This window comes from Martelella sp. HB161492 (genome assembly GCF_013184775.1).
In the GTDB taxonomy this organism is placed as follows: Bacteria; Pseudomonadota; Alphaproteobacteria; order Rhizobiales; family Rhizobiaceae; genus Martelella.
In genome coordinates this window covers 461,374-517,819 of the sequence record NZ_JAATVV010000001.1, presented here as the reverse complement: position 1 = coordinate 517,819, position 56,446 = coordinate 461,374, and the positions used below count along the sequence as shown (strand labels likewise).

Sequence of the window (56,446 nt, the reverse complement as noted above, 5' to 3'; positions counted from 1 at the left end):
GATGGCGGTCTGAAGACCGGCCGCGACGTGCTGATCGGCGCAGCGCTTGGTGCCGATGAATTCGGCTTCTCCACCGCGCCGCTGATCGCGGCGGGCTGCATCATGATGCGCAAGTGCCATCTGAATACTTGTCCCGTGGGCGTTGCCACCCAGGATCCGGTGCTCAGAAAGCGCTTCAAGGGCACGCCGGAACATGTGGTCAACTACTTCTTCTTCGTTGCAGAAGAGCTGCGCGAGATCCTGGCTTCGCTTGGCTTCACCCGTCTGGATGACGTGATCGGTGCTGTCGAAATCCTCGACAAGGATGAGGCGATTGCCCACTGGAAATCCCGCGGGCTCGATTTCTCGCGGATCTTCCACCGGGTTCCGGCCGAAAAGGACGAAACCTGCTGGACCATGCGCCAGAAGCATCCGATCGACGATATTCTCGACCGCAAGATGATCGAGAAGGCCATGCCGGCACTTGAAAGCAAGGAACCGGTCGCCTTTGACATCGACATCAAGAATGTCGACCGTTCGGCGGGGGCTATGCTGTCGGGCGAACTGGTCAAGCGCTGGAACCACAAGGGGCTCAAGGAAGACACGATTTCGGTCACGCTGCATGGCACGGCCGGCCAGTCCTTCGGCGCTTTCCTTGCCAATGGCATCACCTTCGATCTCGTCGGCGATGGCAATGACTATGTCGGCAAGGGGCTTTCGGGCGGCAAGATCATCGTCCGGCCGCCCGCGAATTCGCCGATCGTTCCGGAACAGTCGATCATCGTCGGCAATACCGTGCTTTACGGCGCCACCACGGGCGAGTGCTATTTCCATGGTGTTGCAGGCGAGCGTTTCGCAGTGCGTAACTCCGGCGCGATCGCAGTTGTCGAAGGCGTCGGCGATCATGGCTGCGAATATATGACCGGCGGTGTCGTCGTCGTTCTCGGGCCCACGGGCCGGAACTTCGCGGCCGGCATGTCCGGCGGTGTTGCCTATGTTCTCGATGAGAGCGGCGATTTTGCCGAACGCTGCAACATGGCCATGGTCATGCTGGAGCCTGTGCCGGAAGAAGATGACATGCTGGAAAAGCTGCACCATCATGGCGGCGATCTGATGCATAAGGGCCGCGTCGATGTTTCCGAAGACATGACACGTCATGACGAGGAGCGTCTGGTTCAGCTGATCTCGAAACACCTCCACTACACCGGCTCGGCCCGCGCCAAGGCCATTCTGGACGACTGGGCGACCTACCGTCCGATGTTCCGCAAGGTCATGCCGGTTGAATATCGCCGTGCGCTCGAGGATATGGAGCGCATGCGCATGGGTGTCGCTGCGGAATAAGCGGTTTTCCGGCCCTGCAGCCTGTCTGCGGAGCCGGGACGCTGGCTTATGGACTTCAAACGGCGTGGAAGGCTTGACTCACGCGCCCGCAGAAGGAAGTAAGGAGGCAGGCACAAAAGATGTGGACGGTTCGTATTTTCTGCTCAAAATGTAAAACTGCTGGTTGCTGCCTCAAGGAGGCAGACCGGGCTTATGCCGAAGGGAAGGCGGGTCTTGCATGCTGATGACGACGACACCTTCAGTCGAAGGAAAGACGATCCGCGCCTATAAGGGCGTGGTGACCGGGGAAGCGATCCTCGGCGCCAACATCTTCCGGGATTTCCTGGCCGGCATTCGCGACATCGTTGGCGGGCGCTCCGGTGCCTATGAAAAGTCGCTGCGCGAAGCCCGCGAGATCGCCTTTGCCGAACTTCAGCGTGAAGCTGAAAGGCTGGGTGGCAACGCGGTTGTCGGCGTGGACATTGATTATGAGAACATCGATTCCGGCAACGGGGCGATGTTGATGGTTTCGGCCTCGGGTACGGCCGTTGTGATTGAATAGCTGCAGGAGCAGAGATGGGCAAGGTAACAGGATTTCTGGAAATCGACCGGCAGACTGCGAAGTATCAGCCGGCTTCCGACCGCATTCGCCATTTTCGCGAATTCACCATTCCGATGTCGGATCCGGAAGTGCAGAAACAGGCGGCCCGCTGCATGGATTGCGGCATTCCCTACTGCCATGGACCGACCGGCTGCCCGGTTCACAACCAGATCCCGGACTGGAACGATCTGGTCTATAATGGCAACTGGAAAGAGGCGATTGCCAATCTCCATTCGACCAATAACTTCCCGGAATTTACCGGTCGCGTCTGTCCGGCACCTTGCGAGGAAGCCTGCACGCTGAATCTGGAAGATATTCCGGTGTCGATCAAGACGGTCGAGCAGGCGATTGCCGACAAGGCCTATGAGCTTGGCTTCATCGTGCCACGCCCGGCAACGGTCAAGACCGGCAAGAAGGTGGCGGTCATCGGTTCCGGCCCTGCCGGCATGGCGGCTGCCCAGCAGCTTGGCCGTGCGGGTCACGATGTCGATGTCTATGAGCGTGAATCCAAGCCCGGCGGTCTGCTGCGCTACGGTATTCCCGACTTCAAGATGGAGAAGAACTTCATCGATCGCCGTGTCGAGCAGATGAAGGGCGAGGGCGTTACCTTCCGCTGCGGCGTCAATGTTGGCGTTGACGTCAAGGTCGAGCAGCTGCTGGCCGATTATGATGCCGTGCTTTATTGCGGCGGTTCGGAAACGCCGCGCGCATCGGGCATTGGCGGCGAAGAGCTGCATGGCGTGCATGATGCCATGCCCTATCTGGTGCAGCAGAACCGCCGGGTCGGCCGTGAAAACATCGAATCGACCGGCTGGCCGTCCGAGCCAATTCTGGCCGGTGGCAAGCATGTCGTCGTTGTCGGCGGTGGTGATACGGCGTCTGACTGCGTTGGCACCGCCTTCCGTCAGGGCGCCGTCAAGGTCACCCAGCTTGATATTCGCCCGCAGCCGCCGGAGAAGGAAGACAAGCTGGCCGTTTGGCCATTCTGGGCAACGAAAATGCGCACCTCGTCGTCTCAGGCAGAAGGCGCAATTCGCGAATTCCAGGTCGCAACGCTGGAATTCGTCGGCGAAGAAGGCGTGCTGACGGGCGTGAAATGCTGCCATGTCGATGAACGGCGCAAGCCGATCGCCGGCACTGAATTCGTCATCAAGGCTGACCTTGCCTTCATTGCGATCGGTTTCCGCGGCCCGCTGAAGACCGGCATCCTGTCGGAACTGGAAGGTCGGCTGACGCTGAATACCGATAGTCGCGGCTCGGTCAATGTTGTCGCCAATGACACCGATTACAAGACATCCGTCGACAAGTTCTGGACGGCCGGCGATATCCGGCGCGGCCAGTCGCTGGTGGTCTGGGCCATCCGCGAGGGGCGGCAGGCGGCGCGCGCGATTGACGAGACGCTGATGGGAACCAGCCTCCTGCCACGGTAAGAGAATTTCAACGGGGGCGGAACTTTCCGCCCCCGTTTTCATTTATATTTAATCGTTTCAGCTGAACGACGATGATTGCACCATTGCTCTGATTTTGTTATCCAATGTTCATATTAGAGACTGATAATTATATGCTGGCCTGGTAATTTAACTGGAGGTTTACTTGTCTGAATTTCGTAAGGTGCGTAAAGCCGTTCTCCCTGTCGCCGGGCTCGGGACCCGGTTTTTGCCGGCGACCAAGGTTGTGCCGAAGGAAATGCTTCCTGTCGTAGACAAGCCGATCATTCAGTATGTGGTCGATGAAGCGATCGCCGCCGGCATTGAGCATTTTGTTTTCGTCACGGGCCGCAACAAGCACGTCATCGAAGATTATTTCGATATTCAGTACGAGCTGGAAGCGACGCTGAAGGCACGCAACAAGAAGGCGGAGCTGAGCCTTCTGACCGATATGCTGCCGAAGGCCGGCACCTCGACCTTTACCCGTCAGCAGGAGCCGCACGGTCTTGGCCATGCCGTCTGGTGTGCCCGCGAGATCATCGGCCCCGAACCTTTCGCGCTGATCCTGCCGGACATGGTCATGGCTGCGGACGTCCCGTGCCTGAAGGGCATGATGGATGTATATGATGTCAGCGGTGGCAACGTGATCTCGGTTGAGGAATGTGACCCGTCCCAGACACATAAATATGGTATCGTTGGCGTCGGCGAAAGCGTTGGCAGCGGCTTCAAGATCACGGAAATGGTAGAGAAGCCGGAACCCGGAACCGCGCCGTCGAATTATTTCATCAATGGCCGTTATATCCTGCAGCCGGAAATCTTCCCGATCCTTGCCAATCTCGAGCGCGGTGCGGGCAATGAAATCCAGCTGACGGATGGAATGCTGAAGCTCGCCAAGGAACAGGCCTTCTATGGCTATGCCTTTGACGGCCAGACCTATGATTGCGGCTCCAAGGAAGGTTTCATCATTGCCAATGTGGCGCTGGCGCTGAAACGTCCGGATATCCGTCCCAAGGTCGAGAACGAATTGAAAGCTTTGATCGCCGCGCTGAAATAGCCATCGATCCCTTTGCGGTGTTATAGTCCGGCGGCGCAATTCGCGCCGCCGTTTCATTTTTGAAAAGTGCCATGACTGATACCGTCAATTCTCTTCCTGAAAAGCCGCCGCAACCGGTCGTCACAATCCTGAGCCAGGGCGCCGAAAACCGGCTGTCGGGTTCCTGGCCCGATCGACAGTTCGGTACCGTCAGCCGGGCCGAGCTTCATTCTTTTCCTGTCGAACAACCGCTGGCCCGCGCGATCGTCTATGGCGGAGGCGGCTACACCAAGCTGGTCTATGACAAGGAGGGCATGGAAGTCGCTCTCTGGCTGGCGGCAAATCGTATCGAGCCTCACATTCTTGTCCACCGCCTGCCGGGTCAGGATAACGGCATGGGCGGGGTCTATCCGAAGGATATCGCGCTTGCCGATGGTCTTTCGGCGCTCGATCAGCTGGGAAGCGCTGGACCGGCCTTGCCGCTTTTCCATGTCGGCCTGTCATCGGGCGGACATCTCGCCGGCGTCATGTCCTGTCAGGATCACGCGCTCGGGGCGTCCGGCACCATCATTACCTATGCACCACTGAACGCCAATCATCGGGACTACAAGTTTCCGCCGGGCAAATCCGATTATCCGCCGGTGGAGAAACAGGCTTTCTATGACGACTGGCCGATCGGCATTTACGGGCAGCCGCATGGCTGGCCGAAAACACCTGTCTTTCTGGCCTATGCGCTGAACGACACATCCGTTCCGCTGCAGCATGCGCTGAATTTCCTGGCGACTGCGGCGCAGGCGGGCCTGCCGGTCGATGCCCATGTCTTCGGTGAAGCACCGCATGGTTTCGCCCTGCGTTCACTGGAGGGAAGCCAGGCCGCCTGGCCGGCGCTGGCACTGGACTGGATGAAGCGGAAAATCTGATCTGTCGCTTTCCCATTTTGGACAATTTACGCGCTTAATTGCGATTGCCTGCGGGCAATGAAGGGGCTAACAGCATCAGCCATGGTTGAAAAAGACGACATGCAAATGATCGCGGCGGCCGGTCAGTCGGCCCTCAGAACACTTGCCTTTGAACGCAAGGGGCTGGAAGCGGTATCGGCCGCGCTGGAGAACGGGCTTGGCGCGCCGCTTGGCCGCGCCGTTGCCATGCTGAAGCAGATCGAAGGTCACGTGGTCGTTTCCGGCGTCGGCAAAAGCGGCCATATCGGCTCCAAGCTCGCCGCCACCTTTGCCTCCACCGGAACCCCGTCCTTCTTCGTTCATCCGGCCGAGGCCAATCATGGCGATCTCGGCATGGTGTCGCAAAGGGATGCCGTCGTGGCGCTCTCGTGGAGCGGAGAGAGCAGCGAATTATCGGCGCTGGTGGCCTATACACGGCGCTTTGCCATTCCGCTGATCGCGATCACCGCCGGCGCCCAGTCAACGCTTGGCCGCGCCGCTGATATCCTGCTGGCCCTGCCGAAAGCCGAAGAGGCCTGCCCGCACGGGCTGGCGCCGACAACATCGACGACGATGCAGCTTGCCATCGGGGATGCCCTGGCGATCGCGCTTCTGGAAGCGCGCGGCTTTTCCGCCGGGGATTTCAAGGTCTACCATCCGGGCGGCAAACTGGGTGCGCTCTTGTCGCAGGTGGCCGATATCATGCATGTCGGCACGTCCATGCCGCTGGTGAAGCTCGGAACAGCGTTGCCAGAGGCGGTCATGGTTCTGTCGGAGAAGCGGTTCGGCTGCGTTGGTGCCGTCGATGATGATGGCAGGCTTGCCGGTATCGTCACCGATGGCGATCTGGCGCGCAATCTGTGGCGGGATGTCAGCACGCTGAAGATCGACGACATCATGACGCGGGATCCGAAAGTTGTCCGTCAGGACATGCTGGTCTCTGGCGCCCTGGCATTGATCCACAAGCACAATATCTCGGCGCTCATGGTCGTCGATGCGGCCGGCCGGCCGGTTGGCATCGTCCATTTCCATGATTTTCTCAAGATCGGTGCAGCCTGAGGGGCCAATCAGGCTTTCTGTCCCGGTTCCACCGACAGTCTTTCGCCTTCGCCGGAGATGACCCTGACATGGGTGCCCTCCGGCAGGTCGGGGCCTTCGACGATCCAGATCGTGTCGTCGAGGCGCATGCGCCCGCGCCCGCCGTCGATCGCTTCCGTCAAAACGCCACTGCGGCCGACAAGGCTGGCGGTCCGGCGGTTGAGAAAGGGTTCATCCGGTGGGGCATCCCCCTTGGCGAGCAGCTTTCGTCCGCCAAGGATTGCCAGCACTGAAAAGGCGGCGAACAGAAGAAGCTGCAACTGCCATATCCAGAAGGCGAAGGATGAAAAGGCCAGCGACAGGATGCCTAGCGCCAGCGCGGCGATGCCGATCCACATCAGGAATACGCCAGGCAGCAGCAGTTCTGCGATCAGCAGAACCAGGCCGACAATCCACCAGAGCCAGGGGTCGAGCAGGCCGATAAGCCCTTCCATCATTCAGCCCCCTCAGCTTTCCGGTTCGTTGCGGATCGAAGGGGTCGAACGCACCGGGCGCGGTTCTTCGCTTTCGCCCAGACCATCCTTGCCGAAAACCGAGCGGGCGATCTCGCCGATCCCGCCCAGTGTGCCGATCAGCGAGGATGCTTCCATCGGCATCAGCACGACCTTGGCATTCTTGGCGGTACCGATCGAGGCCATGGCTTCGGTATATTTCTGGGCGACGAAATAGTTGATCGCTTCGACATTGCCGCCGGCAATGGCGTCGGAGACGGCGCGCGTTGCATTGGCTTCGGCTTCTGCCAGGCGCTCGCGCGCCTCGGCCTGGCGATAGGCGGCCTCGCGCTCGCCCTCGGCTTCGAGAATGGCGGCCTGCTTGGCGCCTTCGGCCTTCAGGATCTGGGCGTTGCGCTGGCCCTCGGCTTCAAGCACCTGGGCGCGCTTGTCGCGCTCCGCCTTCATCTGTCGCGCCATGGCGGCGACGAGATCGGCCGGCGGCTGGATATCCTTGATCTCGATACGGGTGACCTTGATACCCCAGGGCTCGACGGCGTTGTCGACAACGCGCAGCAGCCGCTCATTGATGGCATCACGGTTGGACAGCATCTCGTCGAGATCCATCGAGCCGATCACCGAACGGATATTGGTCATGGTCAGGTTGAGAATGGCAAGCTCGAGATTGGCCACCTGATAGGCGGCCTTGGCGGCGTTGAGCACCTGGTAGAAGGCGACCGCATCGGCTTCGACGCTGGCATTGTCCTTGGTGATCACCTCCTGGGTCGGCACATCGAGCACCTGTTCCATGATGTTGATGCGTTTGCCGACCTGATCGATGAACGGCACGATCAGGTTAAGGCCCGGAGTCAGCGTGCGCGTGTAGCGGCCGAAACGCTCCACCGTGTAACCATAGCCCTGCGGCACGGTCTTGATACCGGCGACCAGTGTCAGGATGACGAGCACGGCAAGGATGATAATGGTGATGGAGAAGCCCGTAAGCACTGCCATTTCAGTATCCTTTCGAAGTCCATTCGGGCTTTTCCCCGAATGCGGCGATAATATCAGATCCAGCCGGCAATTTCACGTTGAACCACTGCTGACAACACACCCATTCCCGACGGGCTGTCGTTCAGACACGGAATATGGGTGAAATTCTGTCCGCCATGTTCGATGAAGCTTTCGCGTGCCTGTTCGCCGATTTCCTCGAGCGTTTCCAGGCAATCGGAGACGAAGCCCGGATTCATGACCGCGATCCGCTTCACGCCCTCCTTTGCCAGCCGCTCAACCGTCTTGTCGGTATAGGGCTGCAGCCATTCCTCCGGTCCGAAGCGTGACTGGAAGGTGATCATCAGCCTTTCCTTGGACAGGCCAAGCTTTTCACGCAGCAGCCGGGCCGTCTTCTGGCAGTGGCAGTGATAGGGATCGCCCTTTTTGAAATAGGATTGCGGGATGCCGTGGAACGAGGTGAGGATCACCTCCGGCTCCCAGTCGAGGCCGGCAAGATGGGTCGTCACCGAATTGGCGAGCGCATCGATATAGGCCGGATCATCGTGATAGGGCGGAACGGTTCGGATCGCCGGCTGCCAGCGCATCTTCAGAAGCGCTTCGAAGACCTTGTCATTGACGGTGGCTGTGGTCGAGGCGGAATATTGCGGATAGAGCGGGAAGACGAGGATCTTCTCGCAGCCGGCCGATTTCAGGGCATCGAGACGGGCCGCGATCGAAGGCGTGCCATAGCGCATGGCCCAGTCGACAACCAGCGCCGGGCGATCGGCGAAGTGAGCAGCCAGTTTTTCGGCCTGGTTGCGGGTATAGGTCCTGAGATAGCTTTCATTCAGGTCCTTGTTCCAGATCGTCTCATAGGCCTTGCCGACCTTGCCGGGGCGGCGTGACAGCACAATGCCATAGAGGATTGGATACCAGAGCCAGCGCGGCCATTCGATCACGCGTTTATCGGTCAGAAACTCTTCGAGATAGCGTCGCATGGAACGGTAATCGGTCCCGTCCGGTGTTCCGAGATTGACAAGAAGGACACCGACCTTGCCAACGGCAACGGTGGGGTGATTGTCCGGCCAGGCTGAATGGATCTCTGACATTACGCTCCTCTGACATTGGCCCGGTTTGCATGGCGGGCTCGATACGACCTTATATAGGAAGGTGGAGCGTTTGTTGAAGTCGCGACGAAGGTTTCCCTCTGCGGCAATCGGACCGGCATGAAAAGGCTGGACGAGCGCAGCCGTGCAAATGCACAAAACCCGGCCGAGGGGGGAGGCCGGGTTTTGTGTTTTCGGACAAGTTGGAGGAGGTCAGTTCTTGTCCTGCTTTGACGTCCGTTCACTTTAGCCAGGGGCGATGCAGGGGGGAATATCGCGCGGTGGCCCTTGTGAGGGGCGTTATGGTCAGTCGCGAAGCTCGGCCTCGAAGGTGATTGCGGCATCGTCGGCAACGGGGCTTTCAGCAGCCATTTCAACGATGCTGCTTTCAGTATCACTTGGCATCAGGCTGGCGTTTCGGGTGGCAATCTCGGTGGCAAAAGCATCAGAAGCAACAAAGGAAACGAGAGCCAGCGAAGCGGTCAGTTTCATCATGACAAACTCCATATCGGCTAAAATTGTTCAACTGATTAATTAAATAGGCCTCGTTTTGCGTTTCGACAAGAGCTGAATCGTGATCACAATGTTAACAATCGGCAAGATTCAGATTTGACTGATCGTTCTGGAATGCCTGAAAACGGGCGTCTAAGAAAAGGACCCGGCTGCAGCAGCAACCGGGCCCTCAGATTTCTGACAAACCCTAGCCCCTTCTCTAGCGTCATGCCTGTGCTTGTCACAGGCATCCGGCCGCCGCGCGTCCGCGCGGCGAAAGACTCTGCTAATTCAAAGCCTTAAGAGGATTGATCCCCGTGACAAGCACGGGGATGACGACGGAGGCGATGGCTATTCCATCCCAAATAGACAAGCTGAATGACTTTGTCGGCAAGCTGAGGGCCCGGCTGCATCAGCAACCGGGCCCTTTGAAATTCATCAACTTCACTGCCTATTTGGCAACATCGGTGATCCGGCCATCAATCGCCGGTGTGTAGGGGCTGTTGGCGCCGATATAGGCTGCAACGGCATCTTCGAGATTGGGGCCGAAGTCATAGGCATTCATGCCCTTTTCGGCAAAAATCGAATATCCGTCGCCACCGGCGCGCATGTAATTGTTGCTGACAACGCCATAAACGGTGTCTGGCTCGATCGGGCTGAAGTCGCCGTCGCCATCGGTATCGACTTCGACAGAGACGATCCTGCTGCCTGGTGCCTTGGTGGAGTCGTAAGTGTAGTTCAGGCCCGCGACTTGCGGATAACGACCGGCGCCGTCTTCGATCTGGGACAGGCCATTTTCGAGCGCCGCGACGACATCCGACCCCTTGAGCTGGAATGTGGCGATCGTGTTCTGGAAGGGCAGAACCGTCAGCACGTCACCCATGGTCACGGTGCCGGCGCCAATCGATGCCCTGACGCCGCCGCCGTTCTGGATGGCAATGGTGATCCCCTGATCGGCAACGCGGTCCAGCATGGCATCGGCAACCAGATCGCCCATCGGGCACTCGGCAGCGCGGCATACAGTGCGGTCACCAACGATTTCGGCCGTCGCCTCGCCGACGACCTTTTTCTTGATCTCGGTGAGCGGGCCATTCAGCTCCTCGACCCGTGCGGCGATTGCCTCATCCGGTTTGAAGCTCGCATCCAGCAGTATCGGGTCGCCGGATGCGGCCGTAACCACGCCGTTGTCGTCGAAGGTGACATTCAGGTCGCCGAGATATTTCGAATAGGCATAGGCGGTGACAATTGGCACCTCAACGCCCGCCGGGTTCGTAACCTCGGTCGGGTATGGGCCGGCGGCCTTGTCGTCAGTGTTCGACAGAAGCGTATGGGAATGGCCGCCGACGATCACGTCGATACCATCGACCTGCGCGGCAATTTCCTGATCGCGCGGATAGCCGACATGCGACAGAAGGATGATCTTGTTGACGCCCTCGGCCTCAATCTCGCCGACAGCTTTCTTCAGATAGGCGATATCGTCTTCAAAGGTGATTGTCGGGCCGGGAGACGAGGTCTCGCCGGTATCGGTGGCGAGAACTGAAACGATGGCGACCTTCTCACCGCCAATATCCTTGATGACATAGCCCTTGTATTTGTCCTTCAGGATACTGTCGTCCGTCGGAACGGTGTTTCCCGAAATGATTGGAAAATCGACGGCATCGATAAGCTTGAGCAGTTCTTCCGGGCCATCGTCGAACTCGTGGTTGCCGATCGCCATGGCGTCATAGCCCATGGCATTCATGAATTCGGCAACCGGGCCGGATTTGTACTGAGTGTAAAAAAGCGAACCCTGAAACTGATCGCCTGCATCCAGAAGCAGGACATTCTGCCCGGAAAGACCGGCTCTGGTCTGGTCGATTGCGGTTTTCAGGCGTGCAACGCCGCCAAAGCATTCGCCCGCAGCATCGTCTTCCGGTGCGCAGGTCGAATCATATTTCGTGATTGGCTCAATACGGGAATGAAGATCATTGGTGTGCAGGATGTTGAGCTGATATTCGGCAAAGGCCGATCCTGCAGAGATGGCAAGGGCGGACGCGCCAATGAGCGCCGCGGCAAAGATTTTCGTCATGGAAAGCTCCTCTTGATCAGGGGAAAGAGCGAAATCCGGTCTCCGGCCAGCCCCCTCGGACAGGCCGCCGTTTCCCTCCAGAACCGGACTTCTATTACACCCCGAATATGACGTTACGACCCTGCCAGGCGTCAAGCGATGAATTGGCGCGCAACGAATTCAGCCGTCGGATTTCAGTGCTTTGTCGTCCTGCCCGCCGGTCGGCATTGCCGCGACGCAAAAGAAAACCCCGGCGGTGAGGCCGGGGTCGCGAAAAACAGGACATGCCGAAGGTCTGCAATCAGTCCTTTGCGCGTTCCACATAGGAGCCATCCTCGGTGAGGATGACGACACGGGTACCGGCCGTGACATGCGGCGGCACCATGGTGCGCACGCCATTCGACAGCATGGCAGGCTTGTAGGACGACGACGCCGTCTGGCCCTTGACGACCGGCTCGGTCTCGGTGATTTCCAGCGTGACGTGGCGCGGCAGTTCCAGCGAGATCGGATTGCCCTCATGGATCGACAGGACGACGGCCATGCCTTCCGAGAGGTAGGATGCGGCATCGCTGACATCATCAGCGCTCATCGTGACCTGATCGTAGCTTTCCGGGTTCATGAAGTGGAAGCCTTCGCCATCCGCATAAAGGAAGGTGAAGTTGCTGTCTTCGACAAAGGCGCGCTCGACCTGCTCGGTCGTCTTCCAGCGCTCCGAAACCTTCACACCGTCGGCGATGCGGCGCATGTCCACCTGGGTGACGGGCGTGCCCTTGCCGGGGTGAAAATTCTGGGCGGTAAGAACGACATAGAGCCTGCCGTCGACATCGACGACATTGCCCTTGCGCAGCGAAGAGGCGATGACCTTAACCATGAGACTTCCTTGTAACGTCGGCGCGATCTGCTTAATGGATCAGCAACGCGGCCCGCAAAACTTTAAAACCTGCGCGGGGACTAGCGCAAAACCGAAAGAAATTCCAGTCTGCAAAGCCCGTGAACGACAGAAAGCAGCCTAAATGAGCGAAGTTCAGCCCTCTCAATGGTGGCATCCGGACCGGCATGCCGATCGTCGTCCCATTCTTCTGGCGCGCAATCGCATCGAAGCCGGGCTCAGACTTTATTTCGCCAATGCCGATTTCGTCGGTGTCGACGTTCCGGCGCTGCAGGTTTCACCCGGAAACGAAACCCATCTTCACGCCTTTGCCACCGATATGATCGGCAATGACGGACTGCCGCAGCGCCGCTATCTGCATACATCGCCTGAATTCACCGCCAAGAAGCTTCTGGCCGCTGGCGAGAGGCGGATCTTCTCCTTCGGCCATGTCTGGCGCAACCGCGAGCGCGGACCGCTGCACCATCCCGAATTCACCATGGTGGAATGGTATCGCGCCGGAGAGCCCTATGCCCGCCTGTTTGAAGATTGCTGTGCCATCATGCAGATGGCTGCCGATGCTGCCGGCGTGACGGCCTTCAGCTGGCGCGGCATTGGCTGTGATCCCTTTGCCGAGCCGGAGCGCCTCAGCGTTGCCGACGCCTTCTTCCGCCATGCCGGCATTGATCTTCTGGCGACGATCGCGCCCGATGGCACGACGGATCGCAATCGCCTTGCCGAGGGGCTGGAGCGCGCCGCTATTGGCTATTCGGCCGATGACAACTGGTCAGACCTCTTCACCCGCGTTCTGGTGGAGCGCATCGAGCCGCATCTCGGTCATCAGCGGCCGACCTTTCTGGATCGCTACCCCGCGCCGGAGGCGGCGCTGGCCCGCAGGGATGCGGGGGATCCGCGGGTCTCGGAGCGGTTCGAGCTTTACGTCTGCGGTGTCGAGCTTGCCAATGGTTTCGGCGAACTGACGGATCCTGTGGAGCAACGCCTGCGCTTTAGCGCCGATATGGCCGAAAAGCAGCGCATCTATGGTGAGACCTATCCGCTGGACGAGGATTTTCTCGCCGCCCTGTCTTTCATGCCTGAGGCCAGCGGCATTGCACTTGGCTTTGAGCGTCTTGTGATCCTGGCAACCGGCGCACGTCGCATCGAGGATGTCTTGTGGGCGCCGGTTGCTGAATAGGGCATCGGGGATGTGGCCCCGGGTCAGGGTCAGCCGTTGCAGCTGGTTCTGTCGGTATCGGGATCGTTCAGGATCGGTTCCAGCGTCCGCAGCTGCTGGCTGCCGCCATCGCGCGGATTGGGCTGGATGATCATCGGCGTGCCCTTTTGCCACCAGTCGCCACTGGCCCAATAGGCCCAGCCGATCCAGGCCTTGGGATCGTTGTGGATGATATCGACCATCTGCTTCAGCCCCACCAGGCAGTTCAGCCCATCGGTGGTGCCGAACTCGCCGAGAAAACCCTGGGCATTGTTGGCGTTGAGCCAGTCGGTAAACTGTTTCAGGCTGTCGACAGCGCCGGCGATATTGGAGCAATCGGCGGCTTTGCCGGAATAATCGCTGTCGGTATATTGATGGACTTCATAGGCAAAGTTGTTGCTGCTATCGACGACGCCGGTCATGACCGAGGCATTCGACGGGCCGTAAAAGGTCTGCTCCCAGCTATGCGCGCCGGTCCAGGCGGTGCCGGGAACGAGCAGGAGATTGCCGGCGCCGATCATTCTGATGGCATTGATGGCGGCATTGGCGGCGGTCAGCCAGTCATTGGCCTCGATGTCGTAGGGTTCGTTCATCAGCCCGTAGATGACGCCGTCATCATTGGCAAAGACAGCGCCGAGCCGCTTCCAAAGATCGGCAAAGGCTTCGACCGGTACCTGCGGACTGCCGATCAGATTGCCATAGTAGCGGGCATAATTATGCGGATCGAGAATGATCGCCATATTGTATTTATGCGCCAGCTTCACCGTCTCACGGATCCGGTCGAGTTCATCGGAATCAAGCGGCTGCATCAGTGTCGGCTGTAGCCGTTCCCAGAGAAAGGGAAGTCGGATCGTATTGAATTTGGCATCGGCGAATTTTTCAATCACGGATTCGGTCGGATAGATATAACCGGTGCCGTAGGCATCGCCCGGAACGCCGAATTCGGCGCTGGCAAGATTGATCCCGCGCAGGCTCATCTCACAGGCCGCCGCTGCCGTCGAAAACGGCGCAAAAGCCAGCACTGCGGCAAGCGCCATATGCGCAAATGTCCGGTAATGTCTCAAAGGGAAGGTCCATGGCCGAAATCCCGGGGGCATCGTCTACTCCATCTCAGCCCGTAGTGTCCGGGCAAGCTTACTCAGAAAGAATAGTCGAAAGAAAAGGTCAAATAAACGTGAAAGCGATGTCTTTTTGCGGGTCCGTGTACCGGAAAATGACGGCGACGCACATTTTCACGTCGCGGACGTGGCTGCTTGTCGAACGCTTGCCGTGTTTGATGGGCTGGTAAAGCGGCATCGGGCTGTCTTGCGGTTGCAAGCCTGATTGCGATGTTCTAGAGCGGATTGCCGCCATATCGGGCGGGTTTAGATGGGACCTGAAATGAAGAACTATGTCTTGACCGTAACCTGCCGCTCCACCCGCGGGATCGTGGCCGCCATTTCCGGCTATCTGGCCAATGAAGGTTGCAATATTGTCGACAGTTCGCAGTTTGACGATCTTGAAACCGGCAAGTTCTTCATGCGCGTGAGCTTCATTCCGGAGACCGGTGCCAGTCTGGAGAGCCTGCGTGCGGGATTTGAGCCGGTTGCCGCGCCTTTTGAAATGAATTTCAAGCTGCATGATGGCGAGCACCGCATCAAGACGCTGATCATGGTCTCGCGCTTCGGTCATTGTCTGAATGACCTGCTTTACCGCTGGCGTATCGGCGCCCTGCCGATTGATATCGTCGGCGTGGTTTCAAACCATCTGGATTATCAGAAACTCGTGGTCAATCACGATATCCCCTTCTACCACATTCCGGTGCGCAAGGAGACCAAGGCGGCGGCTGAGGAAAAGTTGCTGGAGCTTGTTGATGAGACCGGGACCGAACTTGTCGTCCTGGCGCGCTACATGCAAATCCTGTCCGACAGGCTTTGCGAGCATATGGAAGGCCAGGTGATCAATATCCACCATTCCTTCCTGCCGTCCTTCAAGGGCGCCAATCCTTACAAGCAGGCTTATCAGCGTGGGGTGAAGCTGATCGGGGCGACGGCGCATTATGTCACAGCTGCGCTGGACGAAGGTCCGATCATCGAGCAGGAGACGGTGCGTATCACCCATGCCCAGAGCGCCGATGACTATGTCGCGCTTGGCCGTGATGTCGAGGCGCTGGTTCTGGCCCGGGCCGTCCATGCCCATATTCATCACCGTGTCTTCATCAATGGCAACCGCACCGTGGTTTTCCCGCCCTCGGCTGGGTCCTATGCCTCAGAACGTATGGGGTGAGACGCTTTCGGGTGAAACCGAAATAATCTCCAGGTTGTGCTTTTACCGGAAGGGGGCTGACTTTTTTGTCGGCCCCCTCTTGTTATAATGCGCCCTGCGCCTATCTGCCCGTTGGGCGAATCGGGTGAATGACCGGTCTTGCGAAAATTTGAAAATTTCTTTTAGGACCTGCCGGGTTTTTGACAATTTTCCGAAAGAAATCCGTCACACTGACGGTTTACAATTCTTTTCGCGGTGAATGGTTCGGTTTATAAACAACGATGCGAACCGCCGTCGAAACGACTGCAAGAGGGAGCGCTTGATGTCTACCATGATGCGCAAAATATCGATTCCGGCCGCCTGCTATCGCCGGAGTACCATGCGAATGTGCTGTCTTCAGCTTACAAAATAGTCGCAAATTCTCCTCAAGGTTGAAAATCGAAAGGCCAGGCAGTCGTCTTCGCGATTGCCGGACACGATCATGAAAAAGCAGATGGTGGAATATGCCGGGCAACCGGTGGGAATAGTCGTGCCCGATAACGGGCGGCTGCGCTTTGTCGCGGTGAAATTTCATGTCCATGAGCTCGACGGGCGCTTCTACAACACCATGGACGAGCTCAGACGCGCCATCATGGCGCATGTGGGCAAGGGCAATATCGAGGGAATGCCATTGCCTGCGGCCGGATGAAGCGGCGTTTTTTCGTCATGGGAGACGAAAGAAGTCTGTGAACGGCGCCAGCACTTCCTATATGTTTTTCTGAGCATCTGAGGAATGCGCATTTTTCGCGATGGAACTGACAGGGCAGCTTGCGCATTCTACAGTTAGGTTGCCAGTTTCAACGACGGAGAAAGAACATGGTTGCAGCAAAAGCGACGGCGAAGGACACGGGCGAAACAGGCAAGACGGCGCCTGAGGATATCCAGGTTCAGATCGATCAGCTTCGCGACGATATCGCACAGCTGACCAAGCTGATCGGCGATCTCGGCACGGAAAAGGCGGCAGAGGCCAAGGCGCGCGCCGAGGAAGGTGTCGCATCCGCCAAGGCCCGGGCCGAGCGGATTCGCGACGAGGCCTATGCGGCGACCCAGGAAGCCTATGAGCGCGCCCGCGATGAAGCCATTTCCTTCGAGGAAGAGGTCGAAGAGCGGATCCGCATGAAGCCGATCCAGTCGGTTGCCATTGCTGCCAGCATTGGCTTTCTGGCCGCGCTTTTCACCCGGCGCTGATCGATGAACCGGATCATCGATTTCGCTGCCATCGCTCTTAGTCTTGATGGGCGGACCCTTGGTCGCGCGGCGCGGCGAAATGCCGTGGCCGGCGTGATCATTCTTGTCCTGCTGCTCTCAGCCTATGGCTGGGCTGTGGCGGCGTTGGCCATCTGGCTTTCGACAAAACTCGGTGCGCTGGGGGCCGTGCTGACCCTTGCACTTGCCTCGCTGGCGCTGGCTCTGTTCGCGCTTGTCTGGCTGATGCTGATGAACCGGGCAGACAAGCTGCGCTATGAAGAAGCCCGGATCGCCAATGCCGAGATGCTGACCGGTGTGCTGGGCCTGTTTCCGGCGATGATCAGGGAGCGGCCGATTTCCGGCCTGGCGGCCATTGCCGGCCTTGCCTTTCTCTTCACCCGCAATGCGACGGGTAAAAAGCGCCGGGACAGCTGAGCCCGGCCTTTGTCTTTTCTGACGGATGACATGGACCCTTTGCTGTCCGTCCGTTAGAGCGCCGGGCGTCCTTTTGGACGCACCAGGACGCTCTATCTTGTTGAATCCAAGCATCGTTCTTTTCGAAAATCGATTCCGATTTTCGAGCCGATGCGTTAGTCTTGAATTCCATTTTCGGGAGACGCATTCTGCGCCGGTCCCGTTCATTGCATTTCTGGAGAAGGACCGCGGCATTGGCCGCGGTGGAAACGTCATGACGCAATCAGGACAATCAGGAACCGACCTGCCGAAACGCGCCTTCGGCAAGACAGACATGATGATTACCCGGACCGGTTTCGGCGCCTGGGCGATCGGCGGCGGTGACTGGGCCTCCGGCTGGGGCGATCAGGATGACAGCGCATCGATTGCCGCCATTCGCCGCGCTGTGGCGCTTGGCGTCAACTGGATCGACACGGCTGCCGTTTATGGCCTCGGCCACTCCGAGGATGTGGTCCGGCGGGCGCTCGCCGATATTCCCCTGTCGGAGCGGCCTTATGTCTTCACCAAATGCGGTGTCGTCTGGGACGAGGCCGATCATGCCGCCCCGCCGAAGCGGATCGGCCATCCCGACAGCCTGAGACGTGAGCTTGACGCGTCGCTGAAACGTCTCGGGGTTGAGCGGATCGATCTTTATCAGGTGCACTGGCCCTCCGGCGATGTCCCGCTGGCTGACTACTGGGGCACGCTGTGCGAGATGCGGCGCGAGGGCAAGGTCAGGGCCATCGGCCTTTCCAACCATTCCGTTGCCGAACTCGAAGCGGCCGAAGTCATCGGCCATGTCGATACGCTGCAGCCGCCGTTTTCGGCAATCCGTCGCGATAGCGGTGAGAAATTGCTGCCCTGGTGCCTGGAGAACCAGACCGGCGTGATCTGCTATTCGCCGATGCAGGCCGGGCTTCTGACCGGGCGTTTCAGCAAGGAACGTGCTGCCAGCCTGCCGGAGAATGACTGGCGCCGCAACAATCAGCAGTTCAGCGGCGAAAAGCTTGCCGCCAATCTGGCGCTCGCCGATGCGCTGAAGCCGGTGGCCGCGCGTCACGGCGTCAGCCAGGCAGCGGTTGCCATCGGCTGGGTGCTGGCCTGGCCGGGACTGACCGGCGCCATTGTCGGCGCGCGCGCACCGGAGCAGATCGATGGCTGGATCGACGCCGCCTCGCTGGAACTCACGGCTGAGGACATGAGGGACATCGCCACCGCCATTGAGAAGACCGGTGCCGGAACCGGTCCTGTTCTGCCCGGGGCCTGAACGACATTCCCCCGCCCATTGCCTGAAGGAGACTATCATGAGCGAGATCGCAACCATCAACGGTATTCCGCAGCTTGGTTTCGGCACCTGGAAACGCAAGGGCGATGAGGGCTATCACGCGCTGATCGCAGCACTTGAGGCAGGCTATCGCCATGTCGATACGGCGCAGATCTATGAAAATGAGGCCGAGGTGGGACGGGCGCTCGGCGATTTCGGTCTGCCGCGCGAGGCGGTCTTCCTCACCACCAAGGTCTGGCCTGACCACTATGGCGCCGGCAAGATGATGCCGAGCGTTCATGAAAGCCTTGAAAAGCTCGGGGTCGATCACGTCGACCTGCTGCTGCTGCACTGGCCATCGAAGCATGGTGAAGTGCCGCTTGAGACCTATGTCAGCCAGCTGGCCGAAGTCTATGATGCCGGCCTTGCAAAGCGGATCGGCGTCTCGAATTTCACCAGAGCGTTGATCGCCGAAACCGAGACCCTGCTCGGTGACCGCAAGATCGCCACCAATCAGGTCGAGTGCCATGTCTTCATGAACAACCGCCCGATTGCCGATTTCTGCGCGGCGCGCAACATCCCGATCACCGCCTATTCACCGCTGGCCCAGGGCAAGGTGAAGGATGATCCGCTGCTGAACGAGATCGCCCGTGCCCATGGCGTTTCCGCTGGTGCGATCGCGCTTGCCTATCTCCTGCATCTCGGCATCATCGCCATCCCCACCTCAAGCGACAGAAACCGCGCGGCGGAGAACCTTGCCGCTGCTGATATCAGCCTGTCACCAGCTGAGATGGAGCGGCTCAAGCAGCTCGACAGCGGCGCACGCATTGTCAGCCCGGAATGGGGGCCGACCTTCGACTGAGGGCATGGCAAACTGGCAGCACTCGCCCAAGAGTGCTGCTAAATATTTGTTTTTTAATAAGAAAATAGAATTACCAATTGATGCCGACGGGAAAATACGGCAGGCTTGGCAAATGTCAACATGAAACGGAAGCCTTGCTTCTGAGAAAAAGGGGACATCTGCATGCATCTGGCATCTGAACGTGAATTGCTTGTCGCCGGCTACGGCCTGACCACCGCCCATATCCTTTACCGCCTTCCCGACTTCGAAACGTTGCTGCAAAGCTTCATCTGGCAGAACTATGACGTCGCGCCGGATTTCCCCGCAATGCGCAAATTCCTGAAATTCTGGGAAGAAAATCTCGATGGACCGCTGCACTCGGTGCGCTATACGCATCAGCGTCTGATCGGTCCGGAAGAATGCCAGCAGCTCTCAGGAGAACTGACCCTTCACTGAAACCGCCCGGCGATCAGCGGCCGTTCCGCTGGTTTTTCATCGCTGAGCGTGTAAGCAGCGATGATGTCGGCTTCACCCTGATGGGCATCATCGTCGCTGCGGGCATGAACAAGGGCGAGCGGGTCGCCCTTCTCCACAAAGGTGCCGAGCGGCAGCAGGCAGGAAAAGCCGACGCAATGGTCAATCCTGTCCTGGGGACGGGTGCGGCCGCCGCCAAGCGCGACAACGCTCATCCCGACGGCCCGGGCATCGACGCGTGTGAGATAGCCGGCCCTGGGGGCCGGGGCTGCACGCGTGACCGGCGACAGGCCGAGATAGCGTTCGGGCCGCTCGACAAAGTCATGCGGTCCGCCAAGCGCCGTGACCATGCGGGCAAAATGATCCAGCGCCGATCCATCGGTCAGAACCCGGCGTGCCAGTGCCTCGGCATCTGCAGGCGTTGGAACCAGGCCTGCGCCGGCGATCATTTCGGCGGCAAGGGCAATGGTGACGGCTTCAAGCCGCGTGCCCTTCTTCTCGCCCTTGAGGAAGGCAAGTGCATTGCGGACTTCGACGGCATTGCCGGCGGAATCGGCAAGCGGCTCGTTCATATCGGTGATCAGCGCCGTGGTTTTCAGTCCAGCACCATTGGCGACGTCGACCAGAAGACGGGCAAGTGCCGCCGCCTTTTCCGCCGTGTCCATAAAGGCGCCACTGCCGCTCTTCACGTCGAGCACGAGGGTTTGCAGGCCGGCTGCGAGTTTTTTCGACAGGATCGAGGCGACGATCAGCGGCATGGATTCCACGGTCGCAGTCACATCGCGAATGGCATAGAGCCTGCGGTCGGCCGGGGCCAGATCGCCGGTCTGGCCGATGATCGCCGCGCCGGTTTCAGCCACAACCCTGCGGAACAGTGTCTCATCCGGTGTCGTGTTGTAGCCGGGAATGGATTCCAGCTTGTCGAGCGTGCCGCCGGTGGCGCCGAGCCCGCGCCCGGAAATCATCGGCACGGCCAGACCGGCCGCTGCGGCGATCGGTGCCAGCATCAGCGAGACGTTGTCGCCTATGCCGCCGGTCGAATGCTTGTCGGCGACCGGCCGCTCGCTTTCAGGCCAGGTGAGAACATCACCGCTGTCACGCATGGCCTTGGTCAGCGCCACGGTCTCGTCGCGGTTCATGCCGCTGAAATAGACCGCCATGGCAAAGGCTGCCGCCTGGCCTTCGGTGACGCGGTCATCGGTCAGCCCGGCGATGAATGAGGCGATCTCGCGCTCATCAAGCACCAGGCCATCGCGTTTCCTGCGAATGGTTTCCTGCGGCAGCATCGCCGTCAGTATCCGCCGGACATGGCGGTCGACTGGCGACCATCGAGAATATTGAGAATATCGGTCATCAGGCTCGATGCGCCGAAGCGGAAGGTTGACGGCAGCACCCAGCCTTCGCCCATCACGGTTTCGGCAAGGCTGAGATACAGCCTGGCATCTGCAACACTGGAAATCCCGCCAGCCGGCTTGAAGCCGACCCGGCGTTCGGTGTTGCGGATCACGCCGAGCATGATATCGGCGGCCTCGAGCGTGGCATTGACGGCGACCTTGCCGGTCGAGGTCTTGATGAAATCCGCCCCTTCCTCAATGGCAATTTCGGCGGCGCGGCGAATGAGTGCGGCATCGCCAAGCTCGCCCGTCTCGAGAATGACCTTCAGCAGAACCGGTTCGCGGCACTGGAAGCGGATGGCGCGGACCATCTCGCTGACGGCCCATTCATTGCCAGCCTTCAGCTTATGATAGGGGATGACGAGATCAATTTCGTCGGCACCGTCGCGGATGGCGCGTTCGGTTTCTTCCTCAACCGCGGAGATCGGCAGATTGCCGCCCGGAAAATTCACCACCGTGGCGATCTTGATCATGTGATCATCGCCGAGCATCTGCCGGGCGAGCGCAACAAAACGCGGCCAGATGCAGATTGCGGCTGTCGGGCCATAGGGTGAATGGGCGCGCGCGATCAGATCCTTGATATCGTTCTCGGTGCAATCATCCTGCAGATTGGTCAGATCGAGCAGCGAAAGCGAGACGGATGCGGTCTGCTGCAGACTGGGATTGTTCATGGTGTTATCCCCCGAGCGCCTGTTTGAGGATTGCTGTCAGCTTGTGACCGCCGACAGGCGCCATTTCCTTGGTTTCATCATGACCGAGTTCGCCGGCCGTCATGCCGGCTCCGAAATTGGTAATCACCGAGGCCGCAGCTACCCTGAGACCAAGGAAGCGGGCGAGAATGACCTCCGGCACGGTCGACATGCCGACGGCATCGGCGCCGAGAATGCGTGCCATGCGGATTTCAGCCGGCGTTTCGAAGCTCGGACCGGAAAACCACATATAGACGCCTTCGGCAAGGTCAATCTCGCATGTTCGTGCCGCTTCGCGCAAGCTTTCGCACAAGCCCAAGTCATAGGCATGGGTCATTCCGACAAAGCGATGGTCGGATTTTTCACCGATCAGCGGGTTCAGGCCCGAATAGTTGATGTGATCGGAAAGCAGCATGACCGAGCCGGGTGGCATATCGTCGCGCAACGACCCGGCGGCATTGGTGAGGACGAGGTTTTTCACGCCGAGCGTGGCAAGGGTCTGAAGCGGCACGCGCATGGCATCGGCCTGGCCCTGCTCGTAATAATGTACCCGGCCAGACAGGACGATCACCGGCGTACCGGCAAGCATGCCGGCGATCAGCCGGGCGGCGTGGCCGCTGACCTGGCTTTGCGGAAACCCCGGAAGATCGGCGAAATCAAAGCTTTTCGGATGCTCGATCTCTGTGGCGAGACCACCGAGACCGGAGCCGAGAATGAGCGCCGTCTCGGCTGAAAAACCGCCAAGGCTGTGCCGAAGCAGTTCGGCTGCGGCCGTCATCCGATCGCACCTGTTTCAAACACATGCGGCAGAAGTTCGGCAATCGTCATCTCCTTGGCGACGCCGCCGTCATCGCACAGATAGATCCGCGTTTCGGCATCGGCAAATTCGGCGATCTTCTGCCGGCAGCCGCCACAGGGCGGGCAAAGTGCCAGTTTCGGCGCATAAACGGCAATGGCAGCGATCTTTCTGGCGCCGCCCATGATCATGTGGCCGATGGCGACGCCCTCGGCACAGAGCCCCTCGGGAAAGGCCAGATTTTCGATATTGGCACCGGCATAGAGGATACCGTCATCGCCAAGGATGGCCGCACCGACGGAGAATTTCGAATAGGGCGCATAGGCCTTGCCGCTCGCAGCCTTTGCCGCTTCGAACAGCGTTTTGGTGGCGTTCATCTCAACGCTCCTTGGTATAGGGCTGGCCGCTTGCCCTGGGCGGGCGCGACACGCCGATGAAGCCGGCCAGAAGCACGCAGGTCAGGATATAGGGCAGCGACTGGAACACCTGCACCGGCACCACGCCGATCAGCGGCAGCGGCTTGCCCTGCATGAAATTGGAAAAGGCATCGAGAAAGCCGAACAGAAGGCAGGCAAACATGACCGGAACCGGCTTCCATTTGGCAAATACGAGCGCTGCCAGTGCGATATAGCCCTTGCCGGCCGACATATCCTTGACGAAGGCGGCGGACTGGGCAATCGACAGATAGGTTCCGGCAAAGCCGCCCATGAAACCGGCAAGCACCAGCGCCTGATAGCGTTGCAGCGTCACCGAAATACCGGCGGTGTCGACGGCGCCGGGATTTTCGCCGACGGCGCGGAGCCTGAGGCCGAAGCGCGTGCGGAACAGGATCCACCAGGCGATCGGCACGGCGGCGAAGGCCATGTAGGTCAGGATGTTATGGCCGGAAATCACCTGGGCATAGAGCGGGCCGATGAAGGGTACATCCTTGATGGCATCCGCACCGGGCAGGGTGATGCCGGTGAAGCGGGCATCATTGCTCACCGAGGGTGTGCGTCCGCCCTGATGGAACCAGGCATTGCCGAGCACGACGGTAAGCCCGGCCGCGACGAAATTGAGCGCCACGCCCGAAACCACCTGATCGCCGCGATGGGTGATCGAGGCAAAGCCGTGCACCAGCGAGAAACAGATGGATATGAGGATACCGGCGCCGAGCCCGGCCCAGGCGGAACCGGTGAGATAGGCGACCACGGCCGAGGCGAAGGCCGATGCCAGCATCTTGCCCTCAAGACCGATATCGACAATGCCGGCACGTTCGGAAAACAGGCCCGCAAGGGCGGTGAAGATCAGCGGAACCGAGAGACGGATGGTGGAGGCAAGGACGCTGATGAAGATTTCGTAGTGTTCCATGATGCTCACCTCACGCCTTGGCCCGTCGCAGATAGGTGCGGATGATTGCCGGTCGGAACATGTGTTCCAGCGCACCGGCAAACAGGATCACCAGACCCTGGATCACGATGATCATGTCGCGGGTGATCGCCGGAACCTCGAAGTTGAGATCGGCGCCGCCCTGATAGAGCGCGCCGAAAAGGAAGGCCGCGAGAATGATGCCGATCGGGTGATTGCGGCCCATCAGCGCCACGGCGATGCCGACAAAACCGGCGCCTGAGACGAAATCCACCTGCAGGCGCTGCGACGCGCCCATCACCACATTGAGTGACATCATGCCGGCCAGACCACCGGAAATCAGCATGGTCAGGATCACGGTGCGAACATAGGGAATGCCGGCATAGACGGCAGCCGAGGGTGAGGCGCCGAGCGTGCGGATCTCATAGCCGAATTTGGTGCGCCAGATCAAAAGCCAGACGAGAAAGGCCATGACGAGCGCGATCAGGAATGACACGTTGAAGGGCGCAGGTCCAAGCTTCAGCCCGAACAGCGCCATCAGCCAGCCAAGATCGGGCAACTGTCCGCCGGGCAGGAAGGTCCGGGTTTCCGGTGACATCCGGCCGGGAACCTTCAGCACATTGACGAGCAGATAGACCATCAGCGTTGCAGCAATGAAGTTGAACATGATGGTGGTGATGACGATATGGCTGCCGCGGGTAGCCTGCAGCCAGGCCGGAATAAAGGCCCAGGCCGCACCGAAGGCGGCCGACGCAACGATCGCGAAAGGCATGGTGACATACCACGGCACGTAATGATCAAGCGCCAGCGCCACCAATGCAGCGCCAAGACCGCCGACATAGGCCTGACCTTCGGAACCGATATTGAACAGGCCCGCCTTGTAGGCAACGGCAACCGAGAGCCCGGTAAAGATGAAGCTCGTCGCATAGAACAGGGTGAAGCCGAGCCCCATGCCGGAACCAACGGCGCCCTGAACCATGATCTTCAGTGCGTAGAACGGGTTGACCCCGATGATGAAGATCACAATGCCGGAAATGAAGAAGGCGAAGAGGAGGTTTACGAGCGGGATCAGCGCGTAATTGATCCAGCCGGGAATGCTTTTACTGTCAGTGCTCATCTCGTCCTCACGCCGCGATGCCGGCCATCATCAGGCCCAGTTGCTGTTCTTCGGCATCCGGCGTCTTCTCGCCGACAATGCTGCCGGCAAACATCACCAGAATTCGGTCGGAGAGCGAACGGATCTCGTCGAGCTCGACCGAGACCAGCAGCACTGCCTTGCCGGCATCGCGCATATCGATGATCCGGCGATGAATGAATTCGATCGCACCGATATCGACACCGCGTGTCGGCTGGCCGATCACCAGAATATCCGGATCGCGCTCGATTTCGCGGGCAACGACGATTTTCTGCTGATTGCCGCCGGAGAAATTGGCGGTCTTCAGCGTCGGCGATGGCGGGCGGATATCGTATTTCTCGATCTTGTCGCGCGCATCCTTCAGGATCGCACGGCGATCCAGCATGCCGGCTTTGCCGTAGCGGTGATCATTGTGATAGCCGAGGATTGCATTTTCCTGCTCCTCGAAGGGCAGGACGAGGCCCATATGGTGACGGTCTTCCGGGATATGGGCAAGGCCGAGCCTGCGCATCAGCGCCGGGTCGGGACGTTCCAGCTTGCGGCCATTGACATAGATCTCGCCGGAATGGGGCTTGCGGATGCCGGCAATGGCCTCCAGCAGTTCCGACTGGCCATTCCCGGCAACACCGGCAATGCCGACAAGCTCACCGGCGCGCACATCAAAGGAGACATTGTCGACCATGGTCACGCCGCGCATATCCTTGACGGTGAGATTGCGCACCGAAAGCAGCACTTCGCCCGGATTGGCGGGGCCCTTGTCGACATGCAGCAGCACCCGGCGGCCGACCATCAGCTCGGCCAGTTCTTCCACCGTGGTCTCGGCAGTCTTGCGGGTTGCCACCATCTCGCCGCGGCGCATGACCGAGACATTGTCGGTAATCGCCATGATCTCGCGCAGCTTGTGGGTGATCAGGATGATGGTCTTGCCCTGTTCGCGCAGCACCGCGAGAATGCGGAACAGGTGGTCGGCTTCCGCCGGTGTCAGGACACCGGTCGGTTCGTCGAGAATCAGGATCTCGGCGCCGCGATACATGGCTTTGAGAATTTCGACGCGCTGCTGCAGGCCGACGGGCAGTTCCTCGATGATGGCGTCGGGGTCGACCTTGAGCCCGTAGCTTTCCTCGAGGTTCCTCAATTCGGCCCGCGCCTTGGCAATGCCGCGCTTCAAGAGGCTGCCGTCCTCGGCGCCGAGCATGACATTTTCCAGGACCGTGAAATTTTCGACCAGCATGAAATGCTGGTGCACCATGCCGATGCCGGCGCCGATGGCAGCCTGGCTGTCGGTAATGGTGGTCTCCTTGCCATTGACGAGGATCTTTCCGGAATCGGCCTGATAGAAGCCGTAAAGGATCGACATCAGCGTCGATTTGCCGGCGCCATTTTCGCCAATGATGCCGTGGATCGTTCCCTTTTCGACCTTGAGGTCGATATTCTTGTTGGCGTGAACTGCGCCGAAGCTCTTGTCGATGCCGATCAGTTCAATAGCGGGTGAAGTGGTCAATAGGCTTGCCCCTGAAAAGCGTTACGACGCTTCCGGCCGGCGCAGTGCCGCCGGAATGACCCGTCGTCGTGGTCAGGACCGGAACATGAACAATGTCCGGCCCCAGCAAGTGAACGGAAAAGCCCGCTCCGGCCCTTGTCGCGGGGCAGGAGCGGGCTTGCCATTTGATTACTGCCAGCCCGGGCAGCTGTCGTCGGTGGTGAAGTCGTGCACGGTGATCGTGCCGGCGATAATGTCAGCCTTCGCCTTTTCGGCTGCAGCGACCATATCCGGGGTCAGAAGCGCCTTGTTGTTGTCGTCAACGGCATAGCCAACGCCGTCTTCGGCAAGGCCGAGGCTCTGGACGCCGGTGGTGAAGGTGCCATCCATGGCTTCCTTGAAGCCGTCATAGACGACATTGTCGACGCGCTTGACCATCGAGGTCAGAACCGAACCCGGATGCAGGTAGTTCTGGTTGGAATCGACGCCGATCGAGTAGATGCCGTTGTCGGCTGCCGTCTGCAGCACGCCAAGACCGGTGGCGCCAGCTGCCGCATAGATCACGTCGGCGCCCTGGTCGATCTGGTTCTTGGCCAGTTCGCCACCGCGCACCGGATCGTTCCAGGCAGCGCCCGTGGTGCCGGTCATGACACGGAAGGTTTCGATGTCGGGATTAACGGCGGAGGCACCCTGGGTGTAGCCGCAGGCGAATTTGTTGATCAGCGGGCTGTCCATGCCGCCGACAAAGCCAAGCTTGCCGGTTTTCGACTGCATCGCCGCCAGCAGGCCGACGAGATAGGAACCTTCGTCTTCCTTGAAGGTGACCGAACGGACATTGTCGGCCGGGACGACGGAATCGATCAGGATGAACTGGGTATCGGGAAATTCAGCCGCGACTTTCTCGACGGCCGAGGTCCAGGCGAAGGAGGCGGCGACGATCGGCGAAAAGCCCTTGGAGGCGAAGTTTCTGAGCGCCTGTTCACCCTGGGTGTCGTCGGTCGGCTCGAAATCGCGATAGTCAACGCCGGTTTCGGCCTTGAACTTTTCAGCGCCGTTATAGGCTGATTCATTGAAGGACTTGTCGAATTTGCCGCCGGTGCCGTAAACGATGGCCGGCTTGATGTCCGCAGCAAGCGCTGTCGAGGACAAGGCCGAAACGGCAATAAGGCTCAGGATGATTTTTTTCATGTTGCAGCTCTGTTCCCTGTAATAGATCTTGGTCCAGCGCGTATTGTCCCGATCTATACGGGAAGTTCAAACGCGTCCCCCCGGCAGAAATCCGCCAGGCCGTAAGCATCGTTGCACGGCTTTGACAAAATTTCATCACAAAATTTCCTGACTGGTCAAAATTTGCACGACCAATTTTGCCGCGGTCGCGAAGAAAAAGAAAAGGGGCCGCAAAGCCCCTTTTCTTCATTCTATCAATGGTGATCCGGCAGGTCGTGGCGATCAGCCGATCGGGCAGCTGACCCCGGTGCCGCGCAGACCGCAATATCCATTGGGGTTTTTGGCCAGATATTGCTGGTGATAATCCTCGGCCGCGTAGAAAGCTCCGGCCTCGGCGATCTCGGTTGTAACCTTATTCGGGCGCCCGTCTTCGGCAAGTGCGTTTTCGAAGGCTGCGGCGATGGTCCGCGCTTCAGTCAGTTCATCCTTATCTTTCAGATAGATCGCGGAACGATAGGTTGTTCCTATGTCATTACCTTGGCGCATGCCCTGAGTCGGGTCATGCGCTTCGAAGAAGATCTTCAGCAGCGCCTTCAGGGAGATGACGGCGGGATCATAGACAACCTTCACCACTTCCGTGTGGCCGGTCAGCCCTGTGCAGGTCTCCTCGTAAGTCGGGTTCGGGGTGATGCCACCGGAATAGCCGGCAACCGTGACGTAAACGCCGGGCGTGTTCCACAGCAGCCGTTCCGCGCCCCAGAAACATCCCATGCCGAGCAACACCTCCTTCATCTGGTCGGGAAAGGGTGGCGCAAGCGGCCGTCCGCTGACGAAATGGGTCATGGCCGTCGGGATCGGCTGGGCGCGGCCGGGCAACGCGGTTTCGGCCGTGGGCAGGGAAAGCTTGTCGCGTTTCAGCGCATTGAAAAGCATGGCGGTCTCCTGGAAAAAGATCCAGACGCTGGCGGGAACAGGCTGTCGCCATGCCCGGCGCCGGATGTCTGTTGCCTTAGGTAATGCCTCACATGGCCTGCGGCAAGATCACGCATCACGGTCCCGGGCGGCAGGGATGCCGGCAAAAACAGGAGATTGGACCGCGCCGGCCGACTTTTACGGCATGATTTCAAAAATCTGTCAGATTCGGGTTGATAACCGCGCCGCCATCGGTATATATCGCGCCGACCTGCCCGGTTCGGGCGGTATCAAGGACAGGTGGCCGAGTGGTTGAAGGCGCACGCCTGGAACGCGTGTATACGGGAAACCGTATCGAGGGTTCGAATCCCTCTCTGTCCGCCATTTTCCCAGATCAGACATGAAAATTATCATTTTAAATCAATGATTCATTGATTTTCGAAACTGTTTTTCTGCTCCCGAGTTTCGTTTTGCCACTCATCCCGCGCCGCTTTGGCCGGAGGGCGCGTCGTGTTGCTCATGCGCAGAGCATCAGTCTCCGACCTGCGACGCGCTCTGGAAGCTTATCGCGCGGCAAAGCGCTTCCTGGCGGCCTCCGTTTCCGGCATGTAAAGCGACACCGGATTGCCCTCAGGGTCGCGAAACTGAAATGTCCTGTTGCCCCATGGCATTGTTTTCAGGTCGTGCACCAGTTCCACCCTGTCCCTCAGCCGTTCGAATTCGGCATCAATATCCTCGACCTCAAATTCCAGATAGGCCGTGCGATTTGCGCCTGCCTCACCGCTTCCTTCTTTCCAGAGGGCAACGGTCTGCACTGCGCCGATTGAAAGCGTTGCGCCCGGCCCGACGATTTCGGCGAAAACCGGAGCGAGCCATTCGGCGCGCCGGCCAAGGATCATCTCATAAAAGGCGACCATCTCTTCGGGATTGGCGGCGATAAGGCGGACGGATGCGAGTTTCATTTTCTCTCCCTTCCCTTAGGACATTGCGTTGAAGTGCTGTTTGGGAGCTTGTCGCACAGGCCTGTTGCCACCATTATGGCAACAGGAGTCAGTTGCCATGCGCCGCGCAGATCGCTTATTTCAAATCATTCAGATATTGCGGCGTTCGGATCGGCCGGTGACGGCGGCTGCGATTGCCGAAGAGCTGGAAGTCTCCAAGCGCACGGTCTACCGTGATATCGCCGATCTGATCGGCCAGAGGGTTCCGGTTCAGGGCGAGGCAGGGTTCGGCTTCGTGCTTGACCGCAGTTATGAAATGCCACCGCTGATGCTCACCGCTGACGAAATCGAGGCCGCTGTCCTCGGTGCGCAATGGGTGTCGGCGCATTCCGACCGCCTGCTCGCCAATGCCGCCCGGGATCTTCTCGTCAAGATTGCCGCTGCTATCCCGCAAGAGCTTCGCCCCTTCATTGCCGAAGCGAGTGTTGCCGCCAGACAGCCTTTGGTTCCGGAGCCCGCAGATGCTCTTGCCGCGACGCTCCGCCAGTCCATTCGCGACAGGCGCAAGCTACGGCTCATCTACCGTGACGGGACCGGGAACGTGACCGACAGAGTGGTCTGGCCTGTCACCCTCGGCTATGCAGAGACCAGCCGTTTGCTGATCGGATGGTGCGAACTTCGCCAGGGCTTTCGCCACTTTCGGTGCGAGCGTATCGAGCGCGTCGAAATTCTGGATGAACCGATCGGTTTGCGTCTGGATGAACTCCGGCGTCGCTGGCAGCGCTGGAGGAGCGAGGCGCTGACGGCGCTGCGAACGGTTCCCAGGCAAAGCTGAGCGCCGAACGCACCGTGGTTGAGCTGAATGACGGCAAGGGGGCGAAAGCAACAGGTTACCCGAGATCCCGCACCGACAGGCCGTGCAGGATGGCTGTCAAAACCGGTTCTTCCTCAACGTCTCTGGGTCACCGCGTGTCAGCCCGGCCGGTGGGTACCGGCACCAACCCATCCGGGGCGACCGGCCCTGGTCTGTCGGGTCATTCCGTGCGGGCGCCCTGATCCTGCGAGGTTTCGGTTTCCTCTGTATCGGCCATGTCGGAGCCGAAGCCTTCCCGCAAGGTCTCGACCGTCGCCAGGACATGAAGATACATGTTCTGCTCTGCCTCAGCCGGGTCGCCTTTCAGAACGGCCTGATAGATCTGGTCATGTTCGTTGCTTTGATGGGCCGAGGTCGATTTGTTGGCGGCGGACAGAACCTGGTAGCGTTCGGAATTATCCCAGAGAAGATTGAGGATCCGAAGCAGCCATGGTGAACGACAGTGCCGGTAGATGGCAAAATGGAACTGCCGGTTGGCGGTGCGGATCTGTTCCGTCGATCTGGCGGCAATGAGTGCCTGATAGGCGGTCGTCACCGCGTCAAGATCGTCCTGACTTGGGACCGGCATGGCAAGCCGGGTTGCCAGGGGATCCAGCATCAGCCGAATCCGGTAGAGGTCCTCCATGTCGCTGAGGTCGATTTCGCTCACCCGGAAACCACGCTGGCGCAGGGCGACGACCAGGCCCTCGGAGACCAGCACACCGAGCGCCTCACGCAGCGGCACCATGCTCATTTCAAGGCGTTCGGCGGTTTCGAACAGATGAATGCGCTGGCCCGGTTCCATGCGACCGGAAATGATTTCATCGCGAAGAAAGGTGACCGCCTGTTCGACAAGGGTCGGCCTCTTATTGGCCGGCGGCGCGGTTGCCTTCTTCGAAGGGGCGGCTTTCTTCTTGTCCTTTTTCGAGACCATTTCCTTGGTCATCGCAACAATCCTTGTGTCTAGCCTCGTATCTGGCCTTGTGTCTGGCCTTGTATCTGGGGCTCTCGCTGGATGACAGGTTCAGACCCTCAAAGGGCAGAGGCTATCAATCACATTGAAAGCAGCTTTTGCGGGATATGCCTGACAGGGGCTGGTTCGATATGCACGCTTTAGCATAAGTCTCGAATGCGTACATCGTCGAATTGCGGGCTCCGGCGCAGCGGACCGGTCCATTGCGGGCATGGCCGATGGGAGAAGCATGTCTGCCTGTCAAGCGATATCGGGTCGGCATTTCCTTTCGGATTCTGATCGAAATGCCATCCGGAGCCTTGAGGATCAAGGTGTCCGAATGGCCTGTCCGGCAATGCGGGAAACCGCGTTGCTTGGGCGCAGAAGGTCAGATGCGTTCGACGATTACGGCAACGCCCTGACCGCCGCCGACGCACAGGGTCGCCAGACCGAGCGCCTGGCCCCGCGCTTTCAGCGCATGCAGCAGCGTGACGAGGATCCGGGCACCCGAGGCGCCGATCGGGTGGCCAAGTGCGATTGCGCCACCATTGACGTTGGTTTTCTCCGGATCAAAGCCCAGTTCACGGCCAACCGCGAGAAACTGGGCGGCGAAGGCCTCATTCGCTTCGATCAGGTCCAGGTCCTTCACCGTCAGTCCTGCCCGGGCGAGCGCCTTGCGGGAGGCTGGAACCGGCCCCATGCCCATATAGGCCGGATCGACACCGGCGGTGGCATAGCCGCGGATCCTTGCGAGAGGCTGAAGGCCGAGGTCCTTTGCCTTCTGTCCGCTCATGACAACCAGTGAAGCTGCACCGTCATTGATGCCGGAGGCATTGCCGGCCGTCACCGATCCGTTCGGCCGAAAGGCGGGCCTGAGTTTGGCAAGCTGGGCGCTCGTGACATCAGGCCGGGGATGTTCATCGGTATCGAACAGCAGCTCCTGCTTTTTCTTCGTGACGGTGACCGGAACGATTTCATCCCTGAAGGCGCCCGAAGCGATCGCCGCTGCGGCCCGCTGCTGCGAGAGCAGGGCGACAGCATCCTGATCCTCGCGGCTGATCGCGTATTTTTCGGCGATATTTTCGGCCGTGACACCCATGTGATAATTGTTGAAGGCGCAGGACAGACCGTCCTTCAGCATCATGTCGGTGATCTCGCCATTGCCCATGCGATAGCCCCAGCGGGCCTTTTCGATGACATAGGGGGAGGCGGACATATTCTCCATGCCGCCGGCGATAACGGTTTCGGCGTCACCCGCATGGATGATCTCGGCCGCAGTGATGACCGATTTCAGCCCCGAGCCGCAGACGACATTGATGGTGGTGGCAGGAACGCGGTCGGGAAGTCCTGAATCCAGCGTGACCTGGCGCGCCGGATTCTGGCCGAGCCCACCCTGCAGGACGTTGCCGAGCACCACTTCATCGACGCTTTCCGCTGAAATGGCGGCCCGGGCGATCGCTTCCCTGACGATGATGGCTCCGAGTTCGCGCGCCGGAACCGGCGAAAGGGCGCCGCCATAGCTGCCGATGGCACTGCGCAAGGCGCTGACGATGACAATATCGTTCATTTCAGATTTCCTCCAGCTCGGCAGCAAGGGGCCTGCTGCTCTTCAAATTCGGCGCAACGGCAAAGTCCGCTTCCGTCGCGGCCCTGACGGTTTCCAGGTCCGAACCGGGCATGATTTCGGTGAGTGTCAGAACGCCGTCGATGAAGGCGAAGACAGCAAGTTCGGTGACAATCAGCGAGATGCAGTTGCGGGCGGTCAGCGGCAATGAGCAGCGATGCAGGATCTTCGGCCCGCCATCCTTGGTGCAGTGTTCCATGGCAACGATCACCTTTTTGGAACCGATGACCAGATCCATGGCACCGCCCATGCCCGGAACCATTTTTCCGGGGATCATCCAGTTGGCGAGGTCGCCATTCTCATCGACCTGAAGGCCGCCAAGAACACAGGCGTCGATATGGCCGCCGCGAATGAGGGCGAAGGAAAAGGCGCTGTCGAAGGTCGAGCCGCCGGGCAGAATGCCACAGGGAAGCCCGCCGGCATTGACCAGTGACGGGTCTTCATCGGTCACCGGTCCGATGCCGAGAAAGCCATTTTCGGACTGGAGCGTGATGGCGATGCCATCAGGCAGGTAGTTGGCGACAAGTGTCGGCAGGCCGATGCCAAGATTGACAATGTCGCCGTTTCTGAATTCGCGGGCAACACGGCGGGCAATACGTTCCTTGTTGTTCATGGTCTCAGTTCCTTACAACAGCATCGACAAGCGCAGCCGGGGTCATGACGGCGTCGGGATCAATCGCGCCAATGGCGACGATCTCGTCCGCTTCGGCCACGACATAGTCGGCCGCCAGGGCGATGAGGGGATTGAAGTTTCGGGTGGAGAGCCGGTAGATCAGATTGCCGGCGGCATCGCTCTGCGTTGCTTTCAGAATGGCGATATCGGCGCTCAGCGGCAGTTCGAGCAGATAGGTCCTGCCGTCGAGCGTGATTTCCTGCTTGCCCTCGGCGACGGTTGTTCCGACCCCTGTCGGGGTCAAGACGCCACCCAGGCCGGCGCCAGCGCAGCGGATCCGTTCAGCCAGTGTGCCCTGGGGGATGAGTTCGACATCGATCTCCCCGGCAATCATCTGCTTTCCCGTTTCGGGATTCGTGCCGATATGGGAGGCGATCAGCCGCCTGACGCGCCGATTGCTGATGAGCGGGCCGACGCCCGTGGTCGGAAAGCCGGTGTCATTGCCAATCAGGGTCAGGTCCCGGACGCCTGAATCGAGCAGAGCCTGCACCAGCGCAGGCGGTGAGCCATTGCCCATGAAGCCGCCGAACATGACGCTCATTCCATCGCGGAAATGCGTCATGACCTCCGAAATTTCTGTGATCTTGGTTTGCATCCTCTCTACCTCTTTTTGGTTGCTGGTCCCGTTTTCGGGACGGTCGGTGTCGCAAACGGTCATTCCCAGGGGCTGATGCGCATCCGCTCATGCGCCGCCTGCCGGCCATTGCCGCGAGGCGCTGGCCGGCAGGCGTGCCGTCCTGGGAGACGAAAGGGAAAACTGTGCCGGAGGAACATTGTCCGGTGCCGGATGCAGGTCAGATGGTTTGTTTTCCCCCTGCGTCCGGCCTTGCGGACGGCACGATTCTGCTGCCGATTCAGATCGGTTCCGGCCGTTCGGGCGACAGTATCTGTCGGCATGAACGTGGTGATGAGAGACCGTGATTCGAGCATGCGTTACTCCTCCGCGCGCTGATGTTCAGTGGCTTAAGAGCTTGAAAATACGTTCGTTTCCGAGGTGAAGCGGAGGCCGTTGGCCGGCTTCAATGTCGTCGTTGGCTGCGAATGAAAATCATGCTCGAAAGTCGCTTGACGAAAAAATATATATATATATTTTATGTGATGTCTACAGGCGTTTTGACGAGCCAGCCACAACGATCAGATCGGGAGGGCGGAGCCGGGGAGGCGCCGATATCAAACCCAGGGAGGGTAGATGAATGGCGAAAGACATTCACACATCACATACGGAGGGGGCCCGGATCGCTTATTCCTGGCCAATGATCATCACCCTCGGCTTTCTTGTCTCCATGGGGGCGCTGCATCTCGATCCGATCGCATCGTCCCTGCCGGCCATGGCCAAGGCGCTTGGCGTTCCTGCCAACGCCACCGCCTATACGGTCTCGGCCTTTTTCTTCGGCATGATGATCGGCCACCTGCTGATCGGCCCGTTTTCCGACATCTTTGGCCGCAAGCGGACGATCCTGTTCGGCCTTGCCGTCCTGGCCGTGGGCAGTTCAACCTGTGCGCTGTCATCAGACATGACCATGCTTCTGGTCGGCCGGGCGCTTCAGGGGCTCGGTGGTGCAGCCGTCATGTGTACCGGCCGCGCCGTCGGCGGCGATGCCGGCAAGGGCAAGGCCTCGGCCAATATGCTGAGCATCATGCAGGTCGTCTCATCCTGCACGCCGATCGTCATGCCGCTCTTGGGGCAGGCCGTTGCCTCGTCCTTTGACTGGCGCGCCGTGTTCTGGACCATGGCGATCATGAATGTCGCCCTGTTCTGCGCCGTTGGCCTGTTCCTCAAGGAAACGGCGACAACGACGGGCCGCAGCGGCGCATTTTCTGCGCTGGCCCATGATGTCCGGGTTGTCTTCAGCCAGCCTGGCTTCCTGCTTTTCGCGATCACCTTCGGCTTCGGCATTTCAACATTCTTCTGCTATGTCGGCGCCGCATCCTTCGTATTCCAGAATGAGCTGGGCATCAGTGCCGGACAGTTCTCTGTCATCTTTTCCGGCCTTGCCGCGTCGATGGTCGTTGGCGGCCTCGTCAGCAGCTTCTTTACCAGGTGGCTGGAACCCTTTGCCTTTGTCGTCACGGTCATTTTTCTTCAGCTTCTCGATGCGGCGGCCGTTGTCTTCCTGTTCAAGACCGGCATGGCAACCATTCCGGTGATTGCGGTTCTCTTTGGCTTCATCGCCTTTTCCACCTCGATCGTCATTCCGGTCGGCCTCTCGCTTGCGCTGAGCGAATCCGGCGACATCAAGGGATCGGCAGCGGCCTTTTGCGGCTTTGCGCAATATTGCTTCTCGATGGGCGTCACCACCTATATCGGCTCGGTCAAGGCCACCGGTTCTGTCGGCAAGGCCTGCGGTATCGCAATGATGGTCACCACGGCATGTGCTTTGATTGCGGCATTCAGCGGCCGCGCCGTGATCCGCAGGAGGGACGCTGCACCCGACGGCAAGGCGCCCTCCGTGCATGCATGAGCCTTGCGCCAAGACTTTACCCGCCTCATCCCGGGGCGGGCTCCATTCCTGACATCAAACAACAAACATCTGGAGGAAGCGATGTCCTATACATTTGACCGAACGGTTCCCTACCGCACCCATTTTTCCGAATATCAGCAGAAGTGGGCTGAACTCGCCCACATGAAACGCGAAGATGGCATTCTCGAAGTCCGCTTTCACTGGAACAACGGACCCTGGCGCTGGAACGAGGCCGTTCACGGTGCGCTGATCCCCTTTTTCGCGGATCTGTCGCATGATCCGGAAAATGAATGCATCATCATCACCGGAACGGGCGATTCCTTTCTCAACCAGTTCGACAAGGAAACGGCCCAGCCGGCGACCGATCGGTCGAAGCTTGTGACCTATGACTGGTGGTGGACGGTTCAGACCCGCATGCCCTCGGCGCTCATCGATATTCCCGTGCCGGTGATTGCCGCCGTCAATGGTCCGGTATCGATCCATCCCGAGATCGTCCTGCTCTCCGATATCGTGATTGCCAGCGAGACGACGGTGATCGTTGACCGCCACCTCAAGGATGCGGGCCTGGTTCCGACAGACGGCACCAATATTCTCTATGACGAGCTGTTCGGCCACAACCTGGCCCGTTCCGCCCTTTATCTCGGAACCGAGATCAGCCCGGCAAAGGCAAAGGATCTGGGCATCTTCACCGAGGTTCTGCCGATCGAGGATGTTCTGGGACGAGCCTGGGAGATTGCGCGCAACACCATCATGCCGGTGCCGCGCATTCATCGCCGTATGGCGCGTGAGACCCTGATCCAGCCCTTCCGCGAGGCCTATGCCAAGGCGATCCGCGCCAGCATGGCAACCGAATGCTATGCTGCGCAGGCCGCGCCGTCCGGCATTCCCGATGGCGAAGGACCGAAGAAATGAACATCACGGCTTCTCTCGGCCGTGCAGCAGGGGAAGGGGTGTCAGGCACCTCTTCCGGCATCGGCTACATCGATCTCGATCATGTCGTGCTCACGGTTCCCAACCTCTCCGACGCCGTGAGTGCTCTGTTCAGCTTCGGCCTCGTGGCAGCTCCGCCTCAGCTTGCGGGACGGTCGGATGATTGCGTACCGGGCGTTCGCCATCTCGTCTTCGAAACCGTCAACGGGCATGATGATGTCGCCAACATGATCGTGCTGTCGCAGCCGGGACCGCCGGCGCCGGTTCTGGTGGCGGCCTCGCCCGATCTTGAGGCGACCAGGCTCTGGCTTGAAGGCCGGGGGCTCGACAATGGTGCCTCCGTCAGCGTTCCGGACAGAACCTGGCTCGACCCAACGGATGGCTCCCGCCAGCCGATCCGCGCCAGCCGGCTTTCCATGTCGCCTTCCGCACCGATGATGGTGAATGCGACCCATGCCGACGCAATCGCCACCTATCACCGCGCCGGCTTTCATCGCCACCATTTCGGTATTCGCCGGATGGCCGGTGTCAGCATCGTCGCACCGGATGGCGAGGGCGTCTGCAACTGGCTGGCTGAAATCCTCACCGGGTCGGTCGCTCAGCTGCCGGACGGTTCTTTCATCACCCTGACACGGGATTGCTTTCTGCGCGTCCTGCCCGCGCCGGAAGGGGCGATCGGCCCGGTCGTCACTGGCATCACTTTTGAGGTGGATGATGCCGAGCGCTATATCGCCGCCCTCAATCCCAAGCTTCGCGGGACCGCCGAACACGGCGATGTCGGGGAATATCACTTTAACGCGTCTCCCTTTCCCGGAGTCGCCATCACCTTTGCGGATGTACGTGCGCTTGATGTCCTGCGTGGACATTGAGGCATCCGCACCAGAGCGGGCGTGAAAGCCTGCAACGCATGCAAGAGAAGGAATAAACACCATGCGATTTGTAACATACGAAGTCGGCACAGCGGTCGGGCCTGTCCGCCGCGCCGGTGTTCTCGGCGCTGATGACACCGTCATCGACATCACCGCGGCCCGTGAGGCATTTCTGTCCGAAAACGGCCACCACAATGCCGCCGCCGCCGCGGCATTCGAATGCCCGAGCGACCTCCTGACCTTTATCGATCGCGGCGACGATGCCCTTGCCGCATTGCGCGAAGCCGTCGAATTTGTCACGGCAAAGGCTCTGATGCAGTTTGAGGACATGACCGTCGTTCATCCGCTGGATGCGGTGCGTCTGCTGACGCCGCTTCCGGTTCCCCGCTCGATCCGCAACTTTTCGCTCTCCGAACAGCACATGCTGTCTTCGATCGAGACCATGAAGAGGAAGATCGGCGGCATGGAGCCATCGCTGACGCGGATTCCGCCGGAATGGTACAATCTGCCGGCCTATTACAAGACGACCGTTCAAGAAGTCTATGGACCGGAAGAACTGGTGCCGTGGCCGGCGCTGACAGGCAAATTCGATTATGAGCTAGAGATTGCCGCCGTCATCGGCAAGAGCGGCCGCCACATCGCTGCGGCCGATGCCAAGCCCTATATCTTCGGCTACATGCTCTATACCGACTGGAGCACGCGGGATTTCCAGCAGCGTGAGATGAGTATCAATATGGGACCGGGTCTGTGCAAGGACTGCGCCAGCTCCCTTGGCCCATGCATCGCGACACCCGATGAATTCGACGTCGAAAATGCCCGTCTCGTCGCGCGTATCAACGGCGAGGTCTGGACCGAGACGACATCCAAACTGCGCTCGTCCTTTGAAGATCTGATCGAATATGTGAGCCAGGTACAGACCATCGTTCCCGGCGACGTGTTCACCAGCGGCACTGTGCCGGGCGGCAGCGGCAGCGAACAGGACCGCTGGTTCCCGGAAGGCGCCGTGGTTGAGCTCGAAGCCGAGGGGATCGGCATTCTGCGCAATCGAGTCGGCATTCGCGGCGCCGCTGCACCGCTTCCCAAGTCGCAGCAGATCTTTGCAACGGCCGTTCGTCACGACGTGCTTTGATGACTGCTTTCCCGCGCCGGAAGGCCCAGCGCGGGATCTGGAGCGTGCACCCGGTTTTCTCGGGAGGATAACCGCACAGTGGGCGTCGGTTTTTGCTGGATTGTCCATCGGTTCTTTCCGGCAATGGCGTGACGGACCAGGGTGCACGCTCCCTTTTTGCGGCCGGCATCGACCTTTCTCCATCAGGGTTGATACCGGCTGAAGACAAGTACATGAGACAATGACATACATGCCGCTGGCGGGAGGCCGGTTCGGCATCGGGAGGAATTTCATGGCTGACGTTTCGGTTCGTCTTACCGGGCGGGATTGGTTCGTTGCCGGCGTCGCGGGGATGGCATCCTATATTGATTCAAGTGCCGTGGCATCGACCAGCGTCGCTCTGGTGATGTATCAGCGGGCGCTCAATCTCGACAGCTTGCATATTGGTTATCTTTCGTCGTCGCTGGCCTTTTTCATGGCCGTCGGTGCTCTTCTGGGGGGCCGGATGGGGGATCGCTTCGGGCGCAAGCGCGTCTTCAGTGTGACGATGTTCGGCCTGGCGGTCGGCTGCGTTATCATGGCAAGCGCCAGTTCCTTCGCCGTTCTGCTGGCCGGGTGCACGATCCTCGGCTTCTTTGCCGGTGCCGATCTCCCGGCATCGCTGGCGCTGATCGGAGAGACGGCGCCCAAGGGGGCGCGCGGAAAGCTGATCACCTTTTCCCAGGTGCTCTGGAATGTCGGCATTCTGATCACGCAGATCATCGTCGCGATTGTATCCGACATGGGGGCCTTCGGTGCCCGCATGCTGTTTTTGCATCTCATCGTCGTTTCGATCGTGGTGCTGGTGCTGCGCATCAGTCTGCCGGAATCGGCGGCCTGGAAGCAGAGCAAGGCGAAGGTCGAACAGGACGGCAACGGCAATGTCAGCCTGTCGCGGATACGGGTTCTGCTGACGAAGCCGTTCCTGCCGCTGTTTGTCGGTCTCGGCCTCTTCTATGGTCTCGCCCAGATTGCCGCCAGCATCAAGGCGCAGTTCCTCAGCTACATGTTTGTGAACGTCGCCCACAGCACCGTTCGCACTTACTCCTTCGCCTATATGTGTGTGATGGTGGTCGGGCTGATCACGATGCTGCTGTTCATGCGGGTGGTTGACGGCCCGAACCGGCGCAAATGGTTCCTTGCCGGCGCACTCGGCTTCATCATGAGCTTCGCCGTTCCCGCCATTTTCGGGGTCACGGTCGAGACCCTGTTCATCAGTTCGATTCTTTCCGGTTTCGGTGCTGCGCTTGCCTTTGAAGGAATGATGAAGGTCTGGACGCAGGAATTCTTCCCCGTTCTGCTCCTGGCGACGGCACAGGGCAGCCTGATAGCCTTTGCCCGCGTTCTGGCGGCGATCATGGCCATCTTTGCGCCGTCGCTGCTGATGCTGAATGCCAGCGGCTTCTTTGGCTTTCTCACCGTTGTCATCACCATTGCCATGCTGTTCGGTCTCTGGCTGTCCTATTCCAGACCCCGCCAGAGTGGTGACAATGTCATTCCGATGGAACGTTCGAGAGCGGCATAGAGGCCGCAGGCGGGAAACGCTGCTCGGGCTATGATATCCCGATGTTTCCCGCCTTTGCTCCGCCATTGGCATCACAAAGAGGCGATGTCAGACCCTCAGCTGGATTCGCTAGACCCCGGAACGGGATAGGGAAGCCAGTCATTCATCAGGTTGTTGTTAAAATCATTCTTGATGTCTGCGACCTTGTTTGCCGCGCCCGACTTGTCCCCGGCGACATAGTCGGCGGCTGCCGCGACGCCGATGCCAAACTCTTTCACGCTATGGTACAAGACCTCGGAGTAGCCCACGACACTGTCCGCAGCCCCTTCCCACGCGCCTTCCAGGCCTGCTTCTACATCACCAAAGAAACCGGCGCCGGAAGCGGACTCCAGATCCTTTTGATCAAGCTGCGCCATTTCTGCTTCGCCAGAATGTTTTTTCTCTTCGGCCATAATCGCTATCTCCATGGTTTCACCAGACGGACTATTGCAAGATCGGGATGATCCGGATCCAGTTTGTCGTAACTTACATGTTTATATATACATTGATTGTCAATGTATATAATTGAATCTTTCTAAAAATACGAAGTAACGATAAGTAATAAATGGTAACGATAAGTAACGTACTGCGTGCTGGGCCGCCGATCGCCGGGCCTTGCTTCGTTTCCGCTGCGCAAGGCCTGACGGCGAGGTTCAGCGCGACGTTCGATGCGCGCTTTCAGTTCGTGTGCTGTGATCGTGGGGGGCGGTTCGCGCGGGTAAGCGCCAAGGGGCAGGGCGGCACGTCACCGGTCGGAAAGGAAGCGCCCGGTTTCTTCCTTCAGATTGACACCGGTGAGGCCGCGGCGCATGGCCTCGCGGATCAGCCAGGCCGCCTTTCCGGCGGCAACCGGCAGCTTCAGCCCGTCCTTGCGGATATTGGAAATGCAGTTCCGCTCGGCATCCGAGCGCCCCACCTTCGGAGCGAAGGTCAGATAGGCGCCAAGACTGTCGGCGGAAGACAGGCCTGGCCGCTCGCCAATCGCCATCACCACCAGGCGCGCGTGCAGATGCGCGGCAATCTCATCTGCTATTGCGACCCGGCCATTTTCAACGATGGCAACGGTTCCGATTGTAAAGCGGGATTCCTTCAGTTCGTGCAGAAGCGCGGAAATGAAAGAAACCGCGTTCTCGCCAATGGCCGCCGAAGACAGCCCGTCGGCCACCACCAGCGCGATGTCGCAGGGCTTGCCATCAAGCGCGGCAAGACGATCCGCGTCTTCCGGCAAAAGCCGCCTGCCGAAATCCGGGCGGGTCAGGTATTCCGCCCGGTCGGCGGCCCGACTTTTGACCCGGATGGTCTGGAGGCCAAGTGCGTTGAGCCCCTGTTCCACGGCATCGGCGTCAAAGCGCGTGTGCACGGCATCGCGCGCCCGGGCGTGCGCCAGCGCGAAACCGAGCACTTCCCGCGTCGGCAGCGACGAGCCGGAGCGCCCGATGGCAATGCGCGCATCGGTATATTGCTTCAGCCGCTCCCAGGGATCGTTCAAAACGCGGTTTTTCTGGCTCTTCCGGTCGCTTCCGCCGGTCATGACGCGATCTCCAGCAGCGCCTGAGCATTATCCTGCGGCAGCAGCTTGCCGAGCGGATCTGTCACCCGCATGCGCTCAAGCCAGGCCTGAAATTCCGGCGCCCGCTTCAGCCCGAGCACCTCCCGCAGGTAGAGCTGATCGTGGAACGAGGTCGACTGGTAGTTCAGCATCACGTCATCAGAACCGGGAATGCCCATGATGAAATTGATTCCCGCAGCACCTAAAAGCGTGAGCAGTGTGTCCATGTCATCCTGATCGGCTTCGGCATGGTTGGTGTAACAGATATCGCAGCCCATCGGCACGCCGAGCAGCTTGCCGCAGAAATGGTCTTCCAGGCCGGCGCGAATGATCTGCTTGCCATCGTAAAGATATTCCGGACCGATAAACCCGACCACCGTATTGACCAGAAGCGGCGCGTAGGCGCGTGCCACACCATAGGCGCGCGCCTCCAGAGTTTGCTGATCGCAGCCGAAATTGGCATCGGCAGAAAGCGCCGAACCCTGTCCGGTTTCGAAATACATCAGGTTTTCGCCGACTGTTCCGCGCTTCAGCGCAAGCCCAGCCTCGTAGCCTTCCTGCAGCATTTCAAGCGAGATCCCAAACGACATATTGGCCTTTTCGGTTCCGGCAATCGACTGGAAGACGAGATCAACCGGCATGCCCCTGTTCGCCATTTCGATGGATGTCGTCACATGGGTCAGCACGCAAGTCTGTGTCGGGATTTCGTAGCGGGCGACGATCTCTGCCATCATCTCGACGAGATCGCTCAGCACTGCGATATTATCGGAGGCCGGATTGATCCCGATGACGGCATCACCCGTACCGTAGAGAAGACCGTCGACGATGCTGGCGGCAATGCCGCGCCGGTCATCGGACGGATGGTTCGGCTGCAGGCGGACCGACATATGGCCTTCGAGGCCGATCGTATTGCGGAATTGGGTCACCACCCGGCATTTCCTGGCCGCCAGAATGAGATCCTGATTGCGCATCAGCTTGGAAACGGCGGCCGCCATCTCCGGTGTGATTCCGGGGGCGATCCGCGCCAGCGTCCGGCTGTCTGAACCATGAGAAAGCAGATAGTCACGAAAACCGCCAACGGTCAGATGCGCGATTTCTGCAAAGGCGGCGTGATCATGGCTGTCGAGGATCAGACGCGTCACGGCATCATCTTCATAGGGTATGATGGTTTCCGACAGGAATGCCTTCAGCGGAATATCGGCGAGGCACATGCGGGCGGCAACGCTTTCCTCGGCCGTTTGCGCGGCGACCCCGGCCAGAACATCGCCGGACCGCAGCGGCGTCGCCTTTGCCATGACCGTTTTGAGGTCCGGAAAGCGCCAGAGCGTGTTTCCGGCATTGATGCGATAGCTCATCGCCTGTGTCCCTGTGTCTGAGTGCTTTCCGGGCGCTCATGTCCTGATGGCGTTGCCCAGGCGCAAGAGCTGCCGGGCTTTTCAGCGCTGCCCGGCCAGAACCAGATCCGCAGCCTTCTCCGCGACCATGATGGTTGGCGCATTGGTGTTGCCGCAGGTCAGCGTCGGAAAGATCGAGGCGTCGACAACCCGCAAGGCTTCCGTTCCGTAAACCCGCAGCGAAGCATCGACGACGTCCGTCACTGGATCCGGACCCATGCGGCAGGTGCTGACGGGATGAAAAACCGTGCCGGACCGCCTGCGGGCATCTTCAAGCAGTGCTTCATCCGAGCGCACATCCGGTCCCGGCTCGACTTCCGAGCTGATGATCGCCGCTAGGGACGGCGCTTCGGCAAGCCTGCGCACAAGGCGGGAGGCGGCTATCATTTCCTGCTGGTCGAATTCCGTCGAAAGGTAGTTCGGGTGGATCAGCGGGGCCGCCGCCGGGTCGGCGCTTCTGATCTCCAGATGCCCGCGGCTGGTCGGCCGTGTCGGCTGTGCGCCCAGCAGAAAACCGGAAAAGGGATCTGGTTTCATCAGCGGGCGTTCGCCGGGCGGCGCCTTTGAATAGCTCATCGGTGAGAAGAAAAGCTGCATATTCGGGGCATCGAGCGCCGGCCGCGAGCGGACAAAGCCGCCGGCGTGATTGATGCCGAGCGACAGGGGACCGCTGCGGGTCAGAAGATATTGCAGCCCGAAGCGCAGCCGCCCCGAAAGCGGCGACAGCTGGTCGTTCAGTGTCGGCACCCTGGAGGTGAACATGTAATCGATGCAGAGATGATCCTGCAGGTGCCGGCCAACGCCGTCGCGCGCTGTGACAACCGGGATGCCATGGCGTTGCAGCAAGGCGGCGGGTCCGATGCCGGAATGCTGCAGCAGCAGCGGCGAATTGATGGCGCCGGCGGAAACGATCACCTCCCGGCGCGCTCTTGCCTCATGCACCGCTCCGTTTTGACGGTACCGGACGCCGACGGCTCTGGTGCCGTCGAAGAGGATCTTCTCGGCCAGCGCATGGGTTTCGACCTTGAGATTCCTGCGTTTCAGGGCCGGGCGCAGATAGGCCCGCGCTGTCGACATGCGCATGCCGCCCTTGGTGGTGATCTGGTAGATGCCGACGCCCTCAAGAGACGACCCGTTGAAATCGTCATTCTCGGCAAAGCCTGCTTCGGTGCTCGCTCTTATGAAATTGCCGCAGGTCGGGTGGATATCCTTATCCTTGCTTTCGATCGTGAGCGGACCATCGCCGCCGCGCATGTCATTTGCACCGCGATCATTGCTTTCGAGCTTCTTGAAATAGGGCAGAACATCGTCAAACCCCCAGCCGGGATTGCCCATCGCCGCCCAGCCATCGAAATCCGAGCGATGGCCGCGCACGAAGATCATCGCATTGATGGCGCTGGAGCCGCCAAGCGCCTTGCCGCGCGGCCAGTAGCTGGGGCGGCCGCCAAGCCCTTCATCGGGCTCGGTCATGTACATCCAGTTATAGCGCTTGTCGTAAAATGCCTTGCCATAACCGATTGGCATCATCAGCCAGAAGGAGCGGTCCGAGCCGCCTGCCTCCAGAAGCAGGACCGAATAGCGGCCATCCTCCGAAAGCCGGTTGGCAAGCACCGATCCGGCAGAGCCTGCCCCGGTGACGATGAAGTCGAACTCCGCCATGGGTTTAGCGCGCCTCGATGATGAAGAGCTTGCGGACATGCTCATGGATCTCCCATTCACCTGTCCAGCCCTGCGGCAGAACCAGAAGATCACCGGCGGCAAGCCTGCGCTCACCACTGCCATCGGTATTCTTCACCGAGGCGCTGCCGGAGATGATGTGGCAATATTCGCCGGCTTTGGTTCGATCTGCGGTGAACCGGCCGGGGGTGCATTCCCACACGCCGATCCTGGTGGATCCGTCAGGCGAAGACCATAGCATTGCCGAGGCTTCTTCCTGACCAGCGGTCAGCGTCGTCGGTTTCGGCTGGAACGGGCCGAGCGCCACATCGTCAAGTGCTGCGAAGGCTTCGAGACTTGTCATTGCATATACCTCGTGCTCACTCGGAGGGCCTGTTGCCGCCAAAGATCTGCGCCAGCACCATCATCGAGGTCGTGACCAGGATCATGATCGTCGAGATGGAGGCGATCGTCGGGTCGATCTGGTCTCTGAGCGCATTGAACATGTTGCGGGTCAGCGTCGGATTGTCGCCGCCGGAGATGAACATCGCCACCACCACCTCATCAAACGAGGTCAGGAAGGCCAGAAGCGCTGCGGTGACCACGGCAAAGCGGATCTGCGGCAGGGTCACGGTCAGAAAGGCCTTCCACCGTGGCGCCCCGAGCGAGCGCGCGGCGTTTTCCTGGGCCATGTCGAACGTCCTGAAGGCGGATCCGCTGACAATCACCACCAGCGGCAGCGCCAGCACCGTATGGGCCAGAACCAGGCCGGTGACCGTATAGAGGATGTTCAGCTTGACGTAGACATAGAAGGCACCGACAGCAATCAGCACAACCGGCACCATCATCGGCGTGATCAGCAGAACGAAGGCGATCCGCACGAAAGCCAGTTTCGCGGTATGGAAGGCATAGGCAGCGAGCACGCCAACCGGCGTCGCGACCAGCATGGTCAGGATTGCGACCTTGATCGAGGTCCAGGTTGCCCGCATCCATTCATCAGAGCCGAAATAGTGCTCATACCATCGAAGCGACCAGTGCTGCGGCGGAAATTCGAGATACTGGCTGTCGGAGAATGACATCGGAATGACGATCAGCGTCGGCACGACGAGGAACAGGATGATCAGCGTTGCCAGCGCATAGAGCCAGAGCCTGCCGCCATGGGTGATCTGCGTCTCGGTTGCGGGGGTATCAAGCCATTTCAGCATCAGTGTCCGCCTCCCGCAATCTGGTCGAGGTTGAGGAATTTCGAGGCGATCCAGAGGATGATCATGGTCATCACCAGCAGCACGACGCCAAGCGCACTCGCAGCGCCCCAGTTGACGAACATCTCGATATTGGAAACGATCTTCATCGACACCATGATGACCTTGCCACCGCCGAGAACGGCCGGCGTGACATAAAAGCCGAGGCAGAGGATGAAGACCATCAGCGCTCCGGCGAAGAGGCCCGGAATGGTCAGCGGAAAAAATACCGTCCAGAAGGCATGTCTCGGGGAGGCGCCGAGATTGGATGCGGCCTTCATCAGGTCACGGTCAATCGCCTTCATGGCCCCGAAGGTGGGCAGAATGAGGAAGGGCAGCATGATATGGACCATGCCGATCAGCGTGCCGTTCATGTCATGGACCATCTTGATCGGCTCATCCCAGAGCCCGAGCGAAATGGCCCACTGGTTGATCAGTCCCTGCTTCTGCAGCAGCACCAGCCAGGCATAGGTGCGCACAAGCAATGAGGTCCAGAACGGCAGCAGCACGGCAATCATGAAAATGCTGGCGAGGCGGTTGGGCAGCTGCGCCAGAAAATAGGCCATCGGATAGCCGATCAGGATCGTCAGAGCGGTGGTGAAGACACTGACCTCGAAGGTCATTTCGAAGATGCGGCGGTACGAACTGCGACTGATCATCCGCGCATAGTTCTCAAGCGAAAAGCTGCCATCCGCGCCGATGAAGGACAGATAAAACAGCCAGCCGACGGGGATCACGAGAACCACGAAAACGATCAGCAATGCGGGCGCGCTGAGGCCGAAAAGTCTCAGCTTCTCGATCCGCTCATCGTGCTTCAGCCCCGCAGCATTGGTCTGGTTGGCAAGGGATGCGGCCATATCAGTCCTCGCTTCCGTCGATGACAACCGCATCATCAGGCTCGAGGTTGAGCATCACCTTGTCACCAACCGACGGCATGACCGAGAGATTGGCGCCGCGCACGGCGCCGCGCATGGTGATCAGCGTTCCATCCGACAGTTCGGATTGCAGCAGATAGCTGTCGCCCTGATAGACCACTTCACGCGCAATGGCTTGAAACCGGTTGCTGTTTTCACCGTTATTGTCGCGGGCGAGTGTAATGCGCTCCGGGCGGATCATCAGCTGCAGGTCTTCGGCATCCGGCACCGAACCGGCGATCTTCAGCGGCATATCGCCGAAGGCGACGCCTTTGCCGCTGCGGCGAACCGAAAGGAAGGTCGAATCGCCGATGAAATCGGCAACGAAGCGGTTGGCGGGCTGTTCGTAGAGATCGCGTGGTGCAGCCAGCTGCATGATCCGGCCATGGTTCACAACGGCGATACGGTCGGACATGGTCAGCGCCTCGCGCTGGTCATGGGTCACATAGACCGTGGTCATGCCGAGCTTTTCATGCAGATGGCGAAGCTCGATCTGCATCTGGTCGCGCAGCTTCTTGTCGAGCGCCGAGAGCGGTTCGTCCATCAGCAGGATGCGCGGCTCGAAGACGATCGAGCGGGCGAGGGCGACGCGCTGGCGCTGACCGCCGGAAAGCTGGGTGATGCGGCGATTGCCATAACCGCCGAGCTGCACCGTTTCCAGGGCGCGCTCAACCCGCGTGGCGATCTCGGCCTTGGGCACTTTCCGCAGCTTCAGCGGATAGGCAACATTGCCTGCCACGGTCATATGCGGAAACAGCGCGTAGTTTTGAAACGTCATGCCGACATCGCGCAAGTGCGGGGCGAGGCGGATCACTTCGCGATCGCCGAATTTCAGGCTGCCGCTGTCGGGCCGGGTAAAGCCTGCAAGAACCATCAGAAGCGTGGTCTTGCCCGAGCCGGACGGACCGAGCAGGGTCAGGAATTCACCGCTCCTGACCTCCAGCGAGACATCGTCAAGCGCGTGAACTTTCCCGTAAGTCTTGGTAATGTGGCTGACGCTAATCGGCAGCGCTTCGGTATTTCGAGCCGTCAAGGCCATTCCTCCCAAGGGAGCTTCAGAGATTGGATAGGCAGCATTGCGGGGGAACGGGCACCAGACAAGGGCGCTCCGCTCCCCCTTTTCAAACTCGGACCCGGACCACTATTCGGTCAGCATGTCCTGATACATTTCATTGGCTGTCGTTTCCCACTTGATATACCAGTCAAGCGAGATCGGAAGCTGTTTGGCTGCATTCTCCGGCGAGGACGGAAGCGTTGCGGCAACTTCCGGCGAAATCTCGCCCGTCTCATAGGCAAGCGTGTTGGTGGGGCCGTAGGTGATGTATTTCGGCAGATCGTCCTGGTATTCAGCCTTGGAAATTTCGGCCAGGAACTTCATCGCCAGCTCCTTGTGCGGCGCGCCCTTCGGGATGGCAAAGCAGTCAACGTCGGCCAGGCCCTGGTTGAAGCTGTAGGCGACCTTGCCGCCATCCCTGGCGGCGGTGTCAAAACGGCCGTTCCAGCCGGTGGTCATGTCGACCTCGCCATCCTTCATCAGCTGTGCCTGCTGGGCACCCGAAGACCAGAAGACTTCAATATTCGGCTTCAGTTCGCGGATCTTGTCGATGGCGCGTTTGATACCATCTTCGGAATCGAGAACCTTGTAGACATCCTCAGGCGCAACGCCATCGGCCATCAGGGCCGGCTCCAGAACACCGGCGACACTGTTGCCGCGATAGGCACGGCTGCCGGGAAACTTCTCGGTGTCCCAGAAATCGGCCCAGCTGTTGGGACCATCCGCGCCGTAGGTGTCGGTGTTCCAGGCATAGGTCGTGGAGAACACGTCGCTGCCGACGCAATAGTCGGAATAGGTGCCCTTCAGGAAATGGGAGACGTCAACGACATTATAGTCGATCGGCTCGAGCAGGCCTTCTGCGCCCGCACGCGCCGCCGAACCGGTGCCGCTGGCGACCAGGTCGAAGGTGACCTGACCCGTCTGGACCTGCAGGCGGACATCCGACATGCCGCTATAGGTTTCCTGCGTCAGGTTGATGCCCATCGCCTTGGCAGCCGGCTCGAAGAGTGCCTTGCTTTCAGCGTCCTGAAACGAGCCGCCCCAGGAGGCGACCGTCAATTCGTTGTCCTGCGCCATCGCCGATGAGGCAAGCAGCGTTGCTATCAGTGTCAAAGTCAATCTGCTGTTCATTTTCCCTCTTTCTCTTTTTGGAGTCTTCGATTTTCTCGTTATGCTCAGATCCGCCATCTGTTTTGATTTTCGGGTCGCGTGGCACTAGACGTGCGGCTTTCCCCCGGCCCATGGGTGCTTGTCGACAAAGCGGTACCAGGTCACCGCAGCGGGCAGGAACCAGGGCTTGCCGAAATAGAGTGGCCGGGTCGGGTGTGTCAGATCGTCGAAGGCGGTCTTCCCTTCCGGCGATCCCAGTATCTTCAGCCCGGCCTTCATGCCGAGATAGCTCGCCATCGACACGCCCGAGCCGCAATAGCCGAGCGCATAATGAACGCCGTCATGGCAGCCGGTGTGGGCCAGTTCATCAAACGAGTAGGCGACGAAGCCGGTCCAGGAATGGCTGATCGAGGCGCTCGTCAGTTCCGGAAAGATCCGGATCATCGCCTCTCGAAGCCTCGGCCCGCTGACCGACGGATCCATCTCGGACGCGGAGACGCGGCCACCGAAGAGAATGCGCTTCCGGTCAGGGCTGGCGCGGTAATAGTAAAGCACCTTGCAGGTGTCGCTGGCGATCCGCCCTGTCGGAAACAGGCGGTCAACCACGCCCTCAGGCAATTCCTCGGTCGCGATCATGTAGCTGCCGATCGGGATCACACGCCGTTGCAGCCATGGCGTTGCGCCGGTCGTGTAACCATTGGTCGCGACGAGAACATTGCGCGCCGAAACCGGCCCCTTTTCCGTTCTCACCTTAAAGCCGCTGCCCTTGCGCTCGATACCCGTGACCCGGCAATGTCCGGCAATCTCGACGCCGGCCGCGAGCGCCCGCTGCATCAGGGCGCGGTGATATTTTGCCGGCTGAAGCGCACAATGCTTCGGATAGACCACACCGCCGTGATAGGTGTCGCTGCCGAGCTCCTTATGCTGCTCGGCGCGCGGAACGGCAAAGGTTTCGATGCCTTCGTCGCGCCGCAGCTTTTCCGCTTCCCGCACAAGGACCTCGTAATGCTCGGGCGTATGGGCGGCATGAAAGCGGCCATTGCGCTCGAAATCGCAGTCGAAGCCCTCAGCGGTGACAAACTGGCCGAACCAGTCCAGAGCGTCGACACCGGACTTGCGAATGGCGCGGGCCTTTCGTTCTCCGAACTTCGCCGCCAGCGTTGAAAGCGACGGTTTCACGCTGGTGCTGATCTGACCGCCATTGCGCGCTGAGCAGCCAAAACCCGGTGCCTCGGCATCAAGCACAAGAACGGAGCGCCCGCCGCGCGCGGCAACCAGTGCGGCATTCAAACCCGTGTAGCCAGAACCGACAATCACCAGATCCGCCTGTTTGCGCGGCTCTGATAGGGTGACGGGGGCAGGACCCAGATCCATGTGCCAGTATGGCGTTGTGCTTGGTTGCGCGGCGCGCATGCGATTTTCCTATGTTCGGTGGCCTATCCGCTCGGTTGCCGGGTAACGGACGGCTTTGATCTTCGTTAAGAAAACCGTATGAGAGAAATGGACGGCTCGTGATATCCAATTTGATGATTTCATCAGACCATTTCTGCTGAAAAACGATGATACGCAGACCCCGCGACCAGGCCGGCGGGATCTGCACATTCACAATGCCGGTCAGAATCCGGAGAGAACCTCAGGCATCCAATGGATGTCCTTGCGGCTGGCCCTGAAGAAGCATTGTCCATACTTTTCCAGGCTGTCAGGATCGATCTCGAAGCCAAGGCCGGGTGCTTGCGGCATATTGAACCAGCCCTTGTCGTGCAGGAAAGGCTGGGTGAAGATCATGTCACGGGCTTCCGGTATCCATCCGGGCGCTGCGATCGGGTATTCAAACAGCGCCTCGCCGGCAAAGCCGCTGGCGGCGAAGACATGCGCATTGACGATGAAGCCGAATCCGTTTGACCAGCAATGCGGCGTGAACTTCAGCCCCTTCTCCCGGCACAAGGCCGCCATCTTCAGGCTCTGGCTGATGCCGCCGGCCCACATCGCATCGGGCTGATAGATGTTGTAGCAGCCCATTTTCAGCATCCGCGCCAGTTCGCGATAACCCATGACATGTAGTTCGCCACCGGCGACAGGGACGCGCGAATGGGTCGTCAGCTGCGCTATTTCCTCGTGCCATTCGCCGAACAGCGGCTCTTCCACCCAGGCAAGGCCGACATCGGCTGCCGCATCGACAAAACGCTTGGCGCGCTCCAGCGACCAGAGCGGCGCCTTGCCGTTCTGGGTCAGCCGGAAGGCCTGGTTGCAATCGACCGAGATCTTCATCCGGCCCTGCATATAGGTCGCGATGTCGGAGATATGCGCGATGTCGACCGCCTCATCAAAGTCGTGAACACGGACCTTCATCGTGTCGAAGCCCTCGGCAAAACGGGCTTCAGCTTCCTCGCGGCGCGCCGGCGGTGCTTTCAGTTCTCCGGCAGAGGCATAGAGCTTGATCCGGTCGTCGGTTCCGCCAAGGTATTTGTAGAGCGGCATTCCGGCCGTCTTCGCCTTGATGTCCCAGAATGCCGGCTCCAGCCACCAGTTGAAATTGCCTCCGGCAGCCAGGATCTGAATCCGCTCGGCAAGGTTATCGATGTCACTTGCGTCCTGCCCGAGAAACAGGCCGGCGAGAAGGTCGCCAAGGCCGGCGCGTTCGCGCCCGGACGCCGGAAAACCGCTCCAGCCTTCAACGCCGTCATCGGTGATGAACCGGACAATACACATCGAGACATGGGTTCTGATTGTTCCGGGGATCCAAGACGGCGCGTGCGGCGCAGGCAATGGCGTTTTCACCAGATAGAGCTCGACGCGGTCAAGCACTTGCATATTTCGGTCCTTTCAGAAGTTCCTTGGCTCGATGGTCATGTCAGGCTGGCGTGACCGGTAAATGAAAACTATGAAAGGAATGGATTGGTCGTGATATCCAATTTGACAAATTATGCAGACCAATTTGACTGGAGTGCCGGGAGATCGCGCACAATGTCGATCCCCTTGCGCAACTCTTCCGGCGGCGCACTGCCGAAGCCGAACACAAGTCCATTCTTCTCGATCGGGGCAAGGCAATAGCGCGAAAGCGGTGCCAGGATGACACCGCGTTCGCGTGCCTGTTCGACCACCAGTTTCGCGTCGATATGCGGCGCGAGGTCGGCGGTTGCGTGAAATCCGCTTCTGGTTTCCTGCAGCCGGACGGTTTCAGGAAGCGAGCTTGCGGCATCTCTCAGGGCATCATAGCGGGCCTTGTAAAGCCTGCGCATGAGCCGGATATGCGTGGCGAAATGACCCTCATCCATGAAATCGGCGACAATCGCCTGCGTGGCGGTTGCCGGGCCGCTGGCCCAGGCTGCAAAGGTCTGGTCGAAGGCATCGATCATGCTTTCGGGTACCAGGATGAAACCAAGTCTGAGCGCTGGAAACAGTGACTTCGAAAAGGTCCCGACATAGAGCACGCGCCCGGATGTATCGGTGCTGTAGAGCGCGGGCTGTGGCGCATTGTCAAAGTAGAATTCGCCATCATAATCATCTTCGATGACCAGGCCCTGCGCTTCTTCGGCGGCACGTAGCAGTTCGAAACGCCGCGCCAGGGACATGACATGGCCGAGCGGCTGCTGATGCGTCGGCGTCACAAAGGCCAGGCGGAAATGCGGTGACTTCTTCAGGCCATCGGCGACGACCATGCCTTCTTCATCGATATTGACCGGAACCAGCTCCGCCCCCTGCGACAGAAATGCGTTCCGAGCGCCGGATGCGCCGGGGTTTTCCATCCACACCCGGTCACCGGGGTTGAGCAGCATATGCCCGATCAGCGCGAAGCCATGCTGTGCACCACAGGTGATGAAGATCTGTTCTTCATGGCAGCGAATGCCTTTCAGCGCGCTCAGATGCGTGGCAATCGCCCTTCGCAGCGCCCGCATGCCCTTCGGCTCGCCGTAACCCATGACCTTGCTGCGCGCGCCGCGCAGCTGTCGGGCGGAAATGCGCGCCCAGTTGGTCATCGGGAAGGCATCGAGTGCCGGCAGTGCGGTGATGAAGGCGCGCGCTTCATGTGGCAGCCAGGTTCGTCGAGCATAGGCTGGCTCGGCATGGGTGATGGCGTAGGAAAGCCGCGGCTTGCTCACTGTTTTCGCCGGCTCGGGCAAGCCTTGCTGCGGGCGCTGGGCATCAAGCGCATCGCTGACGAATGTGCCGGCTCCGACCCGTGACACCAGCATGCCTTCAACGACGAGGCGCTCGACCGCATCAATCACCGTCGTTCGCGATACGCCAAGCTCACGCGCCAGAATGCGCGTCGCCGGCAGGCGGTCACCGGCACGCAGACCACCGGAAAGGATGATGTCACGCAGCGCCATATAGAGCTGGACGCCTACACCTTTGCGAGAGGTGCGGTCGAGCTTGATAAAGGAAAGAAGCGCACCGGCCGAATGCTTCATACGTCGCAAACCTCGCGATTAAGATGAAATTGGTCTGGAACAAGTTCCGAAATGGATATGTCTGATGCGCCAATTATGCCGCAAATGAGATGAAGTACAAGTTGACCAGAGCAATCGAAGTCTTATGAAACTTACCAAGATCGAAACATTCACCGACCAATTCATCTGCTTTGTCCGCGCCACCGCAGAGGACGGGGCCACCGGCTGGGGGCAGGTCGCTCCCTATTTCGCCGATATCACCGCCGAGGTCCTTCACCGGCAGATTGCACCGCATGTGCTCGGTTTTGATTGCAACGATATCGACGCGATGGTTGATCATGCCCGCGACAGGGAACACAAGTTTCCCGGCGCCTATCTGCGCCGCGCCATGGGCGGCGTTGACACGGCGCTCTGGGACATGGCGGGCAAGCGTGCCGACAAGCCGGTCTGTTCGCTGATCGGCGGCACGCCCGGCACGCTCAGGGCCTATGCCTCCTCGATGAAGCGCGACATCACCCCTGCCGATGAGCGGGAGCGCTTCCTGCGTCTGAGGGGCGAATATGGTTTCGATGCCTTCAAATTCCGCATTGGCGCCGAGGTTGGCCACAATCAGGACGAATGGCCGGGACGCACAGAGGAAATCGTGCCGATGATTGCCGGTGCGCTGGGGCAAGAGGCGGCTCTGCTGGTGGACGCCAATTCCTGCTATTCCCCGGCAAAGGCGATCGAAATCGGGCATTTGCTCCAGGATAACGGCATTTCCCACTACGAAGAGCCCTGCCCCTACTGGGAATTCGACCAGACCAAAGAAGTCAAGGAAGCGCTCGACATCGACATTACCGGGGGCGAGCAGGACTGCATGATCGAAAACTGGCGGCTGATGATCAAGGACCAGGTTGTCGATGTGCTGCAGCCCGATATCTGTTATCTGGGCGGCATTTCGCGCAGCCTGAGGGTGGCGCGGATGGCCGAAGCCGCCGGCATGCCGGTCACGCCACACGCCGCCAACCTGTCTCTGGTCACGCTGTTCACCATGCACTATCTGCGCGCCATCAAGACGGCAGGCAAATATCTTGAATTTTCGATCGAGGGTCGCGACTATTATCCTTGGCAGGAAGGTCTCTTCCTCAACGATCCCTTCCGCGTTGAAGGCGGCCAGGTGACCGTGACGGACGCGCCGGGATGGGGCATTGAAATCAATCCGGAATGGCTGGCCAGGTCGCGCTATCAGGTCAGCGAGCTAGCAGACTGAAGGTGAAAACCATGAACATCGAAGACATTCTCGCCGGCAAGAGGCCGGAAGGTCTCCCCGATGGCCATTTCATTGATGGTCAGTTCCGCCGCGCATCCGACGCCGCAATGATGGAAAGCTTCGATGCCGGGCGCGGCGAGGCTTTTGCAAGCTTCGTCAACGGCACCGCCGCTGATGTCGATGAGGCCGTTGCCAGCGCCAGAAAAGCCTTCATGAAGGTCTGGCGCGACATGGCACCGGCCGAGCGTGGCCGCATTCTGGGCCGGGCCGCTGGCCTGCTGCGCGAGGAAGCCGAACGCTTTGCCATCGTCGAAACACTCGATTGCGGCAAGACGCTTTCCGAAGCCCGCGGCGATGTGGCGGGCGCGGCCCGCGCCTTTGAATATTACGCGGGCGCAACAGACAAGCTGCAAGGCGCAAGCTTCCCGCTCGCCAAGGGTTATCTCGGCTTCAGCCTGAACGAGCCGATGGGCGTTTCCGCGCAGATCATCCCGTGGAACTATCCGATTTCGACTGCAGCCCGCGGCATGGCCCCGGCGCTTGCCGCGGGCTGCTCAGTTGTCGCCAAGCCGGCCGAACAAACCCCGTTCACGGCGCTGATGCTCGCCGAACTCCTGTCGCGGGCGGGCCTTCCCGACGGCGTCTGCAACGTCATCACCGGAACGGGTGCTGCCGTCGGTGCCCCACTTGTCGCCCATCCCGATATCGACCAGATCACCTTCACCGGTTCGGTGGTCACCGGCCAGCGGGTGATGCAGAGCGCCGCCGAACATGTCACCCGGCTGGTGCTGGAACTTGGCGGCAAGTCACCGGTCGTGGTTCTCGGCGACTGCAATCGCGAAGCGGCCATCGAGGGCGTGCTTGGTGCGATCTTCGAAAATGCCGGGCAGATCTGTTCGGCAGGCTCCAGGCTCGTCATCGAACG

At 59.8% G+C, this 56,446-nt stretch carries 55 protein-coding genes and 1 tRNA gene (2 of these 56 running past the window's edge); 23 read left to right on the top strand and 33 right to left on the bottom strand.

What is annotated here, in order from left to right:
• The 6 genes from gltB to HCK86_RS02345 all read left to right on the top strand — a co-directional run.
• A protein-coding gene (gene gltB, locus HCK86_RS02370; protein ID WP_176082850.1) for a glutamate synthase large subunit crosses the window boundary here: on the top strand, nt 1–1,320 show its end. Its footprint begins 3,405 nt before the window's first position; 1,320 of the gene's 4,725 nt are visible here — the last part of the coding sequence; its start codon lies beyond the left edge, outside the window; the stop codon is at nt 1,318–1,320.
• Between the two features lie 217 nt (nt 1,321–1,537).
• Entirely contained in the window at nt 1,538–1,861 is a 324-nt protein-coding gene (locus HCK86_RS02365; protein WP_176082849.1) for a heavy metal-binding domain-containing protein, read from the top strand.
• 14 nt (nt 1,862–1,875) lie between these two features.
• Entirely contained in the window at nt 1,876–3,330 is a 1,455-nt protein-coding gene (locus HCK86_RS02360) for a glutamate synthase subunit beta (RefSeq protein ID WP_176082848.1), read from the top strand.
• Nucleotides 3,331–3,493: 163 nt separating this feature from the next.
• Nucleotides 3,494–4,381 carry a UTP--glucose-1-phosphate uridylyltransferase GalU gene (gene galU, locus HCK86_RS02355; RefSeq protein ID WP_176082847.1) on the top strand — a complete coding sequence of 296 codons (888 nt, stop codon included), beginning with the start codon at nt 3,494–3,496 and terminating at the stop codon, nt 4,379–4,381.
• Between the two features lie 71 nt (nt 4,382–4,452).
• Nucleotides 4,453–5,280, top strand: coding sequence for a prolyl oligopeptidase family serine peptidase (locus tag HCK86_RS02350; protein ID WP_176082846.1), 828 nt, complete (start codon nt 4,453–4,455; stop codon nt 5,278–5,280).
• A 99-nt stretch (nt 5,281–5,379) separates the two neighbouring features.
• Entirely contained in the window at nt 5,380–6,357 is a 978-nt protein-coding gene (locus tag HCK86_RS02345) for a KpsF/GutQ family sugar-phosphate isomerase (protein ID WP_246739413.1), read from the top strand.
• A gap of 8 nt (nt 6,358–6,365) precedes the next feature.
• Here HCK86_RS02345 and HCK86_RS02340 read toward each other — a convergent pair whose 3' ends face one another.
• The 6 genes from HCK86_RS02340 to efp all read right to left on the bottom strand — a co-directional run bounded on the left by HCK86_RS02340 (nt 6,366) and on the right by efp (nt 12,333).
• Nucleotides 6,366–6,833, bottom strand: coding sequence for an NfeD family protein (locus HCK86_RS02340; RefSeq protein ID WP_176082844.1), 468 nt, complete (start codon nt 6,831–6,833; stop codon nt 6,366–6,368).
• Between the two features lie 9 nt (nt 6,834–6,842).
• Complete coding sequence (locus HCK86_RS02335) at nt 6,843–7,838, bottom strand: SPFH domain-containing protein (RefSeq protein WP_176082843.1); 996 nt, start codon at nt 7,836–7,838, stop codon at nt 6,843–6,845.
• 53 nt (nt 7,839–7,891) lie between these two features.
• Complete coding sequence (hemH, locus tag HCK86_RS02330) at nt 7,892–8,926, bottom strand: ferrochelatase (RefSeq protein ID WP_176082842.1); 1,035 nt, start codon at nt 8,924–8,926, stop codon at nt 7,892–7,894.
• 303 nt (nt 8,927–9,229) lie between these two features.
• Nucleotides 9,230–9,418 (bottom strand): hypothetical protein, encoded by a 189-nt coding sequence (locus HCK86_RS02325; protein ID WP_176082841.1) that lies wholly within the window; start codon nt 9,416–9,418, stop codon nt 9,230–9,232.
• Between the two features lie 448 nt (nt 9,419–9,866).
• On the bottom strand, nt 9,867–11,483 hold the full coding sequence (locus tag HCK86_RS02320; protein ID WP_176082840.1) for a bifunctional metallophosphatase/5'-nucleotidase: 1,617 nt from the start codon (nt 11,481–11,483) through the stop codon (nt 9,867–9,869).
• 280 nt (nt 11,484–11,763) lie between these two features.
• Nucleotides 11,764–12,333 (bottom strand): elongation factor P, encoded by a 570-nt coding sequence (gene efp, locus HCK86_RS02315; RefSeq protein ID WP_176082839.1) that lies wholly within the window; start codon nt 12,331–12,333, stop codon nt 11,764–11,766.
• 142 nt (nt 12,334–12,475) lie between these two features.
• Here efp and epmA point away from each other — a divergent pair, with 142 nt between their 5' ends.
• Nucleotides 12,476–13,525, top strand: coding sequence for an EF-P lysine aminoacylase EpmA (epmA, locus tag HCK86_RS02310; RefSeq protein ID WP_176082838.1), 1,050 nt, complete (start codon nt 12,476–12,478; stop codon nt 13,523–13,525).
• Nucleotides 13,526–13,554: 29 nt separating this feature from the next.
• Here epmA and HCK86_RS02305 read toward each other — a convergent pair whose 3' ends face one another.
• A complete protein-coding gene (locus tag HCK86_RS02305) occupies nt 13,555–14,580 on the bottom strand; it encodes a glycoside hydrolase family 5 protein (RefSeq protein WP_246739412.1) in 1,026 nt (341 codons plus the stop codon).
• 343 nt (nt 14,581–14,923) lie between these two features.
• Between HCK86_RS02305 and purU the strand changes: the two genes are divergently transcribed.
• The 7 genes from purU to HCK86_RS02270 all read left to right on the top strand — a co-directional run bounded on the left by purU (nt 14,924) and on the right by HCK86_RS02270 (nt 20,028).
• On the top strand, nt 14,924–15,808 hold the full coding sequence (gene purU, locus HCK86_RS02300; RefSeq protein ID WP_176082963.1) for a formyltetrahydrofolate deformylase: 885 nt from the start codon (nt 14,924–14,926) through the stop codon (nt 15,806–15,808).
• Nucleotides 15,809–16,268: 460 nt separating this feature from the next.
• Nucleotides 16,269–16,475 carry a hypothetical protein gene (locus HCK86_RS02295; RefSeq protein WP_176082836.1) on the top strand — a complete coding sequence of 69 codons (207 nt, stop codon included), beginning with the start codon at nt 16,269–16,271 and terminating at the stop codon, nt 16,473–16,475.
• A gap of 167 nt (nt 16,476–16,642) precedes the next feature.
• Nucleotides 16,643–17,014, top strand: a complete 372-nt coding sequence (locus HCK86_RS02290) for a DUF883 family protein (RefSeq protein ID WP_176082835.1) — start codon at nt 16,643–16,645, stop codon at nt 17,012–17,014.
• Between the two features lie 3 nt (nt 17,015–17,017).
• A complete protein-coding gene (locus HCK86_RS02285; RefSeq protein ID WP_176082834.1) occupies nt 17,018–17,449 on the top strand; it encodes a hypothetical protein in 432 nt (143 codons plus the stop codon).
• A gap of 253 nt (nt 17,450–17,702) precedes the next feature.
• Nucleotides 17,703–18,734: an aldo/keto reductase gene (locus tag HCK86_RS02280; RefSeq protein WP_210259786.1), complete on the top strand. Its 1,032-nt coding sequence runs from the start codon at nt 17,703–17,705 to the stop codon at nt 18,732–18,734.
• A 37-nt stretch (nt 18,735–18,771) separates the two neighbouring features.
• Complete coding sequence (locus tag HCK86_RS02275) at nt 18,772–19,593, top strand: aldo/keto reductase (RefSeq protein WP_176082833.1); 822 nt, start codon at nt 18,772–18,774, stop codon at nt 19,591–19,593.
• A gap of 162 nt (nt 19,594–19,755) precedes the next feature.
• Complete coding sequence (locus HCK86_RS02270) at nt 19,756–20,028, top strand: aspartate-semialdehyde dehydrogenase (protein ID WP_176082832.1); 273 nt, start codon at nt 19,756–19,758, stop codon at nt 20,026–20,028.
• On the opposite strand, the gene deoA is transcribed toward HCK86_RS02270, so the two are convergent.
• The 9 genes from deoA to msrA all read right to left on the bottom strand — a co-directional run bounded on the left by deoA (nt 20,022) and on the right by msrA (nt 28,987).
• Entirely contained in the window at nt 20,022–21,332 is a 1,311-nt protein-coding gene (gene deoA / locus HCK86_RS02265) for a thymidine phosphorylase (protein ID WP_176082831.1), read from the bottom strand. The two genes, HCK86_RS02270 and deoA, sit on opposite strands and share 7 nt — an antisense overlap.
• A gap of 5 nt (nt 21,333–21,337) precedes the next feature.
• Entirely contained in the window at nt 21,338–22,111 is a 774-nt protein-coding gene (deoC, locus tag HCK86_RS02260; protein ID WP_176082830.1) for a deoxyribose-phosphate aldolase, read from the bottom strand.
• A 4-nt stretch (nt 22,112–22,115) separates the two neighbouring features.
• Nucleotides 22,116–22,907: a purine-nucleoside phosphorylase gene (locus HCK86_RS02255; RefSeq protein WP_176082829.1), complete on the bottom strand. Its 792-nt coding sequence runs from the start codon at nt 22,905–22,907 to the stop codon at nt 22,116–22,118.
• Nucleotides 22,904–23,302: a cytidine deaminase gene (locus HCK86_RS02250; RefSeq protein WP_176082828.1), complete on the bottom strand. Its 399-nt coding sequence runs from the start codon at nt 23,300–23,302 to the stop codon at nt 22,904–22,906. The genes HCK86_RS02255 and HCK86_RS02250 overlap by 4 nt, the downstream gene beginning before the upstream one ends.
• Before the next feature lies 1 nt (nt 23,303).
• Nucleotides 23,304–24,275 (bottom strand): ABC transporter permease, encoded by a 972-nt coding sequence (locus tag HCK86_RS02245; protein WP_176082827.1) that lies wholly within the window; start codon nt 24,273–24,275, stop codon nt 23,304–23,306.
• A 10-nt stretch (nt 24,276–24,285) separates the two neighbouring features.
• Nucleotides 24,286–25,389 carry an ABC transporter permease gene (locus HCK86_RS02240; protein ID WP_176082826.1) on the bottom strand — a complete coding sequence of 368 codons (1,104 nt, stop codon included), beginning with the start codon at nt 25,387–25,389 and terminating at the stop codon, nt 24,286–24,288.
• Nucleotides 25,390–25,396: 7 nt separating this feature from the next.
• On the bottom strand, nt 25,397–26,908 hold the full coding sequence (locus HCK86_RS02235; RefSeq protein ID WP_176082825.1) for an ABC transporter ATP-binding protein: 1,512 nt from the start codon (nt 26,906–26,908) through the stop codon (nt 25,397–25,399).
• Between the two features lie 168 nt (nt 26,909–27,076).
• Nucleotides 27,077–28,075: a BMP family ABC transporter substrate-binding protein gene (locus HCK86_RS02230; protein WP_176082824.1), complete on the bottom strand. Its 999-nt coding sequence runs from the start codon at nt 28,073–28,075 to the stop codon at nt 27,077–27,079.
• Between the two features lie 261 nt (nt 28,076–28,336).
• A complete protein-coding gene (msrA, locus tag HCK86_RS02225; protein ID WP_176082823.1) occupies nt 28,337–28,987 on the bottom strand; it encodes a peptide-methionine (S)-S-oxide reductase MsrA in 651 nt (216 codons plus the stop codon).
• Nucleotides 28,988–29,260: 273 nt separating this feature from the next.
• Here msrA and HCK86_RS02220 point away from each other — a divergent pair.
• Nucleotides 29,261–29,350, top strand: a tRNA-Ser gene (locus HCK86_RS02220).
• Nucleotides 29,351–29,529: 179 nt separating this feature from the next.
• On the opposite strand, the gene HCK86_RS02215 is transcribed toward HCK86_RS02220, so the two are convergent.
• Nucleotides 29,530–29,928 (bottom strand): VOC family protein, encoded by a 399-nt coding sequence (locus tag HCK86_RS02215; protein ID WP_176082822.1) that lies wholly within the window; start codon nt 29,926–29,928, stop codon nt 29,530–29,532.
• A gap of 97 nt (nt 29,929–30,025) precedes the next feature.
• On the opposite strand from HCK86_RS02215, the gene HCK86_RS02210 reads away from it, so the two are divergent.
• Nucleotides 30,026–30,742 carry a YafY family protein gene (locus HCK86_RS02210; protein ID WP_176082821.1) on the top strand — a complete coding sequence of 239 codons (717 nt, stop codon included), beginning with the start codon at nt 30,026–30,028 and terminating at the stop codon, nt 30,740–30,742.
• Between the two features lie 199 nt (nt 30,743–30,941).
• Here HCK86_RS02210 and HCK86_RS02205 read toward each other — a convergent pair whose 3' ends face one another.
• The 4 genes from HCK86_RS02205 to atoD all read right to left on the bottom strand — a co-directional run bounded on the left by HCK86_RS02205 (nt 30,942) and on the right by atoD (nt 34,604).
• Nucleotides 30,942–31,706, bottom strand: coding sequence for a GntR family transcriptional regulator (locus tag HCK86_RS02205; protein ID WP_176082820.1), 765 nt, complete (start codon nt 31,704–31,706; stop codon nt 30,942–30,944).
• A 394-nt stretch (nt 31,707–32,100) separates the two neighbouring features.
• Nucleotides 32,101–33,279 (bottom strand): acetyl-CoA C-acetyltransferase, encoded by a 1,179-nt coding sequence (locus HCK86_RS02200; protein WP_176082819.1) that lies wholly within the window; start codon nt 33,277–33,279, stop codon nt 32,101–32,103.
• A gap of 1 nt (nt 33,280) precedes the next feature.
• Nucleotides 33,281–33,949 carry a 3-oxoacid CoA-transferase subunit B gene (locus HCK86_RS02195; RefSeq protein WP_176082818.1) on the bottom strand — a complete coding sequence of 223 codons (669 nt, stop codon included), beginning with the start codon at nt 33,947–33,949 and terminating at the stop codon, nt 33,281–33,283.
• A gap of 4 nt (nt 33,950–33,953) precedes the next feature.
• Complete coding sequence (gene atoD, locus HCK86_RS02190) at nt 33,954–34,604, bottom strand: acetate CoA-transferase subunit alpha (RefSeq protein WP_176082817.1); 651 nt, start codon at nt 34,602–34,604, stop codon at nt 33,954–33,956.
• Nucleotides 34,605–35,202: 598 nt separating this feature from the next.
• Between atoD and HCK86_RS02185 the strand changes: the two genes are divergently transcribed.
• The 5 genes from HCK86_RS02185 to HCK86_RS02165 all read left to right on the top strand — a co-directional run bounded on the left by HCK86_RS02185 (nt 35,203) and on the right by HCK86_RS02165 (nt 40,942).
• Entirely contained in the window at nt 35,203–36,471 is a 1,269-nt protein-coding gene (locus HCK86_RS02185) for a multidrug effflux MFS transporter (protein WP_176082816.1), read from the top strand.
• Nucleotides 36,472–36,552: 81 nt separating this feature from the next.
• Complete coding sequence (locus HCK86_RS02180) at nt 36,553–37,383, top strand: enoyl-CoA hydratase/isomerase family protein (protein WP_176082815.1); 831 nt, start codon at nt 36,553–36,555, stop codon at nt 37,381–37,383.
• Nucleotides 37,380–38,270, top strand: coding sequence for a hypothetical protein (locus HCK86_RS02175; protein WP_176082814.1), 891 nt, complete (start codon nt 37,380–37,382; stop codon nt 38,268–38,270). Before HCK86_RS02180 ends, HCK86_RS02175 begins: the two co-directional genes overlap by 4 nt.
• A 61-nt stretch (nt 38,271–38,331) precedes the next feature.
• On the top strand, nt 38,332–39,399 hold the full coding sequence (locus HCK86_RS02170) for a fumarylacetoacetate hydrolase family protein (RefSeq protein ID WP_176082813.1): 1,068 nt from the start codon (nt 38,332–38,334) through the stop codon (nt 39,397–39,399).
• Between the two features lie 271 nt (nt 39,400–39,670).
• Complete coding sequence (locus tag HCK86_RS02165) at nt 39,671–40,942, top strand: MFS transporter (protein ID WP_176082812.1); 1,272 nt, start codon at nt 39,671–39,673, stop codon at nt 40,940–40,942.
• Nucleotides 40,943–41,037: 95 nt separating this feature from the next.
• Here the strand turns inward: HCK86_RS02165 and HCK86_RS02160 are convergent, their stop codons facing one another.
• From HCK86_RS02160 to HCK86_RS02105, 12 genes are all read right to left on the bottom strand, one after another.
• On the bottom strand, nt 41,038–41,373 hold the full coding sequence (locus tag HCK86_RS02160) for a hypothetical protein (RefSeq protein WP_176082811.1): 336 nt from the start codon (nt 41,371–41,373) through the stop codon (nt 41,038–41,040).
• A gap of 332 nt (nt 41,374–41,705) precedes the next feature.
• Nucleotides 41,706–42,491: an ethanolamine ammonia-lyase subunit EutC gene (eutC, locus tag HCK86_RS02155; RefSeq protein WP_176082810.1), complete on the bottom strand. Its 786-nt coding sequence runs from the start codon at nt 42,489–42,491 to the stop codon at nt 41,706–41,708.
• Nucleotides 42,488–43,864, bottom strand: a complete 1,377-nt coding sequence (locus HCK86_RS02150) for an ethanolamine ammonia-lyase subunit EutB (protein ID WP_176082809.1) — start codon at nt 43,862–43,864, stop codon at nt 42,488–42,490. The genes eutC and HCK86_RS02150 overlap by 4 nt, the downstream gene beginning before the upstream one ends.
• A gap of 81 nt (nt 43,865–43,945) precedes the next feature.
• Nucleotides 43,946–45,562, bottom strand: coding sequence for a GMC family oxidoreductase N-terminal domain-containing protein (locus HCK86_RS02145; RefSeq protein ID WP_176082808.1), 1,617 nt, complete (start codon nt 45,560–45,562; stop codon nt 43,946–43,948).
• Between the two features lie 4 nt (nt 45,563–45,566).
• A complete protein-coding gene (locus tag HCK86_RS02140) occupies nt 45,567–45,923 on the bottom strand; it encodes a cupin domain-containing protein (protein WP_176082807.1) in 357 nt (118 codons plus the stop codon).
• A gap of 16 nt (nt 45,924–45,939) precedes the next feature.
• Nucleotides 45,940–46,764 (bottom strand): ABC transporter permease, encoded by an 825-nt coding sequence (locus HCK86_RS02135; RefSeq protein WP_176082806.1) that lies wholly within the window; start codon nt 46,762–46,764, stop codon nt 45,940–45,942.
• Nucleotides 46,764–47,657 (bottom strand): ABC transporter permease, encoded by an 894-nt coding sequence (locus HCK86_RS02130; RefSeq protein ID WP_176082805.1) that lies wholly within the window; start codon nt 47,655–47,657, stop codon nt 46,764–46,766. Before HCK86_RS02130 ends, HCK86_RS02135 begins: the two co-directional genes overlap by 1 nt.
• Before the next feature lies 1 nt (nt 47,658).
• Nucleotides 47,659–48,753, bottom strand: coding sequence for an ABC transporter ATP-binding protein (locus tag HCK86_RS02125; protein ID WP_176082804.1), 1,095 nt, complete (start codon nt 48,751–48,753; stop codon nt 47,659–47,661).
• A 102-nt stretch (nt 48,754–48,855) separates the two neighbouring features.
• A complete protein-coding gene (locus HCK86_RS02120; protein ID WP_176082803.1) occupies nt 48,856–49,899 on the bottom strand; it encodes an ABC transporter substrate-binding protein in 1,044 nt (347 codons plus the stop codon).
• Nucleotides 49,900–49,983: 84 nt separating this feature from the next.
• Nucleotides 49,984–51,291 carry an FAD-dependent oxidoreductase gene (locus tag HCK86_RS02115; protein ID WP_176082802.1) on the bottom strand — a complete coding sequence of 436 codons (1,308 nt, stop codon included), beginning with the start codon at nt 51,289–51,291 and terminating at the stop codon, nt 49,984–49,986.
• A 201-nt stretch (nt 51,292–51,492) separates the two neighbouring features.
• Complete coding sequence (locus HCK86_RS02110; protein WP_176082801.1) at nt 51,493–52,689, bottom strand: mandelate racemase/muconate lactonizing enzyme family protein; 1,197 nt, start codon at nt 52,687–52,689, stop codon at nt 51,493–51,495.
• Between the two features lie 110 nt (nt 52,690–52,799).
• The gene (locus HCK86_RS02105) at nt 52,800–54,290 is read right to left on the bottom strand and encodes a PLP-dependent aminotransferase family protein (RefSeq protein ID WP_176082800.1); all 1,491 of its coding nucleotides are present in this window, start codon (nt 54,288–54,290) and stop codon (nt 52,800–52,802) included.
• Nucleotides 54,291–54,414: 124 nt separating this feature from the next.
• Here HCK86_RS02105 and HCK86_RS02100 point away from each other — a divergent pair, with 124 nt between their 5' ends.
• Both HCK86_RS02100 and HCK86_RS02095 read left to right on the top strand, forming a co-directional pair.
• Nucleotides 54,415–55,521, top strand: coding sequence for a mandelate racemase/muconate lactonizing enzyme family protein (locus HCK86_RS02100; protein WP_176082799.1), 1,107 nt, complete (start codon nt 54,415–54,417; stop codon nt 55,519–55,521).
• An 11-nt stretch (nt 55,522–55,532) separates the two neighbouring features.
• Nucleotides 55,533–56,446 carry the 5' portion of an aldehyde dehydrogenase family protein gene (locus HCK86_RS02095; protein ID WP_176082798.1) on the top strand. It continues 562 nt past the right edge of the window, so only the first 914 of its 1,476 coding nucleotides appear in the window; the start codon lies at nt 55,533–55,535; the stop codon falls past the right edge of the window.

Excerpts from the sequence above, each read along its gene's own strand:
- HCK86_RS02250 (WP_176082828.1), bottom strand. The coding sequence starts at position 23,302 with ATGAACGCCACCAAAACGCTGTTCGAAGCGGCAAAGGCTGCGAGCGGC.
- deoA (WP_176082831.1), bottom strand. The coding sequence starts at position 21,332 with ATGCTGCCGCAGGAAACCATTCGCAGGAAACGCGATGGCCTGGTGCTT.
- HCK86_RS02195 (WP_176082818.1), bottom strand. The coding sequence starts at position 33,949 with ATGAACAACAAGGAACGTATTGCCCGCCGTGTTGCCCGCGAATTCAGA.
- HCK86_RS02325 (WP_176082841.1), bottom strand. The coding sequence starts at position 9,418 with ATGATGAAACTGACCGCTTCGCTGGCTCTCGTTTCCTTTGTTGCTTCT.
- HCK86_RS02345 (WP_246739413.1), top strand. The coding sequence starts at position 5,380 with ATGCAAATGATCGCGGCGGCCGGTCAGTCGGCCCTCAGAACACTTGCC.
- HCK86_RS02290 (WP_176082835.1), top strand. The coding sequence starts at position 16,643 with ATGGTTGCAGCAAAAGCGACGGCGAAGGACACGGGCGAAACAGGCAAG.
- HCK86_RS02270 (WP_176082832.1), top strand. The coding sequence starts at position 19,756 with ATGCATCTGGCATCTGAACGTGAATTGCTTGTCGCCGGCTACGGCCTG.
- HCK86_RS02335 (WP_176082843.1), bottom strand. The coding sequence starts at position 7,838 with ATGGCAGTGCTTACGGGCTTCTCCATCACCATTATCATCCTTGCCGTG.
- atoD (WP_176082817.1), bottom strand. The coding sequence starts at position 34,604 with ATGCAAACCAAGATCACAGAAATTTCGGAGGTCATGACGCATTTCCGC.
- HCK86_RS02110 (WP_176082801.1), bottom strand. The coding sequence starts at position 52,689 with ATGCAAGTGCTTGACCGCGTCGAGCTCTATCTGGTGAAAACGCCATTG.
- HCK86_RS02125 (WP_176082804.1), bottom strand. The coding sequence starts at position 48,753 with ATGGCCTTGACGGCTCGAAATACCGAAGCGCTGCCGATTAGCGTCAGC.
- HCK86_RS02365 (WP_176082849.1), top strand. The coding sequence starts at position 1,538 with ATGCTGATGACGACGACACCTTCAGTCGAAGGAAAGACGATCCGCGCC.
- HCK86_RS02165 (WP_176082812.1), top strand. The coding sequence starts at position 39,671 with ATGGCTGACGTTTCGGTTCGTCTTACCGGGCGGGATTGGTTCGTTGCC.
- HCK86_RS02350 (WP_176082846.1), top strand. The coding sequence starts at position 4,453 with ATGACTGATACCGTCAATTCTCTTCCTGAAAAGCCGCCGCAACCGGTC.
- HCK86_RS02360 (WP_176082848.1), top strand. The coding sequence starts at position 1,876 with ATGGGCAAGGTAACAGGATTTCTGGAAATCGACCGGCAGACTGCGAAG.
- HCK86_RS02255 (WP_176082829.1), bottom strand. The coding sequence starts at position 22,907 with ATGACGGCCGCAGCCGAACTGCTTCGGCACAGCCTTGGCGGTTTTTCA.
- HCK86_RS02160 (WP_176082811.1), bottom strand. The coding sequence starts at position 41,373 with ATGGCCGAAGAGAAAAAACATTCTGGCGAAGCAGAAATGGCGCAGCTT.
- HCK86_RS02215 (WP_176082822.1), bottom strand. The coding sequence starts at position 29,928 with ATGAAACTCGCATCCGTCCGCCTTATCGCCGCCAATCCCGAAGAGATG.
- HCK86_RS02295 (WP_176082836.1), top strand. The coding sequence starts at position 16,269 with ATGAAAAAGCAGATGGTGGAATATGCCGGGCAACCGGTGGGAATAGTC.
- HCK86_RS02120 (WP_176082803.1), bottom strand. The coding sequence starts at position 49,899 with ATGAACAGCAGATTGACTTTGACACTGATAGCAACGCTGCTTGCCTCA.
- HCK86_RS02275 (WP_176082833.1), top strand. The coding sequence starts at position 18,772 with ATGAGCGAGATCGCAACCATCAACGGTATTCCGCAGCTTGGTTTCGGC.
- HCK86_RS02320 (WP_176082840.1), bottom strand. The coding sequence starts at position 11,483 with ATGACGAAAATCTTTGCCGCGGCGCTCATTGGCGCGTCCGCCCTTGCC.
- HCK86_RS02100 (WP_176082799.1), top strand. The coding sequence starts at position 54,415 with ATGAAACTTACCAAGATCGAAACATTCACCGACCAATTCATCTGCTTT.
- HCK86_RS02230 (WP_176082824.1), bottom strand. The coding sequence starts at position 28,075 with ATGAAAAAAATCATCCTGAGCCTTATTGCCGTTTCGGCCTTGTCCTCG.
- HCK86_RS02210 (WP_176082821.1), top strand. The coding sequence starts at position 30,026 with ATGCGCCGCGCAGATCGCTTATTTCAAATCATTCAGATATTGCGGCGT.
- purU (WP_176082963.1), top strand. The coding sequence starts at position 14,924 with ATGAAGAACTATGTCTTGACCGTAACCTGCCGCTCCACCCGCGGGATC.
- HCK86_RS02170 (WP_176082813.1), top strand. The coding sequence starts at position 38,332 with ATGCGATTTGTAACATACGAAGTCGGCACAGCGGTCGGGCCTGTCCGC.
- HCK86_RS02280 (WP_210259786.1), top strand. The coding sequence starts at position 17,703 with ATGACGCAATCAGGACAATCAGGAACCGACCTGCCGAAACGCGCCTTC.
- HCK86_RS02115 (WP_176082802.1), bottom strand. The coding sequence starts at position 51,291 with ATGCGCGCCGCGCAACCAAGCACAACGCCATACTGGCACATGGATCTG.
- epmA (WP_176082838.1), top strand. The coding sequence starts at position 12,476 with ATGAGCGAAGTTCAGCCCTCTCAATGGTGGCATCCGGACCGGCATGCC.
- HCK86_RS02240 (WP_176082826.1), bottom strand. The coding sequence starts at position 25,389 with ATGAGCACTGACAGTAAAAGCATTCCCGGCTGGATCAATTACGCGCTG.
- HCK86_RS02245 (WP_176082827.1), bottom strand. The coding sequence starts at position 24,275 with ATGGAACACTACGAAATCTTCATCAGCGTCCTTGCCTCCACCATCCGT.
- HCK86_RS02175 (WP_176082814.1), top strand. The coding sequence starts at position 37,380 with ATGAACATCACGGCTTCTCTCGGCCGTGCAGCAGGGGAAGGGGTGTCA.
- HCK86_RS02285 (WP_176082834.1), top strand. The coding sequence starts at position 17,018 with ATGAACCGGATCATCGATTTCGCTGCCATCGCTCTTAGTCTTGATGGG.
- HCK86_RS02130 (WP_176082805.1), bottom strand. The coding sequence starts at position 47,657 with ATGGCCGCATCCCTTGCCAACCAGACCAATGCTGCGGGGCTGAAGCAC.
- HCK86_RS02185 (WP_176082816.1), top strand. The coding sequence starts at position 35,203 with ATGGCGAAAGACATTCACACATCACATACGGAGGGGGCCCGGATCGCT.
- HCK86_RS02305 (WP_246739412.1), bottom strand. The coding sequence starts at position 14,580 with ATGGCGCTTGCCGCAGTGCTGGCTTTTGCGCCGTTTTCGACGGCAGCG.
- HCK86_RS02340 (WP_176082844.1), bottom strand. The coding sequence starts at position 6,833 with ATGATGGAAGGGCTTATCGGCCTGCTCGACCCCTGGCTCTGGTGGATT.
- HCK86_RS02145 (WP_176082808.1), bottom strand. The coding sequence starts at position 45,562 with ATGGCGGAGTTCGACTTCATCGTCACCGGGGCAGGCTCTGCCGGATCG.
- HCK86_RS02150 (WP_176082809.1), bottom strand. The coding sequence starts at position 43,864 with ATGAGCTATCGCATCAATGCCGGAAACACGCTCTGGCGCTTTCCGGAC.
- eutC (WP_176082810.1), bottom strand. The coding sequence starts at position 42,491 with ATGACCGGCGGAAGCGACCGGAAGAGCCAGAAAAACCGCGTTTTGAAC.
- HCK86_RS02205 (WP_176082820.1), bottom strand. The coding sequence starts at position 31,706 with ATGACCAAGGAAATGGTCTCGAAAAAGGACAAGAAGAAAGCCGCCCCT.
- deoC (WP_176082830.1), bottom strand. The coding sequence starts at position 22,111 with ATGAACAATCCCAGTCTGCAGCAGACCGCATCCGTCTCGCTTTCGCTG.
- HCK86_RS02180 (WP_176082815.1), top strand. The coding sequence starts at position 36,553 with ATGTCCTATACATTTGACCGAACGGTTCCCTACCGCACCCATTTTTCC.
- HCK86_RS02105 (WP_176082800.1), bottom strand. The coding sequence starts at position 54,290 with ATGAAGCATTCGGCCGGTGCGCTTCTTTCCTTTATCAAGCTCGACCGC.
- HCK86_RS02140 (WP_176082807.1), bottom strand. The coding sequence starts at position 45,923 with ATGACAAGTCTCGAAGCCTTCGCAGCACTTGACGATGTGGCGCTCGGC.
- msrA (WP_176082823.1), bottom strand. The coding sequence starts at position 28,987 with ATGCTTTTCAATGCGCTGAAACGCGACAAGCTTTCCCTGCCCACGGCC.
- hemH (WP_176082842.1), bottom strand. The coding sequence starts at position 8,926 with ATGTCAGAGATCCATTCAGCCTGGCCGGACAATCACCCCACCGTTGCC.
- efp (WP_176082839.1), bottom strand. The coding sequence starts at position 12,333 with ATGGTTAAGGTCATCGCCTCTTCGCTGCGCAAGGGCAATGTCGTCGAT.
- HCK86_RS02135 (WP_176082806.1), bottom strand. The coding sequence starts at position 46,764 with ATGCTGAAATGGCTTGATACCCCCGCAACCGAGACGCAGATCACCCAT.
- HCK86_RS02200 (WP_176082819.1), bottom strand. The coding sequence starts at position 33,279 with ATGAACGATATTGTCATCGTCAGCGCCTTGCGCAGTGCCATCGGCAGC.